The sequence below is a fragment of the Rhodococcoides corynebacterioides genome (assembly GCF_019834675.1).
In the GTDB taxonomy this organism is placed as follows: domain Bacteria; phylum Actinomycetota; class Actinomycetes; order Mycobacteriales; family Mycobacteriaceae; genus Rhodococcoides; species Rhodococcoides corynebacterioides_A.
In genome coordinates this window covers 402013-458498 of the sequence record NZ_JABUBU010000002.1, presented here as the reverse complement: position 1 = coordinate 458498, position 56486 = coordinate 402013, and the positions used below count along the sequence as shown (strand labels likewise).

Here is a 56486-nt window from a genome sequence, read left to right as displayed (position 1 = left end):
GGGCGACGCGCTGTTCCTGCCGATGGGCGCGGGCAAGCCGACCCGCCTGCAGGGCGCCTTCATCACCGACGAGGAGATCACCGCCGTCGTCGACGCCGCCAAGAACCAGGCGGAGCCGGAGTACACCGAGGGCGTGACCACGCAGAAGGCCGCGGAGAAGAAGGACGTCGACGCGGACATCGGCGACGATCTCGACGTCCTCCTGCAGGCCATCGAGCTGGTGGTGACCAGCCAGTTCGGCTCGACGTCGATGCTGCAGCGCAAGCTGCGCGTCGGGTTCGCGAAGGCGGGCCGCCTGATGGATCTCATGGAGACCCGCGGCGTGGTCGGGCCCAGCGAGGGCTCGAAGGCGCGCGACGTGCTGGTCAAGCCGGACGAGCTCGACGGCCTGCTGTGGTCGATCAAGGGCGGTGACCCCGCCGCGGGCGAGGACGACGAGTAGGCAACCGGACCACACCCCGGTTGCTAGTGGGGGTGACGTCGCTCATAGCCCGGCCGTCTTTACCGGGGTTTTACCGAGTATCGAGCGCTCGTGGGGACGCTGCACACCAGCGCTGTGGCATCATTGTCCGAGGAGGGGAGTATCCCCACTCGCGACGGACCCGTCAGCACGATCGAGCCCTGCCTCGATCCGGGTCCACGGTCGATGCCCGCTGTACCCAACGGCGAGGACGCGACGGGAGAGACCTCCGGAGCCCTACGCTGGCCTACCGGAGGTAGCCCTTACATGAACGTCTCCACCACCGTCTGGATCGTCACCTGCGTGGTGATCCTCGGTCTCTTCGTCTTCGACTTCTTCGCGCACGTGCGCACGCCGCACGAGCCGACCTTCAAGGAGTCGGCCACGTGGTCCGCGGTCTACATCGCGCTGGCGGTCGTCTTCGGCGGCATCGTCTTCTGGCAGTACGGGTCGACCTACGGCGGCGAGTACTTCGCGGGATACATCACCGAGAAGGCGCTGAGCGTCGACAACCTGTTCGTCTTCCTCATCATCATGACGACCTTCGCGGTCCCGCGGCAGTACCAGCAGAAGGTGCTGCTCATCGGCATCGTCATGGCGCTGGTCATGCGCGGTGGCTTCATCGCCCTCGGTGCGGCGGCCATCAACAACTTCAGCTGGGTGTTCTACCTCTTCGGCGCGTTCCTGATCTACACGGCCTACAAGCTGATCAAGGAGGCCGGCCACGAGGAGGAGAACGAGGTCGAGCAAGAGACCAAGATCATGCGCCTGGCCAAGAAGGTGCTGCCGACCACCGACGAGTACCACGGTGACCGTCTGACCGTGAAGATCGACGGCAAGCGCGTCGTCACCCCGATGTTGCTGGCGCTGGTCGTCATCGGCTTCACCGACATCCTGTTCGCGCTCGACTCGATCCCCGCGATCTACGGCCTCACCACCGAGCCCTACATCGTGTTCACGGCCAACGCGTTCGCCCTGATGGGTCTGCGCCAGCTGTACTTCCTCATCGGCGGCCTGCTCGACCGCCTGGTGTTCCTGTCCTACGGCCTCTCATTGGTGCTCGCGTTCATCGGTGTGAAGCTGGTCCTGCACGCGCTCCACGAGAACGAGCTCGGCTTCATCAACGGCGGCGAGCACGTCGCGGTCCCCGAGATCACGACGGGCCTCTCGCTGAGCGTCATCGTCGGCATCCTGGCCGTCACCACGATCGCCAGCCTGATCAAGACGCGCGGACAGTCGGCGCAGAAGGTCCAGGAGAGCCACGACGCCGGAGCGGACTCGGTCGACGCCGGTACCGCCGGCGAGGTCGACCGGGACACCACCGCCCGCTGATCCCGCCTCGACGACGCCACGGCCCGGCAGATCCTATGAGATCCGCCGGGCCGTGGCGTTCGTGTTTCGTCGGTCAGGCGAGTGCGCCGAGCACCGGCTTCCAGGCCTGGATCGCGATCGCGTCGACCAACTCGTCGCGGACGAACGGGTCGTCGGCGAACAGATCGCGCACGTCGGCCTCGTCCGATCCCCGCGCGACGATCGTGGCGCCGCTGTCGTCGGGGTACGGGCCCGCCGTCACCACGCGGTCCTGCGCGATCTGCTCCCGCAGCCAGTCCCGGTGCTCGGCGCGGACGCGGTCACGGCCGTCGGCGGTGCTGGGCGAGTAGGTGTAGTGGACGAGGAAATGCGGCACGGGGATGTCCGTTCGGGTCGGTGGGGTCGGTCGGATCGGTGGGTCGGTCGGTCGGGGTTCGGGCCGACGGTCAGAGGGTGAGCAACATGCGGGTGTTGCCCAGGGTGTTCGGCTTGACGTAACTGAGGTCGAGGAACTCGGCGACACCGGTGTCGTACGACCGGCACATCTCGGCGTACACCTCCGCGGTGACCGGGGTGCCCTCGATCTCGGTGAACCCGTGGCGGGCGAAGAAGGACACCTCGAAGGTGAGGACGAACAACCGCGACAACTGCAGCTCGCGCGCCACGTCGATCAGGGTGGTGACCACCAGATGGCCGACGCCGTGGCCCTTGACGGCCGGGTCGACGGCCACCGTGCGGATCTCGCCGAGATCGGCCCACAGCACGTGCAACGCGCCGCATCCCGCCACGACGCCGTCGACCTCGGCGACCCAGAACTCCTGCACCGCCTCGTAGAGGGTCACCAGGTTCTTCTCCAGCAGGATGCGCCCCGCGTAGATGTCGATGAGCCGCTTGATCTCGGGGATGTCCGACGTCCGCGCGCGACGGATGCGGACCCGCTCGGTGGTCGGCGACACCGCATCGGGGGCGTCGCGGCCGACACCGGGGTCCGGATCGAGCTCGGAAGTCATGGGGGAGACAGTAGTGCCCACACGTACCGATATTGTGAGGCCGTGCCCAGTGCCGCAGCGTCGTCGTCGCCCCGCCCCGCGGGCTGCCCGACGTGAGCGCGGAGTCCGATGCGCGGAGCGGCGGCAGCGCCGCGGCGTCCGATGCGTGGAGCGGCGGCAGCGCCGCGGCGTCCGAGGCGCGGAGCGGCGGCAGCGCCGCGGCCCCGCGAGACGACGCGGTGGTGGCGCCGGTTCCGGTGCGTCCGGTTCCCCTGCTGAACATCGCGAACGTCCTCACCGTCGCGCGCATCCTGCTGGTGCCGGTGTTCCTGTGGGCGTTGTTCGCGGAGGACGGCCAGAGCGTCGGGTGGCGGTGGGCGGCCTTCGCGGTGTTCGCCATGGCCGCGGTGACCGACCGCATCGACGGTCAGCTGGCCCGCAAGCACGGTCTGGTCACCGAGTTCGGCAAGATGGCGGACCCGATCGCGGACAAGGCGCTGATCGGCGCGGCCCTGGTCGGACTGTCCGTGCTGGAGGTACTGCCGTGGTGGATCACGGTGGTGATCGGTGCACGCGAACTCGGCATCACGCTGCTGCGATTCGCCGTGCTCCGACACGGGGTCATTCCGGCCGGCCGCGGCGGCAAGCTCAAGACGCTCGTCCAGGGCGTCGCCATCGGGCTCTACGTGATGCCCCTGCCGGCCGCGGTACTGCCCGTGGCGACGGTGCTCATGTGGGCCGCGGTGATCCTCACCGTGGTCACGGGCGTGGACTACGTGGTGTCGGCGATGCGCCCGCGCGTGGCGACGGCGGCCGAGGCGCGCTGATCGTGCCCGCCTCGGTGCGCGCCCCGACGACGCCGTGGCGCTAGGGTTCATCCACCCGCGCCGGGCTGGGTTCGCCCCTACCCGGCCGGGTAACCGAATCCACGTCGAGAGTCGGGAACCACCGGGGCGGTCTCGGCGTTGGACGAAGAACGGGACGGGTTCCGGCGGCGGTGACGTCGTCGAGCCGGCGGTCGACACCGCGGGTCCGGCCCACCGCACGAGAAACTGAGGAGAGGCCACATGATGCTTCTGCGTGAGGCACTCGGCGACAGTCTTCGCCGCACTCGGGTCGCACAGAGCCGCACGCTGCGCGAGGTCTCCACCACGGCGCGAGTGAGCCTCGGATATCTGTCCGAGGTGGAGCGTGGACGCAAGGAAGCGTCGAGCGAACTGCTCAACGCGATCTGCGAGGCGCTCGACGTTCCGCTGTCGCACGTGTTGTCCGACGTCAGCGAGGCGCTGACGCCGGTCACCGAGGACCGAGGCGTCACGCCCGGCGTGCGGGTGGACGACGGCACTCGCGTCGTGATTCCGGCACCGGCCGCGCGGGCACTCGCCGCGGCCTGATCCCGCCGGCCCGCGCGGGGCCGTTCGAGACCGGGGTGAGACCCGAAGGTTCGAAATCGGGCGGCGCGCGTGGAACGATGGGCGAATGAACAGCGGCCGGTGACCGTCGCCGGCCGGGTCGCGTAGCGGCGGATTCCACATGGAGGCAGGAAGAACCGATGGCCAATCCTTTCGTCAAGGGCTGGAAGTATCTGATGGCCCTGTTCAACTCGAAGATCGACGAGAAGGCGGACCCGCAGGTCCAGATCCAACAGGCCATCGAGGACGCGCAGCGTCAGCATCAGGCCCTCTCGCAGCAGGCCGCCTCGGTGATCGGCAACCAGCGGCAGCTGGAGATGAAGCTGAGCCGCCAGCTCGACGAGGTGGAGAAGCTCAACGCCAACGCCCGTCAGGCCGTCACACTCGCCGACCAGGCCAACGCCGCCGGGGACACCGAGAAGGCCGTGCAGTACACCAACGCGGCGGAGGCGTTCGCAGCGCAGCTGGTCACGGCTGAGCAGGGCGTCGAGGACCTCAAGGTCCTGCACGATCAGGCCCTGCAGGCCGCCAGCCAGGCCAAGAAGGCCGTCGAGCAGAATGCCATGACGCTGCAGTCGAAGGTCGCCGAGCGCACCAAGCTGCTCAGCCAGCTCGAGCAGGCCAAGATGCAGGAGCGCGTCTCCGAGAGCCTGCGCTCGATGGACACCACGCTGTCCGCCCCCGGCAACACGCCCAGCCTCGACGCGGTGCGCGACAAGATCGAGCGTCGCTACGCCGATGCGTTGGGCTCCGCGGAGCTCGCGCAGAACTCCGTGCAGGGCCGGATGATGGAAGTCCAGCAGGCGAGTGTCCAGATGGCCGGACACAGCCGCCTCGAGCAGATTCGCGCCTCGATGAAGGGCGACGCTCTCACCTCGGGGCCGACGGCCGATCCCGCTGCTGCGCCGAAGAACCTGTCGCCGCAGGCGAATCCGGAACGTCCGCAGGCCAACTGACGCCGGATCGGGGGCTGTGCGAACGTCATGCGTGATCGACTTCAGGGCCGAGCCGTCGTCGTCGCGCGGGCGGCCCGGCCCCTGATCGAGTCCGCCCGCACCTGGAACGATCCCCGGCGGCGCGCCGAACGCAAACTCCGACGCACTCGTCGTCGGGCCACGTTTTTCGGTGCGGCGTCGGGGTCCAGCGCGGTCGGGACAGCGATGGTGGCGGTCGCGGCCGCTCCGGAGTGGGTGATCGTGGGCGGTGCCGGTACCACGGCGCTGCTCGCCGTGCCCTCGGTGGCGGCGGCTCTGGCGTATCGGCGTCTGCGCGGTGAGCCGCTGCCGGCGGCCCGGCCGGCTCCCCGCTCCCTGCCGCCGTACGGGTCGGCGGCGCGCGAACCGATGGACCGGTTGCGCCGATCGGAGCAGAGCCTTCACGAGTTGCTCGGCATCGTGTCCCGGTCCGGGGCCGTCGCCGAGGACGACGTCCAGGACACCTCTCGCATCGCCGCCGCCGCGGCCGCGTCGCTCACCGCGGTGGCGGACGACGTCGTCGCCATGGAACGGGCGGCGTCGGGCAACGAGACCGCCGCGGCCCATCTCCGCGCCACCATTCCGGCGGCGGTCCGCCGTCTGCACGAGGGCGTCGAGCAGTACGACGGCCTGGTGGCCGCGGCCGCACTTCTCACCGCACCCGCCTCCGGGTCCGTGGCCGCGCAGGACACGCGTCGCGACGCGTTGCAGTTCGCCACCGACCGGCTCGAGGGGTGGGCGTACGGACTGGATCGGCTCGACCGGTCCTGACCTCCGGGTCGTCCCCCGAGACGCCCGTCGGCGGGTGGGTGACCACCCTGAGATCGACCCTGAAATCGCAGCTCGGAGAGGGTTTTCCGTCCCGTTGTCTGTCACGATCGAGGTGCGCGGTGATCGTCGGCGAGAAGCGCCCGACACCGCACCACGACGAAAGGTGGACGACATGTTCTGGAAGATCCTCGGAGCGATCGTGCTGGTCTGGCTCGCAGTGGTGATCCTGGGCGCCGTGCTGAAGGCGCTCTTCCCGCTTCTGGCTCTGGCGGTGGTCGGCGCCGGTCTGTACTTCCTGTACCGGTCGATGACGGACGAGAACCGCACCGACAAGACCGTCGACTCGATGTTCTGACGGAGCGCCGGCCCCAGCGCCGCGGCTGGCTACGCTGACCCGGTGCGAGTGGTGCTGATCGCCGGCCCCGACGCCGGACACGCGTTTCCGGCGATGGCCCTGGCCGAGCGGTTCCGCGCCGCGGGCGACGAGGCGGTGGTGCTTACCGGCGAGCGCTGGTGGGAGGCCGGCCGCGCGGCGGGTCTCGACGTCCGTGCGCTGCCGGGTCTGGAACCGCGGCCCGAGGACGACGACGCCGACGCCGGTCACCGCATCCACGGCCGTGCGGCCCACATGTCGACGCAACTGGTGCCGGTGCTGACCGACCTCGCCCCCGATCTGGTGGTCGCGGACGTCCTGACCGCCGGCGGGGGCCTGGCCGCCGAGCGGTGCGCAGTCCCGTGGGTGGAGCTCTCGCCGCATCCGCTCTACCGGCCGTCCCGCTCCCTGCCTCCGCTGGGCAGCGGCCTGGCGCCCGGGTCGGGCGTGCGGGGACGGATGCGGGACGGCCTGATGCGTCGTCTGACGGCCCGCTCCGTGCGAGCAGGCACGGTGCAGCGGTCGGCGGCGCGGGTCTCGGTGGGACTGCCCGCGGTCGACCCCGGACCGGCGCGGCGACTGATCGCGACGATCCCCGCGTTGGAGGTGCCGCGGGTCGACTGGCCGTCGGACGCGCGGCTGGTCGGCGCGTTGCTCTGGGAACCCACCGAGACCGTCCTCGATCCGCCGCCGGGTGACGAGCCGTTGGTGGTCGTCGCTCCCTCCACGGCCGCGACCGGGGAGGCGTCCACGGTGGACGTGGCGCTGGCAGCGGCGGCCCGCGTGCGGGCGTCGGGCCTGCCGGTGCGGGTGGCGATCAGTGCGCTGGAGGTGTCCGGCTCGGTCCTGCCGACCTGGGCGGTCGCCGGCCTCGGGCGGCAGGACGTCCTCCTGCGGTCGGCGTCGGCGGTGGTGTGCGGTGGTGGCCACGGGATGTTGGCCAAGACCCTGTCGGCGGGAGTCCCCGCCGTGACGGTGCCCGGCGGCGGCGATCAGTGGGAACTGGCGAATCGCGCGGCGCGGCAGGGGAGTTCGGTGCTCGTGTCCCCGCCCGACGCGGAGTCGCTGGCCCGAGCGCTGGACCGCGTCCTGCGGGAACCGTCCTTCCGCCGTGCCGCGGCTCGCGCCGCGGCGAGTGCCGATGCGGTGCGCGATCCCGTGGCGGTCTGTCGGAGCGTGCTCGCCTGACTCGAACAAGCCGGGGCGAGCGGATGTGTTCGGTGCTCGATGCCCGGGTACGGTGGGGCGGTGCGTCTGACCGAATTCCACGACCTCGTCGCCGAGCAGTTCGGCACGGTGTACGGCGACTCGATCCTGGTGGACCACGTGGTGCTGTCCCTCGGAAATCGCACGGCGGCCGACGCCATCGAGGCGGGGGAGGACCCCAAGGACGTCTGGCGCGCGCTCTGCGCCGAGTTCGACGTGCCGCGCTCGCGGTGGTGACCGCGTCCGATCCGGCGTGTCGCCTGTCCGTCGAACAGGTGTTCGCTTAGAGTAGATCCCAGTGACGACGCGGATCGGCTCGCCGAGCGGTTCTTGTCGGTGCCCCCCTCTACCTTGTCGACAGACATGCAGGGGACGAGAACGTCGAGAAGGAGACCATCATGGCGGCAGCAGCGTACGACAGGGACAAGGCGCTCGATCTGGCACTCGCGCAGATCGACAAGAACTTCGGCAAGGGCTCGGTGATGCGCCTCGGGGACGAGGCCCGCGCACCGATCGCCGTCATTCCGACCGGCTCCATCGCGCTGGACGTGGCCCTGGGTATCGGTGGCCTCCCGCGCGGCCGGGTCATCGAGATCTACGGCCCGGAATCCTCGGGTAAGACCACCGTGGCTCTGCACGCGGTGGCCAACGCGCAGGCTGCCGGCGGCATCGCGGCGTTCATCGACGCCGAGCACGCGCTCGATCCGGACTACGCCGCCAAGCTCGGCGTGGACACCGACGCTCTGCTGGTCTCCCAGCCGGACACCGGTGAGCAGGCCCTCGAGATCGCGGACATGCTGATTCGCTCGGGTGCACTCGACATCCTCGTGGTCGACTCCGTGGCCGCGCTCGTGCCGCGCGCCGAGATCGAGGGCGAGATGGGGGACAGCCACGTGGGTCTGCAGGCGCGCCTCATGAGCCAGGCGCTCCGCAAGATCACCGGCGCGATGAACAACTCCGGCACCACGGTGATCTTCATCAACCAGCTGCGCGAGAAGATCGGCGTCATGTTCGGCTCGCCCGAGACCACCACGGGCGGTAAGGCGTTGAAGTTCTACGCCTCCGTGCGCATGGACATCCGCCGTATCGAGACGCTGAAGGACGGCACGGACGCGGTGGGCAACCGGACGCGCGTCAAGGTGGTCAAGAACAAGGTGTCGCCGCCGTTCAAGCAGGCGGAGTTCGACATTCTGTACGGCAAGGGCATCAGCAAGGAGGGCTCGCTGATCGACATGGGCGTCGAGCACGGGTTCGTGCGCAAGTCCGGCTCGTGGTTCACCTACGAGGGCGATCAGCTCGGCCAGGGCAAGGAGAACGCCCGCAAGTTCCTGCTCGAGAACACCGACATCCGCGACGAGATCGAGAAGAAGATCAAGGAGAAGCTCGGTATCGGTGCCGACGTCCGTACCTCCGACGAGGCCGCGGCGCCCGTCGAGTTCTGACAATGACCGGCGCGGGCGGTGCATCCGGCGAGGGCGGGGGTACCGCGGAGCAGGCACGTGACGCTGCTCTGCGATTGCTCACCGACCGGGCGCGCAGCCGGCACGAGCTCACGACGCGGCTGACCGACAAGGGGTTCACCCCCTCGGTCACCGCGTCGGTGCTCGATCGGCTGACCGAACTCGGCCTCGTGGACGATCGCGATTTCGCCCATCAGTGGGTCAGATCGCGGCACACGTACTCCGGCCGCGGCAAGCAGGCGCTGCGGAACGAGTTGCGCACCAAAGGTATCGACCCGGCGGTTGCGGCCGAAGCGTTGGAGACCATCGATCCCGAGGACGAGCGGGACCGCGCGCGGGAGTTGGTGGTGAAGAAGTTGCGGTCACCGTCCGTACGGGCGACCGCGTCGACCGATCGGGACAAGGTGCTGCGCTCGCTCGTCGGCATGTTGGCGCGACGCGGATTCTCGCAGGGTATGGCGTTCGAGATCGCCAAGAGCGAGCTCGAGGCCGTCGGTGCGGACACCGACGGCCTCGAGAACTGACGCAGTCCTGCCGAGCCGTCCTACGTGCTCAGGCCCTGCTGCGTCGCATCACCGGTGAGCACCACGCCGGTGCTCTTCTTACCGCGCCGCAGTCGCTTCTCCAGCGCGGTGGCCACGTAGGTGAGGAGCGAGTTCAGCGCGATCATGATGATCGCCACGATGATGAGGGCGGGCAGGAAGTTGCCGTAGAAGGCACCCACCTGCTGGCCGGATCGCACCACCTCGACGTAGCCGATGATGTAACCCAGCGCCGAGTCCTTCAGCGCCACCACCATCTGCGACACGATGGCGGGAAGCATGGCGGTCACCGCCTGCGGCAGCAGGATCATGCGCATGATCTGGCCCTTGCGCAGACCGATGGCCTTGGCCGCCTCCGTCTGCCCCTTGGGCAGCGAGTTGATGCCGGACCGCACGATCTCCGCGATGACCGAGCCGTTGTAGAGCGTCAGGCCCGTGACCACCGCCGCCAGCGCGAGGTACCGCGACTTGAACACCTGGTACTCGGCGAAGAACTGGTACAGGAAGATCATGAGGATCAACACCGGAATCGCGCGGAACAACTCCACGACGAATCCGGCGATCACGCGCACGGGCTTGTGGTCCGACAGTCGAGCGATACCCAGCACAGCGCCGAGGATCAGCGCGAACACGATCGACAGTCCGGCCGCGACGACAGTGCCCTGGATGCCGGGGATCAGGTACGTGGTCCACGTGGTGGACTCCGTGAACGGGTCCCACTTGGCCGAGGTCAGCTGACCCTTCTCGTCGAGCTTGACGTACACGAAGTACGCCCCGAGTAACAGCACCGCCAGGACGACACCGGACAGGATGTTGTTGCGAACCTTCGCCTTGGGGCCCGGCGCGTCGTAGAGCACGGTGGCGCGGTCGGCGGGCGCCTTCCGTGTCGTGCGGGACTTCGAGGCGTCGGCGCCGGGAGTCGGGGTCTGCACCGTGCTCATCGAGCCACCGCCAATCGGTTGGACAGCCAGCCGAAGAACAGGCCGGTGGGGAAGGTGAGAATCACGAAGCCGAGTGCGAAGATTCCGCCGACCACGAAGATGGCGGCCTCGTTCTCGATCATGGTGCGCATGAGGATCGCGGCCTCGAGCACACCGATGGCTGCGGCCACCGTGGTGTTCTTGGTCAGCGCGATCAGGACGCTGCCCAGCGGGGCGATCACGGCTCGAAACGCCTGAGGGAGCACGACGTAGCGGATGTTCTGCGAGAACGTCAGACCGAGCGATCGCCCGGCCTCCGCCTGCCCGACGTGCACCGTGTTGATGCCGGACCGCAGGCACTCGCACACGAACGCCGCCGTGTAGACGCTCAGACCGAGCACGGCGAGCCGGAAGTTGTTGTCCGCCTGACCGGTCGGGGACTCCTGATCGGCGAGCGTGACGCCCAGGGTCTGGTACAGGCCGAACGCGCAGAACAGCAGAATCAGCGTGAGCGGGGTGTTGCGGAAGATGGTGACGTACGTGGCGCCGACCCACCGTGCGACGGGAACGGGGGAGACCCGCATGGCCGCGAGGATCGTGCCGAGAATCAGGGCGCCGATCGCGGAGAGCACGGCTAGCTTGATCGTCATCCAGAAGGCGTCGAGCAGCTCGGGTGCGTAGTCAAGGAAGATGTCCACCGACGACTCCTCGGGTGTGGGGACGATGTGCAGGGAACGAGCCGACGCGCCGAGCGGGCGGTTCGACAGGTGCGAACCGCCCGCTCGGCGTCGATCGAGTCGAGATCAGTAGCGGTCGACGGTCGGCTGCGCGGGCAGCGGGTAGCCGGACGCGCCGACGGTGTCCTCGAAGGCCTTCTGCCACGAGCCGTCGGCGATCATCGCGTCGATCGCGTCGTTGATCTTGGCGCGGGTCTCGTCGTCACCCTTGGCCAGGCCGATGCCGTAGCGCTCCTCGGTGAAAGGCTCGCCGACCACCTTGAGCTCACCCGGGTACTGCGCGGCGTAGCCGGCCAGGATGATGTCGTCCGTGGTCACGGCGTCGACCGCGCCGTTGCGCAGCGCCTCGACGCACGCGGAGTAGGTGTCGAACTCCTGGAGCTGCACGTCCTGCGCGTACTGGTCCTTGACCTTCTGCGCGGGGGTGGAACCGGACACCGAGCACAGGCGCTTGCCGCCGTTGAGGGAGTCCGGGCCGGTGATGTCGGTGTTCGACGAGCTCACCAGCAGCGACTGGCCGGCGACGAAGTACGGGCCGGCGAAATCGACCTTCTCCTTGCGGGCGTCGGTGATGGAGTAGGTGGCCACGATGTAGTCGACCTCGCCGTTCTCGATCAGCGTCTCGCGCTGCGCCGAGGGCGATTCCTTGAAGGTGATGTTCTCGGGGGTGACGCCGAGCTTGCCGGCGACGTACTTGGCCACCTCGACGTCGAAGCCGCTGAAGGAGCCGTCGGGGTTGCGGAGGCCCAGGCCGGGCTGGTCGAACTTGATGCCGACGGTCAGGTTGCCGCTCTCCGCGCTCTGCGAGGCGCTGGTGGCCTCGTCGCCGCCGCAAGCGGTGGCGGCGAAGGCCACCGCGAGAACGGCGGCGGCGGCGCGGGCGGTACGGGTGAAACGCATCGAATGTCCTCCGATAAGTGGGTGAGTGAGAGCGTCAGTGACTGAGGATCTTGCCCAGGAAGTCCTTGGCGCGATCGGATTTCGGTGCGGTGAAGAAGGTTTCGGGATCGGTGTCCTCGACGATCTGACCGTCGGCCATGAAGATCACGCGATCGCCGGCGCGACGGGCGAAGCCCATCTCGTGGGTGACCACGACCATGGTCATGCCCTCCTTGGCCAGCGAGGTCATGACGTCGAGCACCTCGTTGACCATCTCGGGGTCGAGCGCGGAGGTCGGCTCGTCGAACAGCATGACCTTCGGGTTCATCGCGAGCGCGCGGGCGATGGCGACACGTTGCTGCTGGCCGCCGGAGAGCTGGGCAGGGTACTTGTCGGCCTGGTTGGCGATGCCGACGCGCTCGAGCAGTCGCTGCGCGGTCTTCTCCGCCTCCTCCTTCTTCGCCTTGCGCACCTTGGTCGGCCCGAGCATGACGTTCTCGCGAATCGTCTTGTGCGCGAACAGGTTGAAGGACTGGAAGACCATGCCGACGTCGGCGCGCAGAGCGGCGAGCGCCTTGCCCTCCGACGGCAACGGGTTGCCGTCGACGGCGATGGTGCCCTCGTCGACGGGTTCGAGGCGATTGATGGTGCGGCACAGCGTGGACTTGCCGGAGCCGGACGGTCCGAGGACGATCACGACCTGGCCGGCGGGAACGTCGAGCTCGATGTCCCGGAGCACGTGCAAGTCGCCGAAGTGCTTCTGCACTCCGTGCATCGCGATCATGGGGGCGGTGGACGAGCCGGACACGCGCTCGCCGTCGGGGTGGGTCATGGCGATGACCCTAGAGGTAGTTTTCCCCGCCACTGTCCGTTTTCGTGGTGGGTCGGCGGACATGTAATGGAAACTTTACCGCCCCCACCGACCGGCCCCGGGCGCTCCGACGGCCCGTCCGGGTGGCCGCCGTACCCTGGAGGTCGTGGACACGATCGACCTTCCGACCCGGGCAGAGGGGGCGCGGACCTACCAGGTGCGCACCTTCGGATGCCAGATGAACGTGCACGACTCCGAGCGCCTCGCCGGTTTGCTCGAGGACGCGGGCTACGTCCCGGCCGTCGCGGGTGACTCCGCGGACCTGGTGGTCTTCAACACCTGCGCCGTGCGGGAGAACGCCGACAACAAGCTCTACGGCAATCTCGGCCAGCTCCGTCCCGCCAAGGACGCCGACCCGTCGATGCAGATCGCCGTGGGAGGCTGCCTGGCCCAGAAGGACCGCGACGTCGTGGTGCAGAAGGCGCCGTGGGTCGATGTGGTGTTCGGCACGCACAACCTCGGGTCGCTACCGGCGTTGCTCGACCGCGCCCGGCACAACAAGCGGGCCGAGGTCGAAATCCTCGACTCGCTCGACGCGTTCCCGTCGACGTTGCCCGCCAAGCGCGACTCCGCCTACGCGGGATGGGTGTCGATCTCGGTCGGCTGCAACAACACCTGCACGTTCTGCATCGTTCCGGCGCTGCGCGGCAAGGAGGTGGACCGGCGCCCCGGCGACGTGCTCGCCGAGGTGCAGGCACTCGTGGACGAGGGCGTGCTCGAGGTGACGCTGCTCGGGCAGAACGTGAACGCCTACGGGGCGTCGTTCGCCGATCCGGACACCCCTCGCGACCGCGGGGCGTTCGCCGCCCTTCTGCGGGCGTGCGGAACCATCGAGGGCCTCGAACGGGTGCGCTTCACCTCGCCGCACCCCGCCGAGTTCACCGACGACGTCATCGACGCCATGGCCGCCACCCCGAACGTCTGCCCGACGCTGCACATGCCGCTCCAGTCCGGCTCCGACCGCATTCTGCGGGCCATGCGGCGGTCCTACCGCCGCGAGAAGTTCCTCGGCATCCTCGACCGGGTGCGCGCAGCCATCCCGCACGCGGCGATCACCACCGACATCATCGTCGGCTTCCCTGGTGAGACGGAGGAAGACTTCCAGGACACCCTCGACGTCGTTCGGCGCGCGCGCTTCGTCAGCGCGTACACCTTCCAGTACTCGATCCGGCCGGGCACACCCGCGGCCGAGATGGCCGACCAGGTGCCCAAGGCCGTCGTGCAGGAACGCTACGAGCGCCTCATCGCGCTCCAGGAGGAGATCGCGCTCGAGGAGAACCGCCGGGTCGTCGGAACCGAGGTCGAGCTGCTCGTCGCCGCGGACGCGGGCCGCAAGAACGCGGTGACCGAGCGGATGAGCGGACGGGCACGCGACGGTCGCCTGGTCCACTTCCGACCCGAGGGAGCGGTGGACGGCACCGTGCGTCCCGGCGACGTCGTGACCACCCGCGTCACCGACGCCAAGCCGTACCACCTCGTCGCCGACACCCCGCTGCTGACGCATCGGCGCACCGTGGCGGGCGACCGCCACGAACGCGGACTGCGACCGACCACCGCGCCGGTGGGGGTGGGCCTCGGCCTGCCTCGCATCGGTGCCCCGGCTCCCGAGCCGGCCCCGACGATGGGATGTGCACTGTGACCGAACCGAACGAACTGGACCGGGAGCGGTCGTCGGCGGACCTCGCCGCCGCCGAGCGCCGCATCTCCGGACGCATCGATCCCGGTATCCGGGCCGTGGTGGTGGCCGCCGCGGTGCTGTTGCTGCTGCTGACGTTCGCGCTGCCGCACAGCGGCGCGGCCAACGGCTGGGACGTCGTCGCGTTCGACGAGGACGCCGCCGCCGAGTCAATCGCCCTGCCGTCCCGGATCTTCGTCTGGCTGGCGCTCGTGTTCGCCGTCGGAGTCTCCGCGCTCGCGCTGGTGACCCAGCGGTGGGCCCTCGCGTGGGTTGCCCTCTACGGCAGCGGTGTGGCGTCGGTGCTCGGCATGCTGGCGATCTGGTCCCGCCAGACCGTGCCGTCGAACCTCACCGGCGCCGGCCCCGGCATCGGTCTGATCGTCGGGTGGCTGCTGGTGCTCGTGCTGGCGTTCCACTGGTTCAAGGTGGTGTGGAACCGGTCCACTCAGCAGTGGGCGGCCGCATCGGCGCGCCGGGACGCCGCGATTCTCGACGAGGCCGCACGGGAGACCGTCCTCGATCGGACCCGCCGCGACGGACGTCGGAACGCCCGCCGCGACGGATGAGTCGACAGTTCGGTCAGCGCTCCTCGAGGGCGCCCTGAGCGGCGTCGGCCCATTCGCGCCACTGCTGCGCCTGCGCGCGGTACTTCTCGGCGTCCTTGACCTTGCCCGCCGCGTCGGCCTTGCGGGCCTGATCCTCGAACTGCTCCACGCGCTCGCGGAACTGTGCGGCGCGCGCCATCGCCTCCGGGTCGGTGCGGCGCCACTCGGAATCGGCCGCGTCGCGCACCCGCTTCTCGATCGCGCGCAGCTTGCCCTCGAGGTCGCCCATCCGCTCCCGCGGTACCTTGCCCGCGGCATCCCACTTGTCCTGCAGCGTGCGCAGAGCGGCGCGTGCCCCCTCGAGGTCGGCGGCCGGGTCGATCGACGGCCCGTACTGCTCGAGCAGCTCTTCCTTGCGGCGCGCGTTCTCCTCGAACTCGGCGTTCTGCTCGTTCTGCGCGGCGTTGCGCGCCGCGAAGAACACGTCCTGCGCGCCCTTGAACTTCTGCCACAGGACGTCGTCGGCGTCGCGGGGTGCGCGCCCGGCCGCCTTCCACTCCGTCAGCAGGTCACGGAAGACGTGGGCCGTCTCGACCCAGTCGGTGGAGGAGGACAGCGCCTCGGCGCGGGCGACCAGTTCCTCCTTGCGCACCTTCGCCGCACCGCGCTCGCGGTCGAGATCGGCGAAGTGCGCACCCCGACGGCGATTGAACGCTTCCCGCGCCTTGGAGTAGCGCTTCCACAGCGCGTCGTCGACCTTCCGATCGACGCCGCGGATGGTCTTCCACTCGTCGAGGATCGCGCGGAGTCGGTCGCCCGCCGCCTTCCACTGGGTCGACTCGGCGCCGATCTCCTCGGCCTCCGCCGCCAGGGCTTCCTTGCGTGCCGTCGCCTCGGTCCGCTGCGCGTCGCGGGTACGGCGATGCTCGGCGGCGACCTCGTCGGAATGGTCGATCACGGCCTGCAGCCGCGCGGCGAGCGTGTCGATGTCGCCGATGACGGCGGCGGTCGGCAGCGTCTCCGCGAGCGCGACGGCGGCCGCCTTGGTCTTCTTCGCGTCACCCGCCCCGGAGTTCAGCCGAGCCTCGAGCAGGGCGACCTCCGTCGCGAGGTCGTCGTACCGGCGGCCGAAGTGCGCGAGGCCCTCGGCCGCGTCGCCGGCCTGCCACGACCCGACCACCCGGTCGCCCTCGGCCGTGCGGACCCATGCGGTGCCGTCCTCGTCCACCCGACCCCACTGCGACGGATCGGTGACCACCGGCGTGATCGCGTGGGGGTGGGGCTCGGGCGCGGCGTCCGCGGGGGGATCTGCCGGGGAGCCGGTCGGCGAGGTGGACGACGGTGCGGGCGGTCGGTGACCGGGCACGGGACCCGGGCGGGGGCCCGGCCGGGGGCCGGGACGAGGAGCGGCGGAGCCCGTCGTGTCGGTGTCGCTGCTGCTCTCGTGGTCGGTCATGGTCACTCCGTCTCTGCCGCGCGTCACGGCTGCCGTCGTCGATGTCGGATCCATTCAACCCCCTCCCGCCGCCCGCGACCATCGAAACCCGTGCGGGGAGGCCCCCCGGGCCTCTCGACTACCGTGGCGGCGTGCTGTCCGCCGTCGCCTTCGTCCCCTCGCCGCCGCTGCTGGTGCCGGAGCTGATGGGCGCGGCGAGCGACGAGATGTCCGAGCTACGGGATGCGGCCCTGGCCGAAGTGCGCGACCTCGCCGCCCGCTGCGACGTCCTCCTCGCGCTGGGAACCGACACGCAGGCCGGGATGCTGCGGTCCGTCGTGGCGACCTACGTCGGCTACGGCGCCGACGTCGTCGTGCGGACGGCGCCGGACGCGTCCGGCCCGCCGGATCCGGACCTGCCCCTGGCGGCGGCGACCGTCGGCTGGCTCCGGGACCGCGCCGCGCCGGCGAACGCGATCGACGTGATGCTCGTCCCGGTCGACGCGGACGCCGACGCCTGCGCGTCCGCCGCTCGGGACGTCGCCGACCGCGTGGGCGGTGCGGACCGGGTGGGTCTGCTCGTCGTCGCGGACGGCGCGACCACGCTCACCGCCGGGGCGCCGGGGGCGTTCGACGACCGCGCCGAGGGCGTCCAGCAGCGTGTCGACGACGCCCTGGACGCGGTGGACACCGCGACGCTCCGGTCGCTCGATCCGGCCCTGTGCGCGGAGCTGGGTGTGTCGGGCCGCGCGGCGTGGCAGGTGGCGGCGACGGTGGTCGAGGCCACGGGACGACGGTTCACCGGGCGGACGCGGTACCGCGCGGCGCCGTACGGCGTCGGGTACACGGTGGGGTCGTGGACGTGACGGGTCCGGTTCCCGTCGCCGTCGTCGGGCCCACGGCCACGGGGAAGTCGGCGCTCGCGCTGGACCTGGCGGAGCGGTTCGGCGGCGACATCGTCAACGTCGACGCGATGCAGCAGTACCGCGGCATGGACATCGGGACGGCCAAGACCCCGGTGGGCGAGCGACGCGGCATTCCGCACCACCGGCTCGATGTCCTGGACGTGACCGAGACGGCCACGGTGGCCGCCTACCAGGAGGCCGCGACGGCGGAGATCGACGCGCTGCTCGCGTCGGGCCGCCGCCCGGTGATCGTCGGCGGGTCGATGATGTACGTGCAGGCCCTGCTGGACGACTGGCGGTTCCCGGCCACCGACCCGGACGTCCGGGCTCGCTGGGAGGCCCGGTTGGCGGCCGACGGTGTCGCCGCGCTGCACGGTGAACTCGCGCGGCGTGACCCGGCGGCGGCGGAGTCGATTCTGCCCTCGGACGGTCGACGCATCGTTCGAGCGCTCGAGGTGGTCGAACTCACCGGGCAACCCTTCGCGGCGTCCGCTCCGACCATCGGCGAGCCGCGGTGGGGCACGGTTCTGCTCGGGATCGATCGCGACACCGACGAGCTGGACGCCCGCATCGAGGCCCGCACCGACGCGATGTTCACCGAGGGGTTCGTCGACGAGGTGGCGGCTCTGGCCGAGCGCGGTCTCCGCGACGGCGTCACCGCCCGGCGGGCCATCGGCTACGCCCAGGTACTGCAGTACCTGGACGGGGAGATCGACGTCGACCGGGCCCGGGAGACGACCGTCGCGGGAACGCGGCGCTACGTTCGCCGTCAGCGGTCGTGGTTCGCCCGCGATCGACGCATCACGTGGTTGCGCGGCGAGAACCCGGACCTGCTCGGTCGCGCTCTCGCCGTCGTCGCGGACAGGGAGCCGACATGAGCCGCGTCCTGAGCCGGAACGCGCGATTCCAGCAGTGGCAGTCCTACCTCACCACTCGGGCCAAACGGACGAAGGCCGGGCTGTTCCTCGTGCAGGGGGTGCGGCCGGTGTCCATGGCGCTGGAGCGGGGGTGGCCGATCGAGTCGATCCTCGTGCGCAGCGAGGGCGCCCTGTCCTCGTGGGCGGACGGAGCGGTCGAGGACGGTCGCCGGTCCGGTGCGGAGATCGTGTCCGTGGCACCGGACCTCATGGCCGAGCTGGGCGAGCGCGCCGACCAGCCGCCCGAGGTGCTCCTGGTCGCGCGGACACGGCTGCTGGACCTCACCGGCTGGACACCCGACGATCCGGCGCCGGTGATCGTCGTCGTGGACCGGCCGTCGTCACCCGGCAATCTGGGGACGTTGATCCGCTCCGCCGACGCGTTCGGCGCGTCCGCCGTGGTGGTGACCGGGCACGCGGCGGACCCCTTCGACCCGGTGGCCGTGCGCGCCACCACCGGATCGCTGTTCGGCATCCCCGTGGCCGCCGCGGCCGGACCGGCGGACGTGCTGGCCGTCGTCGAGCGACTCCGCGCGGCCGGCGTTCCGACGTCCGTCGTCGGCACCGACGAGACCGGTGACCGGGTGATCGACGAGCACGACTTCCGGCAGGCGACGGTGCTGGTGGTCGGCAACGAGACCCGCGGCATGTCCGCGGCGTGGCGGGACGCCTGCGACGTCACCGTCTCCATCCCGATCGGGGGGACCGCGAGTTCGCTGGGCGCACCGTCCGCGGGTGCCGTGGGACTGTACGAGATCGCGCGCCAGCGGCGACCGGATCGCCGCGGGCTCGTGGGAGACTCGACCGTATGAGTACCGGCACGACCAGCGGCATCGCGTTCACCAAGGGTCACGGCACCCAGAACGACTTCGTGGTGCTCGAGGACCGTGATGCGCACCTCGACCTCACCGAGAACCGGGTGCGCACCCTGTGCGACCGCCGCGCGGGACTCGGCGCGGACGGCGTGCTGCGCGTCGCCACCGCCGGCGCCCTCCTGGAGCGCGGCATCCTGAGTGCGCTGCCGGACGGCGTCGCCGCCGCCGACTGGTTCATGGACTACCGCAACGCGGACGGCTCGGTCGCCGAGATGTGCGGCAACGGGGTCCGGGTCTTCGCGCACTACCTGCGTGCGGCCGGTCTGACCGGTGAGAGCCGGTTCGTCGTCGGGTCGCGCGCCGGGGCGCGCCCGGTGATCGTCCACGACGTCGACGACACCGACGCGCAGGTGACGGTCGACATGGGACCGGTGCGCCTGACCGAGTCCTCGTCCGCGGTGCTGGACGGTCGTCGGTGGACGGGGACGGGCGTCGACGTCGGCAACCCGCATCTGGCCTGTGTGCCCGCCGACCTCGACGCCGCCGGGTTGGCCGCGCTGGATCTGACGCGGCCGCCGGAGTACGACCACACCGTCTTCCCGCACGGGGTGAACCTCGAGATCGTCACCCCGGCGCGGGAGAATCGCGTACACATGCGGGTGTTCGAGCGGGGCGTCGGGGAGACCCGCTCCTGCGGGACCGGCACCGTCGCCGCGGCCGCCGCGGCCCTGCGTGCCGACGGGCGCACCGACGGTGAGCTGACCGTGACCGTGCCCGGTGGCGACGTCGTCGTGCGGATCGACGACGGTCACGCGACGCTGCGCGGACCGTCGGTGCTGCTCGCGTCGGGCACGCTGTCTCCCTCCTGGTGGGCGGGGCTCGCGGAGGCGGACCGGACGCCGCACGCGTCACAGGAAATGCCCGTGCACTCGGCGCCGCGTTCGTGGATCATGGACGGCGTATGACGACAACGAATGCACAGCCCACGCGCAGCGAGTCCCCCGGCCCGGACGCGGACGAGGCACACGACGACACCTGGTCCACCGGCGAGATGCAGCTCGAGGACCGGAGTGCCCTCCGGCGCGTCGCCGGTCTGTCCACCGAGCTCACCGACGTCACCGAGGTCGAGTACCGGCAGCTGCGCCTCGAGCGCGTGGTGCTGGTGGGGGTCTGGACCTCCGGCTCCGCCGAGGAGGCGGAATCCTCGATGACCGAGCTCGCGGCGCTCGCGGAGACCGCCGGTTCCGAGGTCCTCGAGGGCCTCGTCCAGCGGCGCGACCGGCCGGACGCCTCCACCTACATCGGCTCCGGCAAGGCGAAGGAACTGCGCGAGGTGGTCATCGCCACCGGCGCCGACACCGTCGTCTGCGACGGTGAGCTCACGCCGGCACAGCTGACGGCGCTGGAGAAGATCGTCAAGGTCAAGGTGATCGACCGCACCGCCCTGATCCTCGACATCTTCGCCCAGCACGCCTCGTCCCGGGAGGGCAAGGCGCAGGTCGCCCTGGCCCAGATGGAGTACATGCTCCCGCGGCTGCGCGGCTGGGGTGAGTCGATGTCCCGGCAGGCAGGTGGCCGCGCCGGCAGCAACGGCGGTGTGGGTCTGCGTGGTCCCGGTGAGACCAAGATCGAGACCGACCGCCGCCGCATCCGCGAGCGGATGGCCAAGCTGCGCCGCGAGATCCGCGGCATGAAGCAGGCGCGGGACACCAAGCGCGAGCGGCGGCTGCAGGGCAACGTGCCGTCCGTCGCGATCGTCGGCTACACCAACGCCGGCAAGTCGAGCCTGCTCAACGCCCTGACCGGATCGGGCGTGCTGGTGCAGAACGCCCTGTTCGCCACCCTCGATCCGACCACGCGCAAAGCCACGCTGGACGACGGGCGCGAGTGCGTGCTCACCGACACCGTCGGGTTCGTGCGCCACCTGCCGACCCAACTGGTCGAGGCCTTCCGGTCGACGCTCGAGGAAGTGGTCGACGGCGACCTGCTCATGCACGTGGTCGACGGGTCCGACGCCCTGCCGATCGGGCAGATCGAGGCGGTCCGCGAGGTGATCGTCGAGGTCATCCGCGAGCAGAACGCGACCGCGCCCGAGGAACTCATCGTGGTCAACAAAATAGACGCGGCCGATCCGGTGACGCTCACGCAGCTGCGTGGTCTGCTACCCGGCGCGGTGTTCGTCTCCGCGAAGACCGGCGAGGGCATCGACGAGCTGCGCACGCGCCTCGGGGAACTGGTGCGTCCGCCCGAGGTCTCCGTCAGTGTGCTGGTGCCCTACGACCGCGGGGACCTGGTGTCCCGCATTCACGCGGACGGTCGGATCGCGTCGACGTCGCACGAGTCGGGCGGAACGCGCATCGACGCGACCGTGCCCACGGCGCTGGCGTCGCAGCTCGTTCGTTACGCCCACAGTGCGTAGGGCGGCGCTGCCCGTCGCGCTCGCGGTCGGGGCGGCGGTGCTCGCCCCGGGTGTCGCTGCGGCGCAGGGCGAGGTGTTCTGCACGCCGACCGACCCCGGCCTGGCCGAGCTCTCCGGCCTCACCGTGATCGGGGAGACGGCGTACGCCATCGGGGACAGCGGTGCGGACGATCGTGTGGCGCAATTGGATTCGTCGTGCGCGGTCACGCGGTGGATACCGAATCCCGTCGATCCCTACGACGTCGAGGATCTGGCGTCCGTCGACGGCCGGCTGGTGCTCGCGGACCTCGGCGACAACGACCGTCGACGCGACACGGTGGGCCTGGTGCGCCTCGATCCCGCGACCGGGGCGGGCGATCTGGCGCGACTGACGTACCCGGACGGGGCCCACGACGCCGAGGCGCTGCTGATCGGCGGCGACGGACGCCCGGTGATCGTCACCAAGGACTCCACGGGCAGCGGCGTCTACACCGCCGATGTCGCCGTCGCGGATCTGCCGAGTCCCGGACCGACCGCGCTGCGGCGGGTGGCGGCGTTCGTTCCCGACGACACCGGGACACCCGGGGGGCCGCCGCTGCTGCTCGGGTCGAGTCTGGTCACGGGCGGCGCGGTCACCGCGGACGGAACGCTCGCGGCGGTGCGGACCTACACCGACGTCTACCTGTGGTCGGTGCGGGACGGCGACGTCGCCGGTGCGCTGAGTCGGCCGGCGGATCGTGTGGTCGCCGCGCCCGCTCGCCCTCAGGGCGAAGCCGTGGCGTTCACGGCCGACGGGGATCTGTTGCTGGCCTCGGAGCAGGGCATCGACCCGGCCGCGGCGCTCCCGCCGATCGACGTGCTGCGTGCGGCCGACATCGCACCGGCGCAGGCGCCGGAGTCGACGCCGGTGGCCGACACCGAGGAGGCCCCGACCGAGCCGACGTCGTCGATCCTCGTCCCACTGGTGGTGGCCGCGGCGTCGGTGCTGGTGATCGTCGCGGTCACCGCACTGCTCGTCGTGCGGGTGTTCCGCCGCCGCTGATCGGGCGCAGAAGCAGAAATCGGGTGCAGTGGTCCACCGTCACGGTGGACCACTGCACCCGATTCGCGTCGGTGGGTCAGGCGTCGAGGTCGGACGCCACCAGCGCCGCGATCTTGTCGACGGTGGCCTGATCGTCGGCCGTGACGGTGACCTCGGTGCCCTTGGTGGCGCCGAGCGTCATGATCATCAGCGCGGACCCGCCGTCCACGGGCTCGGCATCGGCGACCTCGAGCGTGACGTCCACGCCGGAGTCGGCGACCGCTTCGGCGATCACGGCGGCGGGGCGGGCGTGCAGGCCGATGGCGGATCCGACGGCGACGGTGGTGCTGGGCATGAACTGCTCCTCGTGTGTGGTGCGTGTGGTGTAGTCGATGGTGTCAGGAATCAGGCTGCGACGGCGACGCGATCGTCGACCAGCTCGGAATCCTTCTTCCCGGCGAACTGCTTGGCGGTGGTGACCAGCACGGCCGACACCACGGCGCCGATGGCCAGCGCGAGGACGAACAGCAGGATGTTGTTCATCGCGAAGGCGACGAAGATGCCGCCGTGGGGTGCGCTGAGGGTGACTCCGAAGGCCATGATCAGCGCGCCGGTCACGGCACCACCGGCCATCATCGACGGGATGACGCGCAGCGGGTCGGTGGCCGCGAACGGAATGGCGCCCTCGGAGATGAACGCCGAACCCAGCAGCCAGGCGGCCTTGCCGTTCTCGCGCTCGGCGGCGCTGTAGAGCCTCGGGCGCAGGATCGTCGAGGAGATGGCCATGGCGAGCGGGGGCACCATGCCGGCGGCCATGACCGCGGCCATGATGCGCAGCGACGCCTCGTTGTCGATGGCGAGACCGGCGGTGGCGAAGGCGTAGGCGGCCTTGTTGACCGGTCCACCGAGGTCGAAGCACATCATCAGGCCGAGAATGACGCCGAGGATGATGACGGACGAGCCGGACAGGCCGTTCAGCCAGTTGGTGAGGCCGGAGGTGATGGCGGCCAGCGGTCGGCCGAGCACCAGGAACATCAGGCCACCGACCACCAGGGTCGCGCCCAGCGGAATGATGACCACGGGCATGAGGCCGCGCAGCCACGACGGCACCGCGATGCGGCTGATCCACAGGGCGACGAAGCCGGCGATGAGGCCACCGACCAGACCACCGATGAAGCCCGCGCCGACCAGGACGGCCACGGCACCGGCGGTGAAGCCGGGGGCGATGCCGGGTCGGTCGGCGATGGCGAAGGCGATGTAACCCGCGAGCGCCGGGACGAGGAACGAGAACGCCAGACTGCCCAGCTGGAACAGCACCGCGCCGAGGTAGGTCGCGAGACCCCCGTCCGGCAGGTTCTGCAGGCTGTTGTTCAGGACGACGTCCTCGGCGACCTCGGTGATCTGGTAGCCGCCGAGCAGGAAGCCGAGCGCGATGAGCAGACCGCCCGCCGCGACGAACGGAATCATGTAGCTCACGCCGGTCAGCAGGATCTGACGCAGGCGCGTGCCCCAGCCGAGACCACCGGTGGACGCGGCGGCCCCCACGGCGGGGGCGGAGCCGGACACGCGGGCGGCCGACGGATCGTCCCCGGCGCGCAGCGCCTCGGCGACCATCGTGTCGGGCTCGTTGATGGCGCGCTTGACGCCGGACTCGATCACCGGCTTGCCGGCGAAGCGCTCGCGGCCCTTGACGCCCACGTCGGTTGCGAAGATGACGGCGGCGGCCGAGGCGATCAGCTGCGGGTCGAGGGCGGTGGAGCCCGACGAGCCCTGCGTCTCGACATGCACGGTGACCCCGGCGCGATCGCCGGCGTCCTTCAGCGAATCCGCCGCCATGTAGGTGTGGGCGATACCCGTGGGGCACGCGGTGATGGCGACGATGTGCTTCGGTGCCGACGACGACGTCGCGGCAGCGGTGTCGGGGGTGCCGGTCTTCGCCGTGCTCACCGCGGTGGCCGAAGCGGCGGTGGCTGCGGTGGCGGTGGCCGGGGCGGCGGTGCCGGCGGGCGTCGCGGGCTTGGGGGCGAGCACGTCCTGGACGAGCGAGACCACCTCGGCCGGGGTACGAGCCTCGCGCAGCGAGGTCACGAAGGCCGGCTTGACCAGCGCGCGGGCCAGCGAGGACAGGAGCTTCATGTGCTCGGCTCCGGCGCCCTCGGGGGCGGCGATGAGGAAGACCAGGTCGGCGTCGCCGTCGGGGGCGCCGAAGTCGACCTTCGGCGACAGCCGGGCGAACCCGAGCGAGGCGGTGGTGACCGCGGCCGAGCGGCAGTGCGGGATCGCGATGCCGCCGGGCAGACCGGTGGCCGACTGCGCCTCACGCGCCAGGGCGGCGTCGAGCAGGGCCGCGGAGTCGGTGGCGCGACCCGCGTCGGCGAGCACGCTCGCCAGCCGCTCGATGACGGCGTTCTTGTCGGCACCGAGATCGGCGTCGAGAAGGATCAGATCCTCCGCGATGATGCCGGGTGCATCCGTGGTGGGAGTGGACATGTTCATTCCTCAGGAGGTGTGTCGAGCGAGGGTGGACGAGCCGGGCAGGGAAAGCGATCGAACGGGAACGGCGTCGACGTGGATGTCGACCGGGGTGGGGAGGCGGGTGCCGGGCAGAGCGGCGGCGGCCGATCCGTAGGCGACGGCCCGGGCGAGTCGCCCGGCGCCGTCCGCACCGTCGAGGTCGGCCAGGACGTACCCGGCGAGGGACGAGTCGCCCGCGCCGACGGTGCTGCGCGGGGTGATCGGGGGAGGGGTGGCGAACCAGGCGCCCGCGTCGGTGACGAGGACGGCACCGGCGGCGCCCAGGGTGGCGAGCACCGCGCCGACGCCGCGGTCGACCAGAATCCGGGCGGCCTCGACCGTGGGCATCGGATCGCCCTGTGCGGCAGCGCCTTCGAGCAGGTCGCCGTCGCGGTCGGTGAGCTGACCGAGTTCCTCGGCGTTCGGCTTGATGAGGTCCGGCGCGCTTCCGGGGAAGCCGGCGGCCAGGGCGGTCAGCGGTGCGTCGGAGGTGTCGACGGCCACCTTGGCGGACGTCTCGCGCAGCACCGCGACGAGCTCGCCGTACCAGCCGACGTCGACGCCGGGGGGCACGGAACCGGACAGCACCACCCACTGGGCACGTTGGGCGAGTTCCCTGACGGCCGCGGTGAGGCCGGCCACGGTGTCGGCGGTGAGGGCCGTTCCCGGCTCGTTGATCTTGGTCGTGGTGCCGTCGGGCTCGCTGATGGTGAGGTTGGTCCGGGCGGGACCGGCGGTAGGAACTGCGTGGTACCGCACGCCCAGAGCGCCCAGGGCGCCGAGCAGCGGGTCGGAGCCGGTGCCCGGCAGCAGCGCCGTGCAGGTCCGGCCCGCGGCGGTCAGCACCCGCGCGACGTTGACACCCTTGCCGCCGGGATCGGTGGTCGTGGTGGTGGCGCGGTGGACGGCGCCGCGCTGAAGGGCGGCGTCGAGGGTGACGGTGCGGTCCATGCTGGGGTTGGCCGTCAGGGTGAGGATCATGCGACCACCACCTCCAATCCGTGTTGCTGCAGACGGGTGCAGTCGGCATCGGTGATGCCGTCGTCGGTGACCAGGACGTCGACGCCGTCGAGCGCGGCGAAGGACATGAAGTACTCGAGGCCGATCTTGGCGGAGTCCGCGACGACGACCACGCGGTCGGCCGAGGCGGCCATGGCGCGCTTGACCGCCGCTTCCTCGGTGTCCGGGGTGGACAGTCCGTGGTCGACGCTGAGGGCGTTGGTGCCGAGGAACGCGACGTCGACCCGCAGCGTCGCGAACGTCCGGACCGCGTCCTCGCCGACCGTCGCCTGCGTGACGCCGCGCACGCGGCCACCCGCGAAGTGCAGGGACACGGACGGGACGGACGCGAGGCGCTGAGCGATGGGCAGCGAGTTGGTGACCACGGTGAGCTCGACGTCGACGGGCACCAGGGCGGCCAGGCGACCGGTGGTGGTGCCGGCGTCGAGTGCGACGGTGCCGCCCGCGCCGGGGAGGAAGCGCACCGCGGCGGCCGCGATGAGGTCCTTTTGACGGGTGCGGGTGTGCTCGCGTTCGGCGAGGCCCTTCTCGACGGCGGCGATGGTGGTGACCGGGACGGCGCCCCCGTGCACCCGACGCACGACTCCCATGCGGTCGAGTGCGGCGAGGTCGCGTCGCACGGTCTCGGTGGTGACCCCGAAGGTCTCGGCGAGGTCGGTGACCGACACGCGGCCGCGCTGGCCGATCAGGCCGGCGATGGCGTTCTGACGCTCCTCCGCATACATCGACGTGGTCACCTCCGCCCCTCCGATCCGTAGTTTGTCTGTTGGTTTATGTTGTTTTACGCCCGTCTCTGTTGACATGTCAAGAGGTTCGAGTAATCTCGATCACAACGACGGAATGCCGAGACGCGACACACACACCGTGGGCGTCGGACGAACAGCAGGAGGAACGACATGACGGGATCCACCACCGTGACCGACTCGCGGACCGACTCGCGGACGCTCCACGGAACCCCGGTCGTTCCCGGCGTCGGATACGGGCCCGTCGTCCGACCCGCACCGCGTCCCACGCGTCCCGACGCGCCCCGGCAGGTCGCCGAGGGGGCTCGCGACGCCGAGGTCGAGCGCTTCCGCGCGGCCGCGGCCGCCGTCGGCGCCCGCCTGCAGGACCGCGCGGCGTTGGCCACCGGCTCCGCGTCGGAGGTTCTCGCCGCCAACGCCGCCATGGCGCAGGACCGCGGGTGGCTTCGGGCCGGCGCCAAGGAGATCACGGGCGGTGCCGACGCCGCGTACGCCGCCGTGGCCGCCACCGAGCAGTTCGTCGCCATGTTCGCCAAGCTCGGCGGGCGGATGGCCGAGCGCATCACCGACCTGATGGACATCTGCGACCGCGTGCTCGCCGAACTGTCCGACCTGCCCGAGCCGGGCGTGCCCACGCCGTCGGTGCCGTCCGTCCTGCTGGCCGAGGACCTCGCGCCCGCTGACACCGCGGGCCTGGATCCGGCGCTCGTCGTCGCCCTGGCCACCACCCTCGGCGGCCCCACCAGCCACACCGCGATCATCGCCCGTCAGCTCGGCATCCCGTGCGTCGTCGCCGTCGGTGACCTCGGCGACGTGGCGGCGGGCTCGACCGTGATGGTCGACGGCACCACCGGCCTCGTGACGGTCGACCCCGACGCCGAGGAGGCGCGTCGCGCGGTCACCGAGTCCGCCGACCACCTGGCCCGCGTCGCCGAGTGGACGGGTCCGGGCCGCACGTCCGACGGTCACCTCGTCGACATCCTCGCCAACGTGCAGGACGGCGCCGGGGCGCGTGCCGCCCGGCAGACCGCCGCGGACGGGGTGGGCCTCTTCCGCACCGAACTCAGCTTCCTCGACCGCGACGTCGAGCCGACCGTCGCGGAGCAGGCCGACATCTACGGCGAGGTGCTGAGCGCGTTCGAGGGGCACAAGGTCGTCGTCCGCACCCTCGACGCCGGATCCGACAAGCCCCTGCGCTTCGCCACCCATCCCGACGAGGCCAACCCGGCACTCGGCGTCCGCGGCATCCGCATCGCCGCCGCCGACCGCGGCATCCTGCACCGCCAGCTCGACGCCATCGCCGCCGCCGCGGAGACCACGTCGTCGTCACCGTGGGTGATGGCCCCGATGATCGCCACCGCCGACGAGGCGAAGGCCTTCGCCGCGGACGTGCGCGAGCGGGGCCTGACTCCGGGCGTCATGATCGAGGTGCCGGCGGCCGCGCTGCTCGCCGACCGCATCCTCGACCACGTCGACTTCCTCTCGATCGGCACCAACGACCTCGCGCAGTACACGATGGCGGCCGACCGGATGTCCGCCGACCTCGCCGCCCTGACCGACCCGTGGCAGCCCGCGGTGCTCGCCCTCGTCGCCCGCGCCGCCGAGGCCGGTGCCGCGGCGGGCAAGCCGGTGGGCGTCTGCGGTGAGGCCGCCGCCGACCCGCTGCTCGCCTGCGTCCTCGTCGGCTTCGGCGTCACCAGCCTGTCCGCGGCGTCTGCCGCCGTGGCCGGAGTCGGTGCCAAGCTCGGAACGGTCACGCTCGAGCAGTGCCGCGAGGCCGCCCGCGCGGTCCTCGGCACCGCGGGACCGGGGCAGGCACGGGACGCCGCGTCGGCCGTCCTCGGCTAGGCCGCGGCGCGGGCCGTGTCATCATTCTGATTCGTGACCTCACCCCACGCCTCGTCGCGCTCCCGCCTCGTTCCCCGGTGGACCCTGCACGGTGACGGCCGCACGGTGGCCGTCGACGGCGTCGTCGCCCCCGACGAACGCCTGTCCTGGCCGCGCACCGTCGGCATCGGCATGCAGCACGTCGTCGCGATGTTCGGGGCGACGCTGCTCGTCCCGACCATCACCGGCTTTCCGGTCACCACCACGCTGTTCTTCTCCGGACTCGGCACCGCACTGTTCCTGCTGATCACGCGAGGCAGGGTGCCGAGCTACCTCGGCTCGTCGTTCGCCTTCATCGCGCCGCTCGCCGCGACCGCCGGCGACGGTGCCGCGGCCCAGCTCGGTGCGGTGCTGGTCGTCGGCGTCGCGCTCGCCGCCGTCGGCGTTCTCGTCAAGGTGGCCGGCAGTCGCGCACTCGACGCCGCCATGCCGCCCCTGGTCACGGGCGCCATCGTCGCGCTGATCGGACTCAACCTCGCCGGCACCGCCGTCACGTCCTACGAGTCGCAGCCCCTGGTCGCGACCGTCACCCTGGCCGCGATCCTGTTGGTGACCGTCGCGGTGCCGGGGCTGATCGGGCGGCTCGGCATCCTGGTCGGCGTCGTCGTCGGCTGGATCTTCGGCGCCGTGACCGGAGCTCTGGACCCCGCCCGGGTCGACGCCCTGCGCGAGGCAACGTGGATCGGGGTCCCGACCTTCACGGGACCGTCGTTCCAGCTCTCCGCCGTGCTGGTCGCTCTGCCCGTCGTGGTGGTCCTCGTGGCCGAGAACGTCGGCCACGTCAAAGCCGTCGCCGCGATGACCGGACGCTCCCTCGACGACGTCGCCGGGGACGCCCTCGTCGCCGACGGTGTCGCGACCGCGCTCGCGGGCGCCGGCGGTGGATCGGGCACCACGACTTACGCCGAGAACATCGGCGTCATGGCGGCCACCCGCGTCTACTCGACCGCGGCGTACTGGGTGGCGGCCGCGACGGCGCTGGTCCTGGCGTTCTCGCCCAAGTTCGGCGCGCTGGTGTTCACCGTGCCCGGCGGCGTCATCGGCGGCGCGACCCTCGTGCTCTACGGACTGATCGGACTGCTCGGCGTGCGGATCTGGCAGGAGGCGAACGTCGACTTCACCCGCCCCGTCAACCTCATGGTCGCCGCCGCTGCCCTGGTCGCCGGGATCGGCGATCTGACCTTGACCATCGGCTCCGTCGAACTCGGCGGCATCGTGTGGGGGTCGGTGGGGATTCTGGTGGGCTACCCGATTCTGCGGGCACTGGCGGGGCGCACTGCCCGCTGAATCGTGAGACCGTGGGGAATGGACTCGCGACGACCCGGTCTCCCGGGGCTCGAGCCGATGCGCCGGGTGAGCGTCGCGCCCGAGGAATGGCCGTCGACGCCGGCGTGGAAGTCCGCCCTGGCCGCCGTCGTCCCGGTCGCGGTCCTCGGGCTCGCGTGGCTGGGCCCGCCCGTGGCCGGGTCGGTCCTCGGAATCGGCGCGCTGGTCGTCGGCCTGCTGCTGAGCGTCGTCGGGGGGCGGCGGGTGTTGCGAGAGAACGCCGGACGGCGGGTGCCGTGGTGGCATGAGCCTTCGATCCGGCGCCGCGACCGCGACCTGGTGCAGAGTGCAGCGGGGTCCTGTGCCGCCGTCGCCGCGGTCGGGCTCGTTCGGGCGACCGGGTCGTGGTGGTTCCTTCTCGCGGCGGTGGCGGTCTTCGTTCCCGACGTGGTCCTGCACGCCCGGCACAACCGAGCCGTCCGTCGCGAGAATCGTGTGCAGTAGTCCGCGCTGAACGCCGATATCTGCACACGATCCGGACGGCAGTGGTCACCGAACGCGCTCGCACAGGTCATCGACGCCGGTTCGCGGCCGGACCTACCGTGGGGTGGTCACTCACGCCACACGAGGAGAGTCATGAAGCGCACGTTGTTCGAGCCCGAGCACGATCTGTTCCGCAGCTCGTACAAGAAGTTTCTCGAGCAGCACGTCGCGCCGCACCACGCGGAATGGGAAGAGCAGAACATCGTCGACCGCGGCGTCTGGGTCGAGGCCGGCAAGCAGGGCTTCCTCGGCACCGCCGTGCCGGAGGAGTTCGGCGGCGGCGGCGTCCGGGACTTCCGCTACAACGCGATCGTCACCGAGGAGACCACCGCCGGTGGATACAGCGGCATCGGGTTCACGCTGCACAACGACGTCGTCGCGCCGTACCTCATCGAGCTGACCAACGACGAGCAGAAGCAGCGCTGGCTGCCCGGTTTCTGCTCGGGTGAACTCATCACCGCCATCGCGATGACCGAGCCCGGCACCGGTAGCGACCTGCAGGGCATCAAGACCCGCGCCGTTCGCGACGGCGACGACTGGGTGCTCAACGGCTCGAAGACGTTCATCACCAACGGCATCAACGCCGACCTGGTCCTCGTGGTCGCCTGTACCGATCCCGAGAAGGGCGCCCAGGGCTTCAGCATCTTCGGCGTCGAGCGGGACATGCCGGGGTTCGAGCGTGGCCGCAATCTCGACAAGATCGGCATGAAGGCCCAGGACACGGCCGAGCTCAGCTTCACCGACGTCCGGGTGCCGGCCGCAAACATGCTGGGCGAGGAGGGCATGGGCTTCATCTACCTCATGCAGAACCTCCCGCAGGAGCGACTGTCGATCGCCGTCGTCGCCGCCGCCGCTATCGAGCGGGCCGTCGAGATGACGGTGCAGTACTGCAAGGACCGCAAGGCGTTCGGCAAGCCGATCGGCAAGTTCCAGAACACGCGCTTCGTCCTGGCCGAGTGTGCGACGGAGGCCACCGCCGTCCGCATCATGGTGGACAAGTACATCGAGCAGCTCAACGCGGGCGAGCTCACCGTCCAGGAGGCCGCCATGGCCAAGTGGTGGACCACCGAGAATCAGGTCAAGATCATCGACCGGTGCCTGCAGCTGCACGGTGGTTACGGCTACATGAAGGAATACCCGATCGCCAAGGCGTACATGGACTCTCGCGTGCAGACGATCTACGGCGGCACCACGGAGATCATGAAGGAGATCATCGGGCGCGGTCTCGACCTCTAGACCCCTCGAGCGAGAACACGAGAACGCCGGCACCGATCCTTCGGTGCCGGCGTTCTCGCGCGTGGGGGGATCAGAGCTTGCGCATCACGGTGACGACCTTGCCGAGGACGACGGCGTCGTTGCCGGGGATGGGCTCGAAGAGCGGGTTGTGGGGGAGGAGCCACACGTCCCCGCCGGTGCGCTTGAACGTCTTGACCGTCGCCTCGCCGTCGATCATGGCGGCGACGATGTCACCGTTGTCGGCGACGTTCTGCTGGCGCACGACCACCCAGTCGCCGTCGCAGATGGCCGCGTCGATCATCGACTCACCGACGACGCGCAACAGGAAGAGCGAGCCGGACCCCACCAATTCGCGCGGGAGGGGGAACACCTCCTCGACGGCCTGCTCGGCGAGGATGGGCCCGCCGGCCGCGATGCGTCCGAGAACCGGGACGAAGGTGGGGGCGGGCATCGCGTCGGACCGGTCTCCGGCATCGGTGCCGGCCGGGTCCACGGTGGGAGCGTCGACGGTCGAGGCCTCCTCGGGGCGTCCGTTCTCGCCCGGCAGCCGCACGTCGACCGCGCGGGGGCGGTTGGGATCCCGGCGCAGGAAGCCCTTCTTCTCGAGCGTGCGCAGTTGGTGCGCGACGGAGGAGGTGGACGTGAGGCCGACGGCGTCACCGATCTCGCGGATGCTCGGGGGGTAGCCGCGCTCGGTGACCGAGGCCCGGATGACCTCCAACACGCGGCGTTGCCGTTCGGTGAGGCCGGAACCGGAATCGGTACTCGTGGCGGACGAGCTCTCGTCGGGCATGGTGTGAACCTCCATCGGTGGCCGGCTGGGGCGGGCGAGTGGTGCCGGTCGCGTCGAACGGTGGTGCGTCGGGGCGTGGTGCGCACGGTGCCGCGGTGGCGCCTGTGACCCCTGGTGTTCGATGCGACGTCGTGAGTTGAAGTTAGACCGGATTCGAACGCGGATCAAACACCTGTTCGATCCGTGTCGCGATTTCGTGGTTCTTGTCGGACCGTCCTGCTATACATCGAACATGCGTTCATTCGAACGCGTGGTCGAACGGAATGGTCGAACGCCAGCCGGCGTTCCGTCCACCGGGGGACCACCGGCTACCCACGAGGAGTGGTTGCAGTGATTCGTACCGATCTGCCGACCATCGAGACCACCCGTTCCGGCGCCTCCGCTCGCCCGTCCACCGACCGCTGGACCTGCGACGACGATTCCTACTGGGGCATCGTCGCCGGCGCCGACACCGGTGCGCGGCCCACCCGGTCGCGCGAGACGGCCCGGCCCGCACCGGTCCGGCGCCGCCCGGTCGTCCGCGACGCGCGGCGCCCGCACGGCGGCGGAATCGAGTACGACGGACGCACGGCCGGCGTATCGCGCGCCCCGCACGGGTCGCGCCCGGCGCGGGGAATCGCGTCCGTCGTAGCTGTGGTTCTCGTCACAGCCGCGTCGGCGCTGGGTCTGGTCGGTGTCGCCAATCTGCGTGCGGCGGACGTCCCTCCGCAGCCGTCCGTCGTGGAGCAGCTCGACCTCGGCGTGTCACCGCGCTGATCGGGTGCGTGCCACCGATCGGTAGGCTCGGGGGCGGCGTCGAGGTCGGCGTCTCGTCACCGAGCCGACACGGTACTGCCGTGAGCATCGAGGGGTCCACGCCGCATGCATTGCCCGTTCTGCCGCCATCCCGACTCGCGTGTAGTCGATTCACGCGAGGCGGACGAAGGACAGGCGATCCGCCGTCGACGCTCGTGCCCCGAGTGCGGCCGCCGGTTCACCACCGTGGAGACGGCCGTGCTGTCCGTGGTCAAGCGCAGCGGCGTCAGCGAGCCGTTCAGCCGGGACAAGGTCGTCCAGGGTGTGCGACGCGCCTGCCAGGGCCGCGCCGTGGACAACGACGCCCTCGTTCTCCTGGCTCAGCAGGTGGAGGACACCGTGCGAGCGTCGGGCTCGGCGGAGATCCCCAGCAACGAGGTGGGCCTGGCCATCCTCGGCCCGCTCCGGGACCTCGACGAGGTCGCGTACCTGCGCTTCGCGTCGGTCTACCGCTCCTTCAGCAGTGCCGAGGACTTCGAGCGCGAGATCGACGAGCTCCGTCGCCACCAGCGCGGCGAGGACACCGTTCCGACGACGTCCTGACCGGGGATCAGCGCCGCGTCGTGCGGACGGCGTCGATCGCTTTCAGAACTCGCTTCTCCGACACCGGGTACGCGGTGCCGAGGGTCTGCGCGAACAGATTGACCCGCAGCTCCTCGATCATCCACGCGATCTCGCGGACGTCATCCGCCGCGCGTCGGGCGGGCGGAAGACTCTCCAGCAGAGTGTCGTACGCGGCGTAGACCCGATCCAGCGCGACCATGCCGGCCGCGTCCCGTGCCGCGCTCGACGGCAGCGCCGCCAGCCGCCGACGCGCCGCCTCGAGGTAGCGCGGCAGATGCGGCAGGTGCGACATGCCCGTCTCGAACACGAAGCCGGGGAAGATCAGCGAGTCGAGTTGCGCGCGAACGTCGTCCGCGGGCTCGCCGCTCGCCCGGTCCAGCGCGAGGCGCACGGCGGTCGCCGCGGCGAGGACGGGTTCCACCAGGCGCAGCACGGCCGCGGTGCGCGCCGCGAGTTCGCGTCGGACCGCGGCCTCGAGGGCGGCGAACTGCTCCGGCGAGGACACCGGGCCGCCGTGCGCCGTCATCAGATCGTCCGCGGCGAGAGTGCGGCAGTCGTCGAGCAGCGCGTCGATGCTGCCGTGCGGGTTCTGGCCCAGGTGCAGCCGTGCTGCCGGTGAGCGACCCGCGAGCAGGGACTTGCTCGAGACCGGAACGGCGTCGAGGAGCAATCGCCGCGTCCCCTCGCGCATCGCGGCGCGCTGCTCGGCGGCCGATCCGAGGACGCGGACGGCCACCCCGTCGCGCTCGGCCACCAGAGCCGGATAGCCGGTCACCTCGCGGCCCTGCACCGTGCGGGTGACGGTCGGCGCGAGCGTGCCGATGGTCTCGGACGTCCAGCGGCGGACGGGGCCCTTCTCGGTGTCCTTGGCCGCCGCCGAGACGGCCGTGGCCGCGGCGCGTCCCAGCCGGGTCTTCAGCGCCGACAACGACGTCCCGCGCCCCAGTTCGGTGGTCCCGTCGACGATGCGGAACGTCATGCGCAGGTGACGGGGCAGTGCGTCGGGGGAGAAGTCGTCGGGTCCGATGGGGACGCCGCCCATACGGGTGAGCTCCCGCGAGAGCGCCGTCGTGAGCGGCTCGGTGCGGGGGCGCATCGCGGCGACGGCGGCCGCGGCGTGGTCGGGTGCGGGAACCACGGTGCGGCGCAGGTCCTTCGGCAGCGTCTTGATGAGGGCGGTCACCAGGTCCAACCGCATGCCGGGGACCAACCAGTCGAAGCCGACGTCGGCGACCTGCGGCAACTGATCGACCGGGATGTGGACGGTGACGCCGTCGTCGTCTCGGCCGGGTTCGAACTGATAGGTCAGCGGGAACTGTCGCTCGCCCTGGCGCCACGCATCGGGGAAGTCGCCGCCCGTGACCGCGGCGGCCGCCGGGGTGACGACCGTCGTGCGGTCGAAGTCGAGCAGGTCCGGCGTCGCTCGGGACGCCTTCTTCCACCACCGGTCGAAGTGGCGCGCCGAGACCACGTCGGCAGGCACCCGCTCGTCGTAGAACGCGTACAGCGCGTCGTCGTCGACCACGATGTCCCGGCGTCGGGCACGCGACTCCAGTTCCTCGGCGTCACTGCGCAACTGCTGGTTGTGGTGGAAGAAGCGATGGTGGGTGCGCCATTCACCCTGGACCAGGGCGTGACGCAGGAACAGGTCGCGGGAGACCTCGGCGTCGATCGAGCCGTAGGACACCGGCCGCTTGGCCACCAGCGGCACGCCGTAGAGCGTCACCCGCTCGTAGGCGACGGCGGCTTCGCGTTTGGTGGACCAGTGCGGTTCCGAGTACTGCCGCTTCAGCAGGTGCGGCGCGAGTTTCTCCGCCCACTCGGGCTCGATCCGCGCCGCCATCCGCGCCCAGAGGCGGCTGGTCTCCACCAGTTCCGCCGCCATGACCCACCGCGGTGGCTTCTTCGACAGCGACGAGCCGGGGAAGATCGCGAACGTCGACCCCCGCGCGCCGAGGAAGTCGCGCTTCTCGCCCTCACGTAATCCGATGTGCGACAACAGGCCCGACAGCAGCGCCTGGTGGATCGTGGCGTCCGACGCCGGGGTGTGCGCGTCGTGGTCCGGCACGGTCCACCCCATGCCGCGGGCGATCTGCCGGAGCTGGCCGTGCAGGTCCTGCCACTCCCGGATGCGCAGATAGTGCAGGAACTCGGTGCGGCACAGTCGGCGGAACTGGTTGGAGGACAACGCCCGTCGCTGCTCACCGAGGTACGTCCACAACTCGCGCAGGGCGAGGAAGTCCGAGCCCTCGACCGCGAATCGGCGGTGCATCTCGTCGGCCGCCTGCTGGTGCTCGGCGGGCCGCTCGCGCACGTCCTGGATGGACAGCGCCGCCACGATGACCAGCATCTCCGGCAGGCAGCCCGACCGATGGGCCTCCACCAGCATGCGCGCCATCCGCGGATCGACCGGGAGGCCGGCCAGCTCGCGTCCGAGGGGAGTCAACCGCGGCCCGTCGTGGTCGTCGGCGTTCGGGGTGGTGTCCAGGGCGCCGAGTTCGGTGAGCAGTCCGAGGCCGTCCCGCACGCTGCGCGGATCGGGCGGTTCGACGAACGGGAACTTCTCCACGGCCCCGAGGCCGAGCGAGGCCATCTGCAGGATCACCGACGCGAGATTGGTGCGCAGGATCTCCGGGTCGGTGAAATCCGGACGCGCCTCGAAGTCCTCCTCCGAGTACAACCGGATGCAGATGCCGTCGGCGACGCGGCCGCACCGTCCCGCGCGCTGACGGGCCGAGGCCTTCGAGATCGGCTCGATGGGCAGCCGCTGCACCTTGGTGCGCAGCGAGTACCGGGAGATACGCGCGGTACCGGGATCGACGACGTACCGGATGCCGGGGACGGTCAGGGACGTCTCGGCGACGTTGGTGGCCAACACGATCCGGCGGCCGGAGTGCCGCTCGAACACGCGATGTTGCTCGGCGGCGGACAACCGGGCGTAGAGGGGAAGCACCTCGACGCCGCGCAGGCGACGGTCCTTCAACGCGTCGGCGGTGTCGCGGATCTCGCGCTCACCGGAGAGGAAGACGAGGATGTCGCCCTCGGGCTCGCGGAGGAGTTCGTCGACGGCGTCGCACGTGGCGTCGACGGGGTCGCGGTCGATCGTCTCGTCCTCGCGGTCCACGGTGAGCGGTCGGTAGCGCATCTCGACGGGGAAGGTGCGGCCCGAGACCTCGACGATGGGCGCGTCCCGGCCGTCGACGGCGAAGTGCCGTGCGAAGCGCTCGGGATCGATGGTCGCCGACGTCACGATCACCTTGAGGTCGGGACGCTGGGGGAGCAGGCGCGCCAGGTAGCCCAGGAGGAAGTCGATGTTGAGGCTGCGCTCGTGCGCCTCGTCGATGATGATCGTGTCGTAGCGGCGCAGCATGCGATCCCGCTGGATCTCCGCGAGCAGGATGCCGTCCGTCATCAGCTTGATCAGCGTGTCGTCGGACGAGCGGTCGGTGAACCGCACCGTGTAGCCGACGGCCTCGCCGATCTCCTGGCCCAGTTCCTCCGCGATGCGCTCGGCCACCGTCCTGGCGGCGAGACGACGCGGCTGCGTGTGCCCGATGGTGCCGCGTACGCCGCGGCCCAGTTCCAGGCAGATCTTGGGGATCTGCGTGGTCTTGCCGGAACCGGTCTCGCCGGCGACGATCACCACCTGGTTCTCGGCGATGGCGGCGGCGATGTCCTCGCGCCGCGCCGTGACGGGGAGAAACTCCGGGTACTCGAGCGCGGGCACGGCAGAGCGCCGGTTCTGCACCCGCACCTCGGCACGGTCGATCTCGGAGGAGATCTTCGCGAGGTCGTCGGGCCGCCGGCTGCGTCCGAGACGCCGACCGATCCGGTGGGCGTCGGTATGGGTGAGGCCGGCGAGACGCGCGGTGAGGTCACTGCGCGTGGGGGAGGTGGAGGCAGGTGTCGACATGGCTGAGTCCAGCGTATCGGTCCGGTCTACGCTGACCGACGTGACCGATCACAGCTCAGCGTTCTGGCACGGCTTCTCCGACATGCACACCGTGGAGTCGGGAGGGCGTTTCGTCGTCGCCCGCGGTGAGGGAGCGCGCATCTGGGACACGGAGGGCCGCGAGTACCTCGACGGCACGGCGGGCCTGTGGTTCACCAACGTCGGGCACGGCCGCACCGAGATCGCCGACGCCGTCGCCCGCCAGCTGAGCACCCTCGCGCACTACTCGACCTTCGGGGACGTCACCCCCGACGTGACGCTCGAACTCGCGGACCGTCTGGCCGAGATCGCGCCGGTGCCGGGCAGCAAGATCTTCTTCACGTCCGGCGGCTCGGATTCGATCGACACCGCCGCCAAGCTCGCACGCCGGTACTGGCACCAGGTCGGCCGCCCGGGCAAGACCGTCGTGGTCGGTCGGCAGAAGGCGTATCACGGTATGCACGTCGCCGGCACCGCGCTGTCCGGCCTCCCGCTCAACCGGGAGAACTACGGCGAGCTCATGACCGACGCGCGCACCGTGGCGTGGGACGACGCCAAGGAACTGCTGTCGCTGATCGAGAAGGAGGGCGCCGACACCATCGCGGCGTTCTTCGCGGAGCCGATCATCGGCGCCGGTGGCGTCTACCTGCCGCCCGCCGGCTACCTGCACGAGGTCCGGCAGATCTGCCGCGACCACGACATCCTCTTCGTCGCCGACGAGGTGGTGACCGGCTTCGGGCGTATCGGCGGTGCCTGGTTCGCCTCGACGACGTTCGAGCTCGAGCCCGATCTGGTGACCACCGCCAAGGGACTGACGTCCGGCTACGTGCCCATGGGTGCGGTGTTCGTCGCCCCGTGGATCGCGGCGCCGTTCTACGAGGGCGGCTCGTGGTGGCGGCACGGCTACACGTACGGCGGCCATGCGGGCGCGGCCGCCGCGGCCCTGGCGAACCTCGACATCATCGACCGTGAGGACCTGCTCACGCACGCGTCGCGAGTCGCCGCGGCACTGCACCGGCATCTGGCGCCGCTCGCGGAACACGACCTCGTCAGCGAGGTCCGCAGCGGCATGGGTGCCGTCGCCGCCGTGCAGTTCGCGGACCCGACGTACGCCATGCCGTTCGTGAGAACCCTGCGCCGCGAGGGGGTCTCGGCGCGCGCGGCGGGCAACGGCGCGATTCAGTTCTCCCCGGCGTTCGTCATGACCGACGAGCAGGTCGAGGAGATGGCCGCGGCCACCGGGCGGGCGCTGGACGCCACGGTCGGCTGAGCGCGTCGGCTCACGCGGCCGAAAACCCGTCGCGCCGGCGTCGGTCGATCTCCTAGCGTCGAAGCTCCACCCGGCCGAGAGGAGTTCGCCCGTGCGAGAACTGATCTACTACGTCGCCACGAGTCTCGACGGAGTCATCGCTGCCCCGGACGGCACCTGGGGTGCGTTCCTCGACGAGGGCGATCACATGGCGGTGCTCGTCGACGAGTACGCGGACATGCTGCCCGGTCACGTCCGCGGGGCGCTCGACATCACCGCCGATCCCACGCTCGTCGACACGGTGATCATGGGGTGGAACACCTACACCCCGGCGCTCGACGCGGGCATCGTCAGCCCGTATCCGCACCTGCGGCAGATCGTCGCCTCTCGCTCGCGCCGACCCGACTCGCCCGACGTCGCGGTCACGGCCGATCCCGTGGCGACGGTGCGGGCTCTTCGCCGCGAGGGCGGCGGCGGCATCTATCTCGCGGGTGGGGGAGCGCTCGCGGGGACGCTGATCGACGAGATCGACCGCCTGGTGCTGAAGATCAACCCCGTGGTCCTGGGCGACGGCGTCCCGCTGTTCGGCGGGGCCTCCTACGCCGACCGGCGGTTCCGGCCGACGCGCACGCGCGCCTTCGACTCGGGGGTCGTCATGGCCGAGTACGTCCGCGCCGGGGCGTGACCGGGTCGTCCGCCGCCGCGGCGGTGGCCACCGCGAGACGCTGGTGCAGCCGTTCCCGGATCTCGTCGGGCTCGTACTCCCGACGCCGGCGCTCCGACCGCGCGACGACGACGCCCGTCGCGGCGACGCCGACGGCTCCGGCGAGCCCGGCGAACTTCAGCCACGTCCGGGGTGAGCCGAACCGGGACGTTCCGCGTCGTGAGGGCATGACCGCACCCTAGCGGCCACTAGGCTTTCCGGCGTGAACGCCTCGGGACCGTCGTCGGTGGATCTGGGTACGGCCGTGGACCTGACCCGGACGGGTGACCTCTGGATCTTTCGTGGCCGCTCGGCCGCGGACCGGGCGATCCAGACCCTCACCAACAGCCCCGTCAATCACGTGGGCATGGCCGTGGTTCTCGACGACCTGCCACCACTGATGTGGCACGCCGAACTGGGGCAGTCGTTGCCCGACATGTGGACCGGCAAGCACCAGCGCGGTGTGCAGCTGCACGATCTCCGGGCCGCCGTGGAGCAGTGGGGGCGTCGCTACGACCAGCGTGCGTGGTTCCGCCAACTGCAGACCCCCGTCACGCGGACGCAGGAGGACGCGTTGATGCGGACCATCGCGCGCCTGGACGGCACCGCGTTTCCCACGACGGCGAAGCTCGCCGGCCGGTGGTTCGCCGGTCGCCTCCCGGCCGTGGGCCGCGGGGACGACCGCGGCCTCGAGACGATGTACTGCGCGGAGGTGGTGGCCATGACCTACGAGGCCATGGGTCTGCTCACCGCGCGGGAATCGCCCACTCCGCTGAAACCGTTCGACAAGCTGGGTCTGAAACCGCCTCGGCGGCGGGCGAACTGGTACGACCCCGGCCGGTTCTGGAGCGGCGACCACCTGCCGCTGGCCGAGGGCGTGACCCTGGGCCGCGAGATCGCGGTGGAGCTCGACTAAACCGACGGGGATGTCCGGTCGGGCACCGACCGTGACTCCTCGGCGGCCACTCGGCCTCCGAGGTCGATCCAGCCGTCCTCGCCGAGAGTGGTGGTCAGGTGGGATCCGCGGCCCTGCTCGATCCGCAGGCTCCGTCCGAGGTGGGCGGTGATGCGCAGCGCCGCCGCGCCCGTGGCCTCGTCCTCCGCGATGCCCATGTCCGGGGCGAACATACGGGACCGGATGCGGCCGGCCGACTGGTCGACCCAGGCCCAGAGGTAGTGGTGGCCGTCGGTGTAGCGGGTGGGATCGACGGCGAGGACGTCGTCGACGGTCGGGAGCTGCTCGATCGCGAACTCCGGCGCCCAGTCGGCGCGCGCACGAACCGACACCTCGTCACCGTCGATGCGGACCGCGAACGGGCCGGCGGGCACGTCGAGCGCGGCGACGGGCGTGCCGCGCCGGTCGAGCCAGGCCGCCGTCCCCACGGTGGGGTGTCCCGCGAAGGGCAGTTCCGCGGCGGGGGTGTGGATACGCACGGCGGTCGACTCGGTCGGTGCGCTCGGCACGTCGACGAACACCGTTTCGCTGTAGTTCAGCCGGCGGGCCAGCTCCTGCCGATCGGACACCGGCACCGCGGCGGCGTCGACGATGCCCAGCGGATTGCCGTGGCGGCCCTCGGCATCGGTGAAGACGCGGACCACGTGAACGTCGATCGTCATGGCGCGATGCTAGGTCCGGGCCGCGCGCGACTCAACCGGCCCGCACGACCATGTCCTCGAACACGACCTCGCCGGTCGCGTCCGACTCGGGCACGTCGACGAGAGCGATCAGGGCCCAGCCGTGGTCGCCCTCGGGATCGTCGATGACCTGCCGAGCCGTCGTGCCGTCGGCGTCGGTGACGAGTGAGAACAGTTGCGGCCCGCGGGCATTCGGGCCCGTTCCGATCTCGCCGTACTCGGCGAAGTAGTCCTCGAGGTCGTCGGCCCAGTCGATGCCGTCGCCGAGCTCGTCCAGCTCGGCCCATCGTCGGCGCGCGGCGAGATCGATCCGCTTGAACAGTGCGTTGCGCACCATGACCCGGAAGGCGCGCGGGTTCGCTGAGATGGGCTTCGGGGTGTCGGCGCCGTACGGCGCCACCGGCGCGTCGCCGTCCGTCGGCTGGGGGTCGGTGAGGTTCTCCCACTCGTCGAGCAGGCTCGAGTCGACCTGGCGCACCGTCTCGCCGAGCCACTCCGTGATGTCGTGCACCTCGTCGGACCGGACCTCCGGCGGCACGGTCTGACGCAGCGCGCGGTAGGCGTCGGCGAGGTAGCGCAGGACGGAACCCTCGGAGCGGGACAGGCCGTACCGGGAGATCACGTCGGAGAACGTCATGGCGCGCTCGACCATCTCGCGCACCACCGACTTCGGCGACAGCGCGAACTCGGACAACCACGGATGGCCGGCCCGGTAGACCTCGAAGGCCGGCCGCAGCACGTCGTCGAGCGGCTTGGGCCAGGTGATCTCCTCGAGCAGCTCCATCCGCTCCTCGTACTCGAGGCCGTCCGCCTTCATCTGCGCCACGGCCTCGCCGCGCGCCGCGTGCTGCTGCGCCATCAGGATCTGCCGGGGATCGTCGAGAGTCGCCTCGATGACGGAGACGACGTCGAGGGCGTAGGTGGGTTGCTCGCGATCGAGCAGCTCGAACGCGGCCAACGCGAACGTCGACAAGGGTTGATTCAGTGCGAAATCGCGTTGCAGATCCACGGTGAGACGGGCCCGCCGCCCCTCGGCATCCGGTTCGTCGAGTTGCTCGACGATGCCGGCGTCGCGGAGACCACGGTAGAGCCGCACCGCCTGCAGGATGTGTCGGCGCTGCGCGGCGCGCGTCTCGTGGTTGTCCTCGAGCAGGTGCCGCATGGCGTCGAAACAGCTTCCCGGCCGGGCGATCACGTTGAGCAGCATCGAATTGTTCACCCGGAAGCGTGACACCAGCGGCTCCGGACTCGCGGCGACCAGACGCTCGAAACTCGGCTTGCCCCAGGAGACGAAGCCCTCGGGCGCCTTCTTGCGCTGAATCCGCTTGAGCTTCTTCGGATCGTCGCCGGCCTTGGCCACCAGGCGCGCGTTCTCGATGTCGTGTTCGGGCGCCTGTACCATCACAGTGCCGAGCGTGTCGTACCCGGCGCGCCCTGCGCGACCGGCGATCTGGTGGAACTCGCGCGCCCGCAGCTGACGGGTGCGGACGCCGTCGTACTTCGTCAGACCGGTGAGCAGCACCGTTCGAATGGGCACGTTGATCCCGACACCGAGCGTGTCCGTTCCGCAGATGACAGCGAGCAGGCCGTCCTGCGCGAGCTTCTCCACCAGCCGTCGGTAGCGCGGCAACATGCCCGCGTGGTGCACGCCGATACCGTGACGCACCAAGCGGGACAACGTCTTCCCGAAGCCGGTGGTGAATCGGAACCCGCCGATGGCCTCGGCGATCGCGGCCTTGGTCTCCTTGGTGGAGACCTGGATCGACGTCAGCGCCTGGGCGCGCTCCAGCGCCGCCGCCTGCGTGAAGTGCACGACGTAGACGGGGGCGAGATGCGTCGACACCAATTCCTCGATGGTCTCGACGATCGGGGTGAGGCGGTACGAGAACACCAGGGGGACAGGGCGTTCGGACCCCTCGACCACCGTGGTGGGCCGACCGGTGCGGCGGGTGAGATCGTCACGGAAGAACGAGACGTCGCCCAGCGTGGCCGACATGAGCAGGAACTGGGCGTGCGGAAGCTCGAGCAGCGGGACCTGCCACGCCCAGCCGCGATCGGGCTCGGAGTAGTAGTGGAACTCGTCCATGATCACCTGGCCGATGGAGGAATCCGCACCCTCGCGCAGCGCCATGTTGGCCACGATCTCGGCGGTCGCGCACACGATCGGGGCGGACGCGTTGACCGCGGCGTCACCGGTGATCATCCCGACGTTCTCCGCGCCGAAGATCTCGCACAGGGCGAAGAACTTCTCGCTGACCAACGCCTTGATCGGCGCGGTGTAGAACGATCGGACGCCCGCCGCCAAGGCGGCGACGTGCGCAGCCACGGCCACCATGGACTTCCCGGACCCCGTCGGGGTCGCGAGCACGACGTTGTTGCCCGAGACCAGCTCGATGACGGCCTCGTCCTGCAGCGGGTAGAGCTCGAGTCCACGGTCGGCGACCCAGGTGGTGAAGGCGTCGTACACCTCGTCTGCCGACGCGGAGCGGGGCACCATCTCGGTCAACAGCATCACTACAGGCTACGTAGCTGACCTCTCGTCCGAACCCATGGCACCCAGAACCGCCCGACGGGTGGCCGGACTGCCCGCGATGTCGCTCTCGCCCACGCCGTCGATCAACAGCCGTCGCCACCGGGCGTCGTCGAATTCGAGCGGCGTCGTCGTCGCCACGAAGTCCTCGAGGACGCGGAGGAACCGCATCGGATCGTCCCGGTGCGGGAAGTGACCCGCGCCGCGGAAGACGTCGAGGCGCGAGCCGGGCATCACCGCGTGCGCGAGCGTGGCGTGCTCGACCGGAATCACCGTGTCGTGCTCACCCCAGACGAGCTGCACGGGGAGGTTCTCGGTGAGGTAGCACCGGTCGAGCATGGTGACGGCCTGCCCGCGCCAGTCGACCACGGCGCGCAACGTCTTGCGGTAGGCGTCGTACGCCGTCGAGTCGAGCAGGTTGCCCACCACCCGCAGGAGGTCCGGCGTGTCGTGCAGCGCGGGCCCGGGGTGCAGCGGGGTGCCGTCGAGTCGCTGCACGGCCGATCCGACCACCCGCAGTGCCCGCATGGCGCCGGGGAGACGCAGCACCTTGAACAGCTCGTTGACCACCGGGAGCGACATCAGCCGCAGGGCCGGATGCACGTCCTTGGTCACGCCACCCGCGGACACCAACACCAACCGCTGCACCATCTGCGGGTACTGGTAGGCGAACTGCATGGCCACCCCGCCGCCCAGCGAATGGCCCACCACGGTGACCGCGTCGATACCGAGGGTGACCAGCAGGTCCCGCAGACCGTTGGCGTAGGCGGCGACCGAGTAGTCGGCCCGCGGTTTGTCCGACAGGCCGTGACCGAGCAGATCGGGCGCGATAACCGTGTGCGACGCGGCGAGGTGCGGGATCAGCTCGAGCCAGGTCTCCGAGCTGTCGCCGATGCCGTGCACGAGCAGCAGCGCCGGCCCCTCGCCGGCCATGCGGAAGGCGCGGCGATAGCCGTGGACGGTGCGGTGGTGCAGACGTGGCCGGGCGTCCGGCACGGGCCGCAGGGCGCGGGTGCGTGAGGTCGTCATGGTCGGTCGCTCCTCACAGCCGAACCGGTCGACGCGGGAGATGCGTCGACCGGTTCAGTGTGGTCGGTGTCTGTGACGGACACGCTACGGGGAGGTGACGGCTCCGTCAGGCGAAACCCGCGTCGGCGAGAACCCGGGTCGGCGAGAACCCGCCGGAGCCCGGCCGTCAGGACTCGTCGTCGCCGCGCTCGTCGGCGCCGTCGGTGTCGGCTGTGTCCTCGGTGTCGTCGAAACCGGTCTGCTCGGCGAGGAAACGCTCGAACTCCGCGCCGAGTTCGTCACCACTGGGCAGTTCCTCGTCGGACGCGAGCAGCGTCGACTTCTGTTCCTGCGCGGTGACGAAGGTGTCGTACTGACGCTCGAGCGCGGCCACCACGGACCCGACCTCCGGATTGCCCTCGACGTGCTCGTCGACCTGCTCGCGCACCCGCGCGGCCGCCGTCGTGAGCGCCACCAGCGGCAGCGTCAGGTCGGCCGCGTCGGCCACCAGCTCGAGCAACTTCTCCGCGGCGCTCGGGTAGGCGGTCTGCGCCAAATAGTGCGGAACGTGTACGGAGAAGCCCATCGACTCGTGGCCGTGCTGCGCCATCCGGTACTCGAGCAACGACGACGCGCTGCCGGGCACCTGCAACTCGCCCGACCACTTGTGGTGGTCTCCCACCAGATCGCTGTCGGACGAGTGCGCGGTCACCCCGAGCGGACGGGTGTGCGGAACGGCCATCGGGATCGAGTTGAGGCCGATGGTGCGGCGCACGCCGAGCTGCTCCGCGAGCAATCGCACGGCGGTGGTGAACTTCTCCCACTTGAGGTCCGGTTCGAGTCCGGAGAGCAACAGGAACGGGGTGCCGACCCCGTCCTGGACCGCGTAGAGGTTGAGCACGGGCTCCTCGTAGTCGGAGAAGTGGTCCGTCTTGAACGTCATCATCGGGCGCCGGGACCGGTAGTCCAGCAACTCGTCGACGTCGAACGACGCCACCAGCTCGGTCTCCAGCGTCTCGCGCAGGTGGGCCGTTGCCAGCTTGACGGCGTGCCCGGCGTCCGAGTACCCCTCCAGCCCGTGCACCAGGACGGGGCCGAGGCCGTCGTCCGAGATCACGCGCGGCGCCGGGAATTCGAGCTCGTACATTCCGGACTTCTCGTCCATGCCGTGTCCTCTCTCGTCGCGCGCGTGCGGATCGTCGACCGTTTCCGGTCGTGCCCCTTGTCGAGGTGACTACCCAGTCTCCCACGGGTCGACGCGCACCCCGTCCTCGTCGTACGTCGTCGGCAACGCACGGCTCACGCGGCGCATTCCCGTCCGCGGCGGGACACGGAGGCGCCGCTCGGATGCCCGGGTTCGCATGTGTGCACGGATAGGGTCGAGACGCGCCCGCCGAACCGCGACGGACGCCTCGACTCGAGACCGACAGGGAGAATCGCCATGCCACAGCAGGTCCGCGGCGTCGTCGCACGGAGCAAGGGTGCACCGGTGACCACCGAGACCGTCGTCGTCCCCGACCCCGGTCCGAACGACGTGGTGGTGGCGATCCAGGCGTGTGGCGTGTGCCACACCGACCTCCACTACCGCGAAGGCGGCATCAACGACGAGTTCCCGTTCCTGCTCGGCCACGAGGCCGCAGGGGTGGTCGAGACCGTCGGCGACGACGTCACCCACGTCGCTCCCGGGGACTTCGTGGTGCTCAACTGGCGCGCCGTGTGCGGCCAGTGCCGGGCGTGCAAGCGCGGGGAGCCCTGGTACTGCTTCGACACCCACAACGCCTCGAAGAAGATGACCCTCGAGGACGGCACCGAGCTCACCCCGGCGCTCGGCATCGGCGCGTTCGCGGACAAGACGCTGGTCCACGAGGGCCAGTGCACCAAGGTCGACCCCGACGCCGACCCGGCGGTCGTGGGCCTGCTCGGCTGCGGCGTCATGGCGGGTCTGGGCGCCGCGATGAACACCGGCAACGTCGGCCGCGGCGATTCGGTGGCGGTGATCGGCTGCGGTGGCGTCGGTGACGCGGCCATCGCCGGTGCTCGACTCGCCGGCGCCGGCACGATCATCGCCGTCGACCGCGACAAGGGGAAGCTCGAGTGGGCGACGGAACTGGGCGCGACGCACACCGTCGACGCCTCCACCGTCGACGCGGTCGAGGCCATCCAGGAACTCACCGACGGGAACGGCGCGGACGTGGTCATCGACGCCGTCGGTCGCCCCGAGACCTGGAAGCAGGCGTTCTACGCCCGTGACTTGGCGGGCACCGTCGTCCTCGTCGGCGTCCCGACGCCGGAGATGACCGTCGAGATGCCGCTCATCGATTTCTTCTCCCGCGGCGGATCGCTGAAATCGTCCTGGTACGGCGACTGTCTGCCCGAGCGCGATTTCCCGATGCTCGTCGACCTCTACCGGCAGGGCCGGCTCCCGCTCGAGAAGTTCGTCACCGAACGCATCGGTCTGGAGGACGTCGAGGCGGCGTTCGACGCCGCGGCGTCCGGCCGCGTCCTGCGCTCGGTGGTGGTCCTGTGAGCGGCCTGCGGATCGACCGGGTCGTCACCTCGGGGACGTTCGCTCTCGACGGCGGTGAGTGGGACGTCGACAACAACATCTGGCTGATCGGCGACGACTCCGAGGTGGTGATCGTCGACGCGGCGCACGACGCCGACCCGATCGTCGACGCCGTCGGCGGGCGCACCGTCGTCGCCGTGCTGTGCACGCACGGCCACAACGACCACGTCACCGTCGCGCCCGAGCTGGCGAAGCGCCTCGATGCCCCGATCCTCCTGCACCCCGCCGACGACGTGCTGTGGGAGCAGACGCACCCCGGCGTCGGTCACCGGGACCTCGCGGACGGCGACACCGTCACGGTGGCGGGGACCGACATCCGGATCCTGCACACGCCCGGGCACTCGCCGGGATCGTCGTGCCTGTACCTGCCGGAGGCGGGCGAGCTGTTCAGCGGCGACACCCTCTTCGCCGGCGGGCCGGGAGCCACGGGTCGCTCGTACTCGGACTTCCCGACGATCATCGGCAGCATCCGCGAACGTCTCTTCGCGTTGCCGCCCGAGACGACCGTCCGCACCGGGCACGGTGACGGCACCAGCATCGGCGCGGAGTCCCCGCACCTCGAGGAGTGGATCGCGCGCGGCTCCTGACCGGGACCGGCGAGCCGCATAACGAACCGGACACCGCGCGGTGTGGGCGCGGTGTCCGGTTCGCGCGCTGTGCGATGCTCGCCGAACGGTCGGGACTCGGCCGGGCCACGGGAGAAGAGGACACGATGGTGCAGCGCAGGACTCGACTCGGATTCGCGAGCTGCCTCGGAGCCGGAGCCGTGCTGGTGAGCGCTGCCTGCGGCGGCAGCACCGTCACGGGTGTGCCCGAGGCCGCCGGCACGACCCCCTCGGCCCCGGCCGCGACGTCACCGAGCGGGAGCGAGTCGACCGCTCCGAGCGGGACGACGTCGCCGAGCGGGAGCACGACGCCGTCGTCGACCACGGGATCGGCCGCCGAGTCGGCGCTGTCCGCGCTGACGATCGACCCGGCGGTGTTCCCGCCCGCCTATCAGGCCGTGGTGCTGCCTCCGCAGGCGGTGGCGCAGGCCGCGCAGGATCTCGAAGGCGTCGCGGCGGGGGCGTCCGTCGAGCCGGCCGGCTGCAAGCCGGAGCAGCCGTCGGCCGACCCGGACTCGTCGTCGCTGGTGGTGGGCACCGATCCGGTGAAGCGCGCCACCGTCTCGGTGGAGCTGGTGCGCGTGCCCGATTCCCTCGACGCGCTCGAAGGGCAGATCGAGGAGTGCGGAACCGTGCGGACCACGGCCGGTGGGGTCACCGCCGAGGTCGTCAGCGAGCTGGTGCCGCCCCCGCCGATCGGCGCCGACGACACCCTCGCCGTCCGCCGCACCGTGTCCTCCGGCGGCGGCAGTACCGACACGGTCACGCAGTCGATGCTGTCGCTGGTCGGGCAGGTCGACGACGTGCGGGTCACCGCCACCTACATGTCGTTCGACGACTCCGAGCCCGATACGGCCACGCTGGACCTGGTGTTCCGCGAGGCCGTCCAGAAGGTCAAGAACGGCTGATTCCGCGCCGTGTTCGATTCCGTGCCGGGGATCGCGGTCCCGGACCTGTTCCGCGTTCTCGACCTCACCGGGGTGGTGGCCAACGCCCTGCTCGGTGGGGCGGTGGCCCGTGCCATGCGCTTCGACCTGGTCGGGTTCTCGGTCCTCGCCGTCGTGTCCGGACTCGGGGGCGGCATCATCCGCGACACGCTCCTCCAGGCCGGGCCGCCGGTGGCGCTCACCGACTACCGCTACCTGACGGCCGCGCTGATCGGCGCGCTCGTCGCGTTCGCCGTCCGCTTCGAGGGACGCGGGTGGGATCGCGTCTTTCCGTACGTCGACGCGCTGGCCCTCGGGTGCTGGGCGGCGGCCGGGGCCCAGAAGACGCTGGGCGTCGGGCTGGGGTGGCTGCCGGCCATCGGGCTCGGCGCCGTCACCGCGGTGGGCGGGGGAGCGGTCCGCGACATCGCCGTCGGTCGTGTCCCGGCGATCTTCGGTGGCAACACGCTTTACGCCACGTGCGCCCTGGCGGGCAGTGCGACGCTGGTGGTGACGCAGTCGCTCGTCGGCACCGACGCGGGCCTGGTCGCCGGAACCGTGGTCGGCGCGTCGCTGTGCGTCCTCGCCCGGTGGCGCGGCTGGATGCTGCCCGAGGGCGTGTCCTGGTCCCGGCTGCCCAAGCCGTCGCTGCCGCGCACCGGGCGGCGACGGGGAGTGGTTACACGCCGCCGGCGGCGATCGACGACGGTCCGGCGGTGGTGGATCAGGATCCGGGGCTCTCGACGATCACGGTGACCGGCCCGTCGTTCACCGACTCGACCGCCATGTGAGCCCCGAACACCCCGGTCGCGACGGTGATCCCCCGCGCCCGGAGGGACGCCACCACGGCGTCGACCAGCGGCTCGGCCACCGGGCCGGGTGCGGCGCCGTTCCACGACGGGCGTCGGCCCTTCCGCGTGTCGCCGTAGAGGGTGAACTGCGAGACCACGAGCACACCCGCCTCGGGCACCTCGGAGACCGACCGCTCACCCGGAAGGATCCGCAGCTCGGCGATCTTGCGGGAGACGTGCTCGACGTCGGTGGGTCCGTCGGTGGGCGCGACGCCGAGCAGGACGAGCACGCCCGGACCGATCTCCCCGACCACGCGGTCCTCCACCCGTACCCCCGCGGACGAGACTCGTTGCAGCACTGCACGCATGCTGACGATCGTGGCACGTCTCGCGGACACCGCTCGGACCTGCGTTCTCCCCGGGGACGCGGTCATCCACAGGTCGGTTCGAGTCGACTCGTCGGCCCAGGTCACGGCCCGACGCCGGTCGGCGGCTCGGCGCAGAGTGCGGCGTGTGACCAGACACCCCTACGCCGCCGATCGTCGCGGCGACCATCCACTCGATCCGCCGCTGCGCGCCACCGTCGGGACGGTGGGCGACCTCGTCGCCGCCGTCCCCGCCCTCCTGGGCTTCGTTCCCGAGCACTCGATCGTCCTGATCTGCCTCTCGCGGGGGTCGACGACGACGGTGCGCATGACCGTGCGGCAGGACCTGCCGGAAGCACCGACCACGGGGGAGGTGTTCCACGCCATCGAACGCTGCGCGCAGGTCTGCGACCGCGAGGCCTACGACGCGATCGTCGCGGTGCTCGTCGTCGGTGACCGCGCCCCGGCGCAGTACGAACCGCTCGCGGACGATCTGCACGAGGCGTTCGACGCCCTCGACATCCAGGTTCTCGGTGTCCACGTGGTACCGACCATCACGGCCGACGCCCCGTGGACGAGCCTCGGCGGCGACGACCGCTGCGGATCGTTGCCGGACCCGCGCACGTCCGCGGTCGCGGCGTCGACCGTCGTGAGCGGCCGACCGATCCGGTCCTCCCGGTCCGATCTGCTGACCGTGCTCGCCCCGGCGTCCGCGGACGACTGCGCGCGCTTCGCGCAGCAGTGCGCCGAGGTCGCCGAGATCCTCGCGCCGCTGACACCGGGGGAACTGCTGGCCGAGGTGGTCGACGACGTCGAGTTACTCGATCTGTCCGGTGAGCTCGACTCCGTGTCGGCGGCGCGGGCGATGGCCGGCCTGGCGGTGCTGTCGATCCGGGACGCGCTGCTCGGGCTCGCCGGCACCCGGCTCGACGCGACCGCGGGGGCGCTGTGGGTGGAACTGGCCCGGCGAACGTCCGGTCCGCGGCGAGCCGCGCCCGCGACGATGGTGGCGGTGTGGTTCTACCTGCGCGGAGACGGACCGATGGCCGGGACGGCGCTCGAGGTCGCGCTGGCGGCGGACCCCCGGTACCGGCTGGCCGTGCTGCTCGACGCCGCCCTGCAGAACGGTCTCGGTCCGGCCGTGGTGACCGACCTCGTGGACTCCGCGCGCGCCGTCGCGACGGGGCTCGGCGTGCGGCTGCCCGCCGACGGGTGAGGTCAGCCCCGGTGTGCGGAGTGGGCGCGGTCGCCCATCGACTGCAGGAACTCCCACGCGTCGGCGACGATGGTGTCGAGGTCGGTGAGCTGCGGCGACCAGCCCAACTGCTCGATGGCCTCGGCGCTGGACGCCACCAGCACGGCCGGGTCGCCGGGACGTCGGGGGGAGTCGACCACCGGAATGTCCCGGCCGGTGACCCGGCGGCAGGACTCGATCACCTCGCGGACGGAGAAACCCGCACCGCTGCCGAGGTTGAAGATGCGGTGCTGTCCGGGAGTGCTGCGATCGACGGCGCGCAAGTGTGCGTCCGCGAGGTCGCGCACGTGGATGTAGTCGCGCACCGCGGTGCCGTCGGGAGTGGGCCAGTCGGTACCGAACACCGAGATGGACTCTCGGTGCCCGGCGGCGACCTGCAACACCAACGGGATGAGGTGCGTCTCGACCACCCGGTTCTCGCCGAGCCCGCCGTAGGCGCCGGCCACGTTGAAGTACCGCAGGCTCGTCGCCCCGAATCCGTGCGCCGCGGTGTACCCCGTGATCGCATGGTCGATGGCCAACTTGCTCGCACCGTACGGATTGGTGGGGCGAGTGGAGAAGTCCTCGGTGATCGGGGTCCGCTCGGGCTCCCCGTACGTGGCCGCCGTGGAGGAGAAGACGAGGCGGGGCGTGCCGTGCGCGACGATCGCGTCGAGCACCGCGAGAGCGGTGCCGACGTTGCCGCGCCAGTACTTCTCGGGCTTCTCCACGGACTCGCCGACCAACGACTGCGCGGCGAAGTGGAGCACGCCGTCGACGCCCCCCTCCGCCAGCACGTCGTCGATACGGTCGGCGACCGGACCCTCCACGAACGTCGTGCCGTCGGGAACGCCGTCCCGGTTGCCGGTCGAGAGGTCGTCGATCACGACCACCTCGTGACCGGAGTCCACCAACACCCGCGCGCACACGGAACCGACGTAGCCGGCGCCGCCGGTCACCACGTACTTCACGGAACTCCTCAGATGGTCTTGACCTGGACGGCGTGCGCCATCTCGATGGACAGATCGACGTCGTCGTGGCCGGGCACCGTGATGGTGACGGCACCGGGCTTGGGGCACACCGTCACGCGTGCGTCCGGCACCACACCCGCGTCGCGCAGGCGAGCGATCGTGTCGGGGTCCGACTGGACGTACTCGGCCAGTCGGCGCACCACGACGGCGGTGGGCGTTCCGGACGGGAGGTCGGACAGGCGCACGAGGTCCTCGACCGGGGTGCTCGGACGCGAGGATCCGAGCAGGTCGAGACCGGGAATCGGGTTGCCGTACGGCGAGGTGGTGGGGTTGTCGAGCACCTCGACGAGGCGCCGTTCCACTTCCTCGCTCATCACGTGCTCCCACCGGCAGGCCTCGGCGTGGACGTCTTCCCAGCGGAGACCGATCACGTCGACCAGAAGGCGCTCCGCGAGGCGGTGCTTGCGCATGACGGACACCGCGAGCTCGCGTCCCTTCTCGGTGAGCTGCAGATGGCGGTCACCGGCGACGAGCAGCAGACCGTCGCGTTCCATCCGAGCCACCGTCTGGCTCACCGTGGGACCGGACTGCTCGAGCCGCTCCGCGATGCGTGCCCGCAGCGGCACGACACCTTCTTCCTCCAAGTCGTAGATGGTCCGGAGATACATCTCCGTCGTGTCCACCAAATCCTTCACAATCACACCCTTCGTCTCTTGTAATTCTACCGGTACGGAGTCGGCATCGCGGGTCGGCCGCGTCGGGCAGATCGGACACGTAGGTTGAACCGCATGAGCGCCCCGTCGAGTCCCCCCGCCCTCGTCTGGAGCGCGGACTATCTGAAGTACCGCTGGAGCGACGACCACCCGATGAACCCGACCCGGCTCGCGCTCACGATGGACCTCGCGACCACGCTCGGACTGCTCGAGGACGCCGACACGGTACCGCCCACCCCGGCCAGCGACGAGGATCTGCTGCGCGTCCACACCTCGTCCTACGTCGGCGCGGTCAAGCGCGCGCACCTCGACCTGCCGCTCGGGTCCCGCGCGACGGACCCGGTCCACGGCCTCGGCTCCGAGGACAACCCCGTCTTCGTCGACATGCACGAGGCCAGTGCCGTGATCGCCGGCGGCACCCTCACCGCCGCGCGGGCCATCGCGTCGGGCTCCGCGCGCCGGGCCGTGAGCATCGGCGGGGGGATGCACCACGCCATGGCCGACTGGGCGTCGGGTTTCTGCGTCTACAACGACGCGGCCATCGCCATCTCGTGGCTCCTCGACAACGGGTACGACCGCATCGCCTACCTCGACGTCGACGCCCATCACGGGGACGGAGTGCAGGCGGCGTTCCTCGACGACCCGCGCGTGATGACGGTGTCCGTCCACCAGCACCCGGCGACGCTGTGGCCGAACACCGGTTGGTCCACCGAGGCCGGGTCCGGGCTCGCGGAGGGTACGGCCGTGAACGTGCCCGTGCTGCCCGGGACCGGCGATCGGCTGTGGCTGCGCGCGTTCCACGCCGTCGTTCCCGGCGCGGTGGCGGCGTTCCGACCCCAGATCATCGTGAGCCAGTGCGGCGTCGACTCCCACCGGGAGGACCCGCTGGCCGACCTCGGCCTCACCGTGGACGGCCAGCGCGCCGCCTTCCTCGCCATGCGTGATCTCGCCGATCGGGTGTGCGAGGGGCGGTGGCTCGCCGTCGGTGGCGGGGGATACGGCCTGGTCCGGGTGGTCCCGCGCGCCTGGACGCACCTCATCGCCGCGGTGCTCGACCGTGACGTCGATCCGTCGACCCCGTTGCCCGAGGAGTGGCGCGAGCGCGTGCGCGGCGCCGCCCCGAGCATCGACCTGCCCTCGACCATGAGCGACGACGGTGACGTCGACTACGCGCCCTGGGACGGCCCGGGAGGCTCGCCGACCTCGGGGGTCGCCGTCGTCGACCGCGCGGTGGAGCGCGTCGACACCGCGATCGTCGCGACCCGGCGTGCGGTGTACCCCGCACTGGGGCTGGACCCGGAGGACCCGCGTGACTGACGAGACCCCCGACGCCGGGAAACCCGAGCTCGAGAACGCCGCGTCGGACACACCCCGGCCCGCCACCTCGGACCCCAAGGCGCTGGAACGGCAACGTGCCGAGACCTACCCCGCGCACTGGTCCGCCGACGTCCTCGCCAGCGACGGTCGTGTGGTGCACCTGCGGCCGATCGTGCCGTCCGACGCCGACGCGATCGTCGCGTTCCACGGCAAGCTCAGCGAGCGCACCCGCTACCTGCGGTATTTCGGCCCGTACCCGACGATGCCGCAGCGCGACGTCGTCAACTTCACGACGGTGGATCACTCCTCGCGCGTGGCCTTCGTGGCGACGCTCGGCGACGAGATCATCGCCGTCGGCCGGTACGAGCGGCTCCCCGACGGCGACGGCAACTCCGCCGAGGTGGCCTTCGTCGTCGCCGACCACCATCAGGGTCGTGGGCTCGGGCCGATCCTGCTCGAGCATCTCGCGGGCGCCGCGGCGGAGAACGGCGTGCGGCGGTTCGTCGCGGAGGTTCTCGCCGAGAACCGCAACATGGTCACGGTGTTCCGGCAGGCGGGCTATCAGGTGAGCCGCTCGTTCGACGGCGGCGTGCTCAATCTGGACTTCGACATCGATCCCACCGACGCCCTGGTGCAGGTGCGAAACTCGCGGGAGCGTGCCGCGGAGGCGAAGAGCGTCCGCAACGTGCTCGCCCCGCGCTCGGTGGCCGTCATCGGGGCGTCCACCGACCCCGAGAAGGTCGGCAACGCCGTGCTGACCAACCTCCTCCGCGCGTCGTTCACCGGGCCGGTCTACCCGGTCAACGCCGAACACACGTCGGTGCGCGGGGTGCGGGCGTACGCGAGCGTCTCCGACATCCCCGACGAGGTGGATCTCGCCGTCGCGGCGGTGCCGTCCGCGCAGATCGACGCCGTGCTCGACGACTGCCTGGCCAAGGGGGTCCGCTCGCTGGTAGTGGTCTCCTCCGGCTTCGGCGAGACGGGGGAGGAGGGCCGCGCCAACGAGCGTCGCCTGGTCCGGGCCGCCCGGGCCCACGGGATGCGCCTGGTGGGGCCCAACGCGCTCGGCGTCGCGAACCTCGACCCCGCCGTCTCCCTGAACGCCACGCTCGCGCCCGTCCTGCCCGGTCGCGGCCGAGTGGGGTTCTTCTGCCAGTCGGGAGCGCTCGGCATCGCGATCCTGTCCCAGGCGTCCGAACGCCTGCTCGGACTGTCGACCTTCGTCTCGGCGGGCAACCGCGCCGACCTCTCCGGCAACGACCTGTTGCAGTACTGGGACCAGGACGAGAACACCGACGTCGTGCTGCTGTACCTCGAGAGCTTCGGCAACGCGCGCAAGTTCTGGCGCATCGCGCGACGGGTGGCGCGGACCAAGCCGATCGTGGCCGTCAAGAGCGGCCGCGGCGCGGTGCCGCCCGCGCTCGCGACCGGCTCGGACATCGACGATTCGATCGTCCGGGCACTGTTCGAGCAGGCCGGGGTCATTCAGGTGGACTCGATCGCCGAACTGTTCGACTGCGCGGTGCTGCTCGGCTACCAGCCGCTGCCGGCCGGTCCGCGGGTGGCCGTTGTGGGCAACTCCACCGCGCTCGGCGTGCTCGCCGTGGACGCGGCGCGGGACAACGGACTGCAGGCCGACGCGCCGGTCGACGTGGGCGCGCAGGCGACGCCGGAGGACTTCGCCGCCGCGGTCACCCGGGCGCTGGACGCGTCGGACGTCGACGCGGTGCTGGCGGTGTTCGTCCCTCCGGTCGCCGTGCGGGTGGAGTCCTACGCGGAAGCGCTCGGCAACGCGGTACGCGGCCGCGACAAGCCGGTGCTGACGACGTTCCTCGCCGCCGAGGGCATCCCGGATCTCCTGGCCGTCCGTGACGACGACGGCAACCTCGTGCGCGGGTCGGTGCCGTCCTACCCGGACCCCGCGCGTGCCGTGCTCGCCCTGACCCGGGCGTGGCGGTACGC

55 protein-coding genes and 1 pseudogene (2 of these 56 only partly in view) are annotated in these 56486 nt (G+C 70.9%); 35 read left to right on the top strand and 21 right to left on the bottom strand.

Annotated elements, in window-relative coordinates:
- Both HQ603_RS06490 and HQ603_RS06485 read left to right on the top strand, forming a co-directional pair.
- Window positions 1-442, top strand: part of the annotated coding region (locus HQ603_RS06490; protein WP_261773399.1) for a DNA translocase FtsK (this coding region is incomplete at its 5' end). The annotated region extends 1223 nt beyond the left edge of the window; 442 of its 1665 annotated nt are in view.
- Between the two features lie 285 nt (window positions 443-727).
- On the top strand, window positions 728-1792 hold the full coding sequence (locus tag HQ603_RS06485) for a TerC family protein (RefSeq protein ID WP_222683697.1): 1065 nt from the start codon (window positions 728-730) through the stop codon (window positions 1790-1792).
- Between the two features lie 73 nt (window positions 1793-1865).
- On the opposite strand, the gene HQ603_RS06480 is transcribed toward HQ603_RS06485, so the two are convergent.
- Both HQ603_RS06480 and HQ603_RS06475 read right to left on the bottom strand, forming a co-directional pair.
- The gene (locus HQ603_RS06480; protein WP_222683696.1) at window positions 1866-2147 is read right to left on the bottom strand and encodes a YciI family protein; all 282 of its coding nucleotides are present in this window, start codon (window positions 2145-2147) and stop codon (window positions 1866-1868) included.
- Between the two features lie 70 nt (window positions 2148-2217).
- Window positions 2218-2781 carry an amino-acid N-acetyltransferase gene (locus HQ603_RS06475; protein ID WP_222683695.1) on the bottom strand — a complete coding sequence of 188 codons (564 nt, stop codon included), beginning with the start codon at window positions 2779-2781 and terminating at the stop codon, window positions 2218-2220.
- A 218-nt stretch (window positions 2782-2999) separates the two neighbouring features.
- On the opposite strand from HQ603_RS06475, the gene pgsA reads away from it, so the two are divergent.
- The 9 genes from pgsA to HQ603_RS06430 all read left to right on the top strand — a co-directional run bounded on the left by pgsA (window position 3000) and on the right by HQ603_RS06430 (window position 9480).
- The gene (pgsA, locus tag HQ603_RS06470; RefSeq protein ID WP_222683748.1) at window positions 3000-3587 is read left to right on the top strand and encodes a CDP-diacylglycerol--glycerol-3-phosphate 3-phosphatidyltransferase; all 588 of its coding nucleotides are present in this window, start codon (window positions 3000-3002) and stop codon (window positions 3585-3587) included.
- A gap of 240 nt (window positions 3588-3827) precedes the next feature.
- On the top strand, window positions 3828-4154 hold the full coding sequence (locus HQ603_RS06465; RefSeq protein ID WP_222683694.1) for a helix-turn-helix domain-containing protein: 327 nt from the start codon (window positions 3828-3830) through the stop codon (window positions 4152-4154).
- Between the two features lie 158 nt (window positions 4155-4312).
- Window positions 4313-5128 (top strand): PspA/IM30 family protein, encoded by an 816-nt coding sequence (locus HQ603_RS06460; RefSeq protein WP_222683693.1) that lies wholly within the window; start codon window positions 4313-4315, stop codon window positions 5126-5128.
- Between the two features lie 27 nt (window positions 5129-5155).
- Entirely contained in the window at window positions 5156-5917 is a 762-nt protein-coding gene (pspM, locus tag HQ603_RS06455) for a phage shock envelope stress response protein PspM (protein WP_261773398.1), read from the top strand.
- Between the two features lie 172 nt (window positions 5918-6089).
- Window positions 6090-6272: a hypothetical protein gene (locus HQ603_RS06450; RefSeq protein ID WP_222683692.1), complete on the top strand. Its 183-nt coding sequence runs from the start codon at window positions 6090-6092 to the stop codon at window positions 6270-6272.
- Between the two features lie 42 nt (window positions 6273-6314).
- Window positions 6315-7478 (top strand): glycosyltransferase, encoded by a 1164-nt coding sequence (locus HQ603_RS06445; RefSeq protein ID WP_222683691.1) that lies wholly within the window; start codon window positions 6315-6317, stop codon window positions 7476-7478.
- A 60-nt stretch (window positions 7479-7538) separates the two neighbouring features.
- Window positions 7539-7733 (top strand): DUF3046 domain-containing protein, encoded by a 195-nt coding sequence (locus HQ603_RS06440; protein ID WP_068100788.1) that lies wholly within the window; start codon window positions 7539-7541, stop codon window positions 7731-7733.
- Window positions 7734-7894: 161 nt separating this feature from the next.
- On the top strand, window positions 7895-8938 hold the full coding sequence (gene recA / locus HQ603_RS06435) for a recombinase RecA (protein ID WP_068100790.1): 1044 nt from the start codon (window positions 7895-7897) through the stop codon (window positions 8936-8938).
- A gap of 2 nt (window positions 8939-8940) precedes the next feature.
- Window positions 8941-9480, top strand: a complete 540-nt coding sequence (locus HQ603_RS06430) for a regulatory protein RecX (RefSeq protein WP_222683690.1) — start codon at window positions 8941-8943, stop codon at window positions 9478-9480.
- 20 nt (window positions 9481-9500) lie between these two features.
- Here the strand turns inward: HQ603_RS06430 and HQ603_RS06425 are convergent, their stop codons facing one another.
- From HQ603_RS06425 to gluA, 4 genes are all read right to left on the bottom strand, one after another.
- Complete coding sequence (locus HQ603_RS06425) at window positions 9501-10439, bottom strand: amino acid ABC transporter permease (protein WP_222683689.1); 939 nt, start codon at window positions 10437-10439, stop codon at window positions 9501-9503.
- A complete protein-coding gene (locus tag HQ603_RS06420; protein WP_222683688.1) occupies window positions 10436-11116 on the bottom strand; it encodes an amino acid ABC transporter permease in 681 nt (226 codons plus the stop codon). Before HQ603_RS06420 ends, HQ603_RS06425 begins: the two co-directional genes overlap by 4 nt.
- Window positions 11117-11221: 105 nt before the next feature.
- Window positions 11222-12055, bottom strand: a complete 834-nt coding sequence (locus HQ603_RS06415) for a glutamate ABC transporter substrate-binding protein (protein ID WP_068365439.1) — start codon at window positions 12053-12055, stop codon at window positions 11222-11224.
- 34 nt (window positions 12056-12089) lie between these two features.
- Window positions 12090-12818 carry a glutamate ABC transporter ATP-binding protein GluA gene (gluA, locus tag HQ603_RS06410; protein ID WP_139277364.1) on the bottom strand — a complete coding sequence of 243 codons (729 nt, stop codon included), beginning with the start codon at window positions 12816-12818 and terminating at the stop codon, window positions 12090-12092.
- 193 nt (window positions 12819-13011) lie between these two features.
- On the opposite strand from gluA, the gene miaB reads away from it, so the two are divergent.
- Window positions 13012-14544, top strand: a complete 1533-nt coding sequence (gene miaB, locus HQ603_RS06405; protein WP_222683687.1) for a tRNA (N6-isopentenyl adenosine(37)-C2)-methylthiotransferase MiaB — start codon at window positions 13012-13014, stop codon at window positions 14542-14544.
- Window positions 14532-15149 carry an Rv2732c family membrane protein gene (locus HQ603_RS06400; RefSeq protein ID WP_222683686.1) on the top strand — a complete coding sequence of 206 codons (618 nt, stop codon included), beginning with the start codon at window positions 14532-14534 and terminating at the stop codon, window positions 15147-15149. The genes miaB and HQ603_RS06400 overlap by 13 nt, the downstream gene beginning before the upstream one ends.
- A 13-nt stretch (window positions 15150-15162) precedes the next feature.
- On the opposite strand, the gene HQ603_RS06395 is transcribed toward HQ603_RS06400, so the two are convergent.
- On the bottom strand, window positions 15163-16584 hold the full coding sequence (locus HQ603_RS06395) for a DUF349 domain-containing protein (protein WP_222683685.1): 1422 nt from the start codon (window positions 16582-16584) through the stop codon (window positions 15163-15165).
- Window positions 16585-16715: 131 nt separating this feature from the next.
- Between HQ603_RS06395 and HQ603_RS06390 the strand changes: the two genes are divergently transcribed.
- The 6 genes and pseudogenes from HQ603_RS06390 to HQ603_RS06365 all read left to right on the top strand — a co-directional run bounded on the left by HQ603_RS06390 (window position 16716) and on the right by HQ603_RS06365 (window position 22640).
- Window positions 16716-17429: a hypothetical protein gene (locus HQ603_RS06390; protein WP_222683684.1), complete on the top strand. Its 714-nt coding sequence runs from the start codon at window positions 16716-16718 to the stop codon at window positions 17427-17429.
- Entirely contained in the window at window positions 17420-18346 is a 927-nt protein-coding gene (miaA, locus tag HQ603_RS06385; RefSeq protein ID WP_222683683.1) for a tRNA (adenosine(37)-N6)-dimethylallyltransferase MiaA, read from the top strand. The genes HQ603_RS06390 and miaA overlap by 10 nt, the downstream gene beginning before the upstream one ends.
- Window positions 18343-19197, top strand: a complete 855-nt coding sequence (locus HQ603_RS06380; RefSeq protein WP_222683682.1) for a TrmH family RNA methyltransferase — start codon at window positions 18343-18345, stop codon at window positions 19195-19197. The genes miaA and HQ603_RS06380 overlap by 4 nt, the downstream gene beginning before the upstream one ends.
- Before the next feature lie 20 nt (window positions 19198-19217).
- Window positions 19218-20084: pseudogene (gene dapF / locus HQ603_RS06375) on the top strand (diaminopimelate epimerase); the annotation flags it as partial.
- Window positions 20085-20161: 77 nt separating this feature from the next.
- A complete protein-coding gene (hflX, locus tag HQ603_RS06370) occupies window positions 20162-21619 on the top strand; it encodes a GTPase HflX (protein WP_222683681.1) in 1458 nt (485 codons plus the stop codon).
- Window positions 21612-22640: a hypothetical protein gene (locus HQ603_RS06365; RefSeq protein WP_222683680.1), complete on the top strand. Its 1029-nt coding sequence runs from the start codon at window positions 21612-21614 to the stop codon at window positions 22638-22640. Before hflX ends, HQ603_RS06365 begins: the two co-directional genes overlap by 8 nt.
- A 76-nt stretch (window positions 22641-22716) precedes the next feature.
- Here HQ603_RS06365 and HQ603_RS06360 read toward each other — a convergent pair whose 3' ends face one another.
- The 4 genes from HQ603_RS06360 to HQ603_RS06345 are packed head-to-tail and all read right to left on the bottom strand — an operon-like array spanning window position 22717 to window position 26878.
- Window positions 22717-22974, bottom strand: a complete 258-nt coding sequence (locus HQ603_RS06360; RefSeq protein ID WP_068100811.1) for an HPr family phosphocarrier protein — start codon at window positions 22972-22974, stop codon at window positions 22717-22719.
- Between the two features lie 50 nt (window positions 22975-23024).
- Window positions 23025-25115: a PTS fructose transporter subunit IIABC gene (locus tag HQ603_RS06355; protein WP_222683679.1), complete on the bottom strand. Its 2091-nt coding sequence runs from the start codon at window positions 25113-25115 to the stop codon at window positions 23025-23027.
- Window positions 25116-25118: 3 nt separating this feature from the next.
- The gene (locus HQ603_RS06350; RefSeq protein WP_222683678.1) at window positions 25119-26114 is read right to left on the bottom strand and encodes a 1-phosphofructokinase family hexose kinase; all 996 of its coding nucleotides are present in this window, start codon (window positions 26112-26114) and stop codon (window positions 25119-25121) included.
- On the bottom strand, window positions 26111-26878 hold the full coding sequence (locus HQ603_RS06345) for a DeoR/GlpR family DNA-binding transcription regulator (RefSeq protein ID WP_222683745.1): 768 nt from the start codon (window positions 26876-26878) through the stop codon (window positions 26111-26113). The genes HQ603_RS06350 and HQ603_RS06345 overlap by 4 nt, the downstream gene beginning before the upstream one ends.
- A gap of 171 nt (window positions 26879-27049) precedes the next feature.
- On the opposite strand from HQ603_RS06345, the gene HQ603_RS06340 reads away from it, so the two are divergent.
- The 4 genes from HQ603_RS06340 (at window position 27050) to HQ603_RS06325 (ending at window position 31828) form a co-directional block, all read left to right on the top strand.
- Window positions 27050-28744, top strand: a complete 1695-nt coding sequence (locus tag HQ603_RS06340) for a phosphoenolpyruvate--protein phosphotransferase (RefSeq protein ID WP_222683677.1) — start codon at window positions 27050-27052, stop codon at window positions 28742-28744.
- Window positions 28745-28777: 33 nt separating this feature from the next.
- On the top strand, window positions 28778-30070 hold the full coding sequence (locus tag HQ603_RS06335; protein ID WP_222683676.1) for a uracil-xanthine permease family protein: 1293 nt from the start codon (window positions 28778-28780) through the stop codon (window positions 30068-30070).
- A 66-nt stretch (window positions 30071-30136) separates the two neighbouring features.
- The gene (locus tag HQ603_RS06330) at window positions 30137-30553 is read left to right on the top strand and encodes a hypothetical protein (protein WP_222683675.1); all 417 of its coding nucleotides are present in this window, start codon (window positions 30137-30139) and stop codon (window positions 30551-30553) included.
- A gap of 132 nt (window positions 30554-30685) precedes the next feature.
- The gene (locus tag HQ603_RS06325; protein WP_222683674.1) at window positions 30686-31828 is read left to right on the top strand and encodes an acyl-CoA dehydrogenase family protein; all 1143 of its coding nucleotides are present in this window, start codon (window positions 30686-30688) and stop codon (window positions 31826-31828) included.
- Window positions 31829-31898: 70 nt separating this feature from the next.
- Here the strand turns inward: HQ603_RS06325 and lexA are convergent, their stop codons facing one another.
- Entirely contained in the window at window positions 31899-32621 is a 723-nt protein-coding gene (gene lexA, locus HQ603_RS06320; protein ID WP_222683673.1) for a transcriptional repressor LexA, read from the bottom strand.
- Between the two features lie 321 nt (window positions 32622-32942).
- Between lexA and HQ603_RS06315 the strand changes: the two genes are divergently transcribed.
- The gene (locus HQ603_RS06315) at window positions 32943-33377 is read left to right on the top strand and encodes a hypothetical protein (RefSeq protein WP_222683672.1); all 435 of its coding nucleotides are present in this window, start codon (window positions 32943-32945) and stop codon (window positions 33375-33377) included.
- 105 nt (window positions 33378-33482) lie between these two features.
- A complete protein-coding gene (gene nrdR / locus HQ603_RS06310; protein ID WP_222683671.1) occupies window positions 33483-33959 on the top strand; it encodes a transcriptional regulator NrdR in 477 nt (158 codons plus the stop codon).
- A 7-nt stretch (window positions 33960-33966) separates the two neighbouring features.
- Here nrdR and hrpA read toward each other — a convergent pair whose 3' ends face one another.
- On the bottom strand, window positions 33967-37893 hold the full coding sequence (gene hrpA, locus HQ603_RS06305; RefSeq protein ID WP_222683670.1) for an ATP-dependent RNA helicase HrpA: 3927 nt from the start codon (window positions 37891-37893) through the stop codon (window positions 33967-33969).
- Here hrpA and HQ603_RS06300 point away from each other — a divergent pair.
- Together HQ603_RS06300 and HQ603_RS06295 are read left to right on the top strand one after the other, a co-directional pair.
- Window positions 37892-39181 carry an aminotransferase family protein gene (locus HQ603_RS06300; protein ID WP_222683669.1) on the top strand — a complete coding sequence of 430 codons (1290 nt, stop codon included), beginning with the start codon at window positions 37892-37894 and terminating at the stop codon, window positions 39179-39181. The two genes, hrpA and HQ603_RS06300, sit on opposite strands and share 2 nt — an antisense overlap.
- A gap of 91 nt (window positions 39182-39272) precedes the next feature.
- Window positions 39273-39845 (top strand): dihydrofolate reductase family protein, encoded by a 573-nt coding sequence (locus tag HQ603_RS06295; protein ID WP_222683668.1) that lies wholly within the window; start codon window positions 39273-39275, stop codon window positions 39843-39845.
- On the opposite strand, the gene HQ603_RS06290 is transcribed toward HQ603_RS06295, so the two are convergent.
- Window positions 39814-40053: a hypothetical protein gene (locus HQ603_RS06290; protein WP_222683667.1), complete on the bottom strand. Its 240-nt coding sequence runs from the start codon at window positions 40051-40053 to the stop codon at window positions 39814-39816. The two genes, HQ603_RS06295 and HQ603_RS06290, sit on opposite strands and share 32 nt — an antisense overlap.
- Window positions 40054-40086: 33 nt before the next feature.
- On the opposite strand from HQ603_RS06290, the gene HQ603_RS06285 reads away from it, so the two are divergent.
- The gene (locus HQ603_RS06285) at window positions 40087-40779 is read left to right on the top strand and encodes a hypothetical protein (protein WP_222683666.1); all 693 of its coding nucleotides are present in this window, start codon (window positions 40087-40089) and stop codon (window positions 40777-40779) included.
- On the opposite strand, the gene HQ603_RS06280 is transcribed toward HQ603_RS06285, so the two are convergent.
- The 4 genes from HQ603_RS06280 to HQ603_RS06265 form a co-directional block, all read right to left on the bottom strand.
- Entirely contained in the window at window positions 40776-41480 is a 705-nt protein-coding gene (locus tag HQ603_RS06280) for a PhzF family phenazine biosynthesis protein (protein ID WP_222683665.1), read from the bottom strand. The two genes, HQ603_RS06285 and HQ603_RS06280, sit on opposite strands and share 4 nt — an antisense overlap.
- 31 nt (window positions 41481-41511) lie before the next feature.
- Window positions 41512-44010, bottom strand: coding sequence for a DEAD/DEAH box helicase (locus HQ603_RS06275; protein ID WP_222683664.1), 2499 nt, complete (start codon window positions 44008-44010; stop codon window positions 41512-41514).
- Between the two features lie 9 nt (window positions 44011-44019).
- On the bottom strand, window positions 44020-45057 hold the full coding sequence (locus tag HQ603_RS06270; protein WP_222683663.1) for an alpha/beta fold hydrolase: 1038 nt from the start codon (window positions 45055-45057) through the stop codon (window positions 44020-44022).
- A gap of 166 nt (window positions 45058-45223) precedes the next feature.
- Window positions 45224-46201: a proteasome assembly chaperone family protein gene (locus HQ603_RS06265; protein ID WP_222683662.1), complete on the bottom strand. Its 978-nt coding sequence runs from the start codon at window positions 46199-46201 to the stop codon at window positions 45224-45226.
- A gap of 276 nt (window positions 46202-46477) precedes the next feature.
- On the opposite strand from HQ603_RS06265, the gene HQ603_RS06260 reads away from it, so the two are divergent.
- The 4 genes from HQ603_RS06260 (at window position 46478) to HQ603_RS06245 (ending at window position 49889) form a co-directional block, all read left to right on the top strand.
- A complete protein-coding gene (locus tag HQ603_RS06260) occupies window positions 46478-47563 on the top strand; it encodes an S-(hydroxymethyl)mycothiol dehydrogenase (protein ID WP_222683661.1) in 1086 nt (361 codons plus the stop codon).
- Window positions 47560-48189: an MBL fold metallo-hydrolase gene (locus HQ603_RS06255; protein WP_222683660.1), complete on the top strand. Its 630-nt coding sequence runs from the start codon at window positions 47560-47562 to the stop codon at window positions 48187-48189. The genes HQ603_RS06260 and HQ603_RS06255 overlap by 4 nt, the downstream gene beginning before the upstream one ends.
- A gap of 125 nt (window positions 48190-48314) precedes the next feature.
- Window positions 48315-49115, top strand: coding sequence for a sensor domain-containing protein (locus HQ603_RS06250; RefSeq protein WP_222683659.1), 801 nt, complete (start codon window positions 48315-48317; stop codon window positions 49113-49115).
- Window positions 49116-49124: 9 nt separating this feature from the next.
- Window positions 49125-49889: a trimeric intracellular cation channel family protein gene (locus HQ603_RS06245; RefSeq protein ID WP_308126383.1), complete on the top strand. Its 765-nt coding sequence runs from the start codon at window positions 49125-49127 to the stop codon at window positions 49887-49889.
- Here HQ603_RS06245 and dtd read toward each other — a convergent pair.
- The gene (gene dtd, locus HQ603_RS06240) at window positions 49858-50292 is read right to left on the bottom strand and encodes a D-aminoacyl-tRNA deacylase (RefSeq protein ID WP_222683658.1); all 435 of its coding nucleotides are present in this window, start codon (window positions 50290-50292) and stop codon (window positions 49858-49860) included. The two genes, HQ603_RS06245 and dtd, sit on opposite strands and share 32 nt — an antisense overlap.
- Before the next feature lie 145 nt (window positions 50293-50437).
- Here dtd and HQ603_RS06235 point away from each other — a divergent pair, with 145 nt between their 5' ends.
- Window positions 50438-51505 (top strand): DUF4192 domain-containing protein, encoded by a 1068-nt coding sequence (locus tag HQ603_RS06235; RefSeq protein ID WP_222683657.1) that lies wholly within the window; start codon window positions 50438-50440, stop codon window positions 51503-51505.
- Window positions 51506-51507: 2 nt separating this feature from the next.
- Here HQ603_RS06235 and galE read toward each other — a convergent pair whose 3' ends face one another.
- Window positions 51508-52494 carry a UDP-glucose 4-epimerase GalE gene (galE, locus tag HQ603_RS06230; protein ID WP_222683656.1) on the bottom strand — a complete coding sequence of 329 codons (987 nt, stop codon included), beginning with the start codon at window positions 52492-52494 and terminating at the stop codon, window positions 51508-51510.
- Window positions 52495-52502: 8 nt separating this feature from the next.
- Window positions 52503-53189 carry a metal-dependent transcriptional regulator gene (locus tag HQ603_RS06225; RefSeq protein ID WP_222683655.1) on the bottom strand — a complete coding sequence of 229 codons (687 nt, stop codon included), beginning with the start codon at window positions 53187-53189 and terminating at the stop codon, window positions 52503-52505.
- 93 nt (window positions 53190-53282) lie between these two features.
- Between HQ603_RS06225 and HQ603_RS06220 the strand changes: the two genes are divergently transcribed.
- Window positions 53283-54524, top strand: a complete 1242-nt coding sequence (locus HQ603_RS06220) for an acetoin utilization protein AcuC (RefSeq protein WP_222683654.1) — start codon at window positions 53283-53285, stop codon at window positions 54522-54524.
- An 82-nt stretch (window positions 54525-54606) separates the two neighbouring features.
- Window positions 54607-56486 carry the 5' portion of a bifunctional acetate--CoA ligase family protein/GNAT family N-acetyltransferase gene (locus tag HQ603_RS06215; protein WP_261773473.1) on the top strand. It continues 775 nt past the right edge of the window, so the window shows 1880 of its 2655 coding nt (coding positions 1-1880); its start codon is at window positions 54607-54609; the stop codon falls past the right edge of the window.

Excerpts from the sequence above, each read along its gene's own strand:
- HQ603_RS06220 (WP_222683654.1), top strand. The coding sequence starts at position 53,283 with ATGAGCGCCCCGTCGAGTCCCCCCGCCCTCGTCTGGAGCGCGGACTAT.
- HQ603_RS06395 (WP_222683685.1), bottom strand. The coding sequence starts at position 16,584 with ATGACCGACCACGAGAGCAGCAGCGACACCGACACGACGGGCTCCGCC.
- HQ603_RS06345 (WP_222683745.1), bottom strand. The coding sequence starts at position 26,878 with ATGTATGCGGAGGAGCGTCAGAACGCCATCGCCGGCCTGATCGGCCAG.
- lexA (WP_222683673.1), bottom strand. The coding sequence starts at position 32,621 with ATGCCCGACGAGAGCTCGTCCGCCACGAGTACCGATTCCGGTTCCGGC.
- hrpA (WP_222683670.1), bottom strand. The coding sequence starts at position 37,893 with ATGTCGACACCTGCCTCCACCTCCCCCACGCGCAGTGACCTCACCGCG.
- HQ603_RS06460 (WP_222683693.1), top strand. The coding sequence starts at position 4,313 with ATGGCCAATCCTTTCGTCAAGGGCTGGAAGTATCTGATGGCCCTGTTC.
- HQ603_RS06280 (WP_222683665.1), bottom strand. The coding sequence starts at position 41,480 with ATGACGATCGACGTTCACGTGGTCCGCGTCTTCACCGATGCCGAGGGC.
- HQ603_RS06360 (WP_068100811.1), bottom strand. The coding sequence starts at position 22,974 with ATGCCCAGCACCACCGTCGCCGTCGGATCCGCCATCGGCCTGCACGCC.
- HQ603_RS06250 (WP_222683659.1), top strand. The coding sequence starts at position 48,315 with ATGGTGCAGCGCAGGACTCGACTCGGATTCGCGAGCTGCCTCGGAGCC.
- HQ603_RS06475 (WP_222683695.1), bottom strand. The coding sequence starts at position 2,781 with ATGACTTCCGAGCTCGATCCGGACCCCGGTGTCGGCCGCGACGCCCCC.
- HQ603_RS06325 (WP_222683674.1), top strand. The coding sequence starts at position 30,686 with ATGAAGCGCACGTTGTTCGAGCCCGAGCACGATCTGTTCCGCAGCTCG.
- HQ603_RS06340 (WP_222683677.1), top strand. The coding sequence starts at position 27,050 with ATGACGGGATCCACCACCGTGACCGACTCGCGGACCGACTCGCGGACG.
- HQ603_RS06300 (WP_222683669.1), top strand. The coding sequence starts at position 37,892 with ATGGCTGAGTCCAGCGTATCGGTCCGGTCTACGCTGACCGACGTGACC.
- HQ603_RS06350 (WP_222683678.1), bottom strand. The coding sequence starts at position 26,114 with ATGATCCTCACCCTGACGGCCAACCCCAGCATGGACCGCACCGTCACC.
- gluA (WP_139277364.1), bottom strand. The coding sequence starts at position 12,818 with ATGATCGCGATGCACGGAGTGCAGAAGCACTTCGGCGACTTGCACGTG.
- hflX (WP_222683681.1), top strand. The coding sequence starts at position 20,162 with ATGACGACAACGAATGCACAGCCCACGCGCAGCGAGTCCCCCGGCCCG.
- HQ603_RS06425 (WP_222683689.1), bottom strand. The coding sequence starts at position 10,439 with ATGAGCACGGTGCAGACCCCGACTCCCGGCGCCGACGCCTCGAAGTCC.
- HQ603_RS06465 (WP_222683694.1), top strand. The coding sequence starts at position 3,828 with ATGATGCTTCTGCGTGAGGCACTCGGCGACAGTCTTCGCCGCACTCGG.
- HQ603_RS06290 (WP_222683667.1), bottom strand. The coding sequence starts at position 40,053 with ATGCCCTCACGACGCGGAACGTCCCGGTTCGGCTCACCCCGGACGTGG.
- HQ603_RS06485 (WP_222683697.1), top strand. The coding sequence starts at position 728 with ATGAACGTCTCCACCACCGTCTGGATCGTCACCTGCGTGGTGATCCTC.
- HQ603_RS06260 (WP_222683661.1), top strand. The coding sequence starts at position 46,478 with ATGCCACAGCAGGTCCGCGGCGTCGTCGCACGGAGCAAGGGTGCACCG.
- HQ603_RS06415 (WP_068365439.1), bottom strand. The coding sequence starts at position 12,055 with ATGCGTTTCACCCGTACCGCCCGCGCCGCCGCCGCCGTTCTCGCGGTG.
- HQ603_RS06265 (WP_222683662.1), bottom strand. The coding sequence starts at position 46,201 with ATGGACGAGAAGTCCGGAATGTACGAGCTCGAATTCCCGGCGCCGCGC.
- HQ603_RS06450 (WP_222683692.1), top strand. The coding sequence starts at position 6,090 with ATGTTCTGGAAGATCCTCGGAGCGATCGTGCTGGTCTGGCTCGCAGTG.
- HQ603_RS06355 (WP_222683679.1), bottom strand. The coding sequence starts at position 25,115 with ATGAACATGTCCACTCCCACCACGGATGCACCCGGCATCATCGCGGAG.
- dtd (WP_222683658.1), bottom strand. The coding sequence starts at position 50,292 with ATGCGTGCAGTGCTGCAACGAGTCTCGTCCGCGGGGGTACGGGTGGAG.
- HQ603_RS06270 (WP_222683663.1), bottom strand. The coding sequence starts at position 45,057 with ATGACGACCTCACGCACCCGCGCCCTGCGGCCCGTGCCGGACGCCCGG.
- pspM (WP_261773398.1), top strand. The coding sequence starts at position 5,156 with ATGCGTGATCGACTTCAGGGCCGAGCCGTCGTCGTCGCGCGGGCGGCC.
- nrdR (WP_222683671.1), top strand. The coding sequence starts at position 33,483 with ATGCATTGCCCGTTCTGCCGCCATCCCGACTCGCGTGTAGTCGATTCA.
- HQ603_RS06430 (WP_222683690.1), top strand. The coding sequence starts at position 8,941 with ATGACCGGCGCGGGCGGTGCATCCGGCGAGGGCGGGGGTACCGCGGAG.
- HQ603_RS06400 (WP_222683686.1), top strand. The coding sequence starts at position 14,532 with ATGTGCACTGTGACCGAACCGAACGAACTGGACCGGGAGCGGTCGTCG.
- HQ603_RS06275 (WP_222683664.1), bottom strand. The coding sequence starts at position 44,010 with ATGCTGTTGACCGAGATGGTGCCCCGCTCCGCGTCGGCAGACGAGGTG.
- recA (WP_068100790.1), top strand. The coding sequence starts at position 7,895 with ATGGCGGCAGCAGCGTACGACAGGGACAAGGCGCTCGATCTGGCACTC.
- HQ603_RS06380 (WP_222683682.1), top strand. The coding sequence starts at position 18,343 with ATGAGCCGCGTCCTGAGCCGGAACGCGCGATTCCAGCAGTGGCAGTCC.